Raw genomic sequence first — 57,281 nt, 5'->3', positions numbered from 1 at the left:
TGTAGGCGCGTCCGGTAGAAGTGATGCAATACAGGGAACGGACCGGTGAAGCGATGTAGCCCTCTTTTTTCAGGCGGGACAGGCTGTTGCGGATATAGGTAGAGGTGTAGCCTCTCAGTTCATAGATTTCGACAAATTGCTGGGCGCTCATCCGGTCCACGCGGGACAGCAGGAAAAGCATGGTTTTTTCGACAGACAGCACGTTCTCACGCCTCTCTTGACAGGTAGTGATTACGAATATATTATAAATATAGACGTTCGTTATAAAAATAGATATATTGAGTGGTGGAAGCAGGGGAAACCGCAACTGTTGCAGCGCCTGTCCATGCTCATTTGTCATTGTAACGTAAACGATATGCTTTTGCACGGTAAGTCCATCACTTTGATAGTAGAAGAGGAGAGATAAGAGATGAAGATTATTTTTCACGGCCATTCCTGTGTACAGCTTGAGGTAGGCGATAAGTCGCTGATTATCGATCCTTTTATTAGCGGTAACCCGGCTGCGGTGACGAAGCCTGAGGATATTAAGACTGATGCGGTGCTGCTGACCCATGCGCATGCGGATCATATTCTGGATGCTGCGCCGATTGCGATTGCGAATAACGCGCCGGTAGTGGCAACTGTGGAACTGGCTACGTATATCGGGTGGAAGGGTGTAGAGCAGACCATTGGAATGAACATCGGGGGAACGGTGGACCTCGGATTTGCCAAAGCAACAATGATTCACGCTTTCCATACCAGCGGCATTACACTGGACGATGAGCAGCAGATTATTTACGGCGGGATGCCTGCGGGCTTCATTATTGAAGCGGAAGGTAAAACCGTACTGCATGCCGGCGACACCGGGCTGTTCAGCGATATGAAAATGTTCGGCGAGCTGTATAACATCGACCTGGCGATTCTCCCGATGGGCGGACATTTCACGATGGGGCCGGAGCATGCGCTGATTGCTGCCAAATGGCTGAACGCCAAGCATGTGCTGCCGGTGCATTACAACACCTTCCCGCCGATCCGTCAGGATGTGGCAAGCTTTGTGGATGCTTTGGCTAAGGAAGGAATTCCCGGTACTGCGCTTGAATACGGCGGAAGTCTGGAGCTCTAACTATCTGTAACTATATAGAATGTGCAGAGAGGCATCACTCCGGTGGTGTCCTTTTTGTGTGCGGCAATGCAGGCAGGTTCTCAATCATTTGGTTAAAAGAAAGCAAAATATCTGCGTCCCCGTTAACACTAACTTTTACATAGCCCGAATACGGGGCCAACAAAAGAGCTGTAACATTGGTTTCAGGGCCGGAAGCCATACAAGCCGGTGACCAGGCGATAAGCGAAAGGGAGTGTGCCTCGCGATGAAGCATAACCCCATCATTGCTTCCATTACAGAAGAATCGCAGATCAGGCAGGCTATAAGCTGCACGGTTAAAAGGGTAAACCTGATGACCGGCAACATTAACAATCTGGGACAGCTTGTACGGCCATTGCAGGAAGCGGGCAAGCAGGTTTTTGTACACGTCGAGATGGTCGGCGGAATCGGGCGGGATGCGGCGGCGATCCAGTATCTGGCGGAGGCTTTTAAGGTAGACGGAATTATTACTACCAAAAGCAATGCCATCACCACAGCCAGACAGCATGGGCTAGCCAGTATCCAGCGGGTATTCGCAATCGATTCGGCGGCAATAGAAACCGCGCTGCGTATGATTAAGTCGAGCAATCCGGATGAAGTCGAGCTGATGCCCGGTCTAATGCCGAGGATTATCAGAGAGATGAAGCAGCGAATCAAGCAGCCTTTAATTGTCGGCGGGTTGATCCGGCACGAGGCAGAAATCAGCAGTGCACTGGAAAGCGGCGCAGACTATGTATCCATCGGCGACGCGTCATTATGGAAAGAACTGAAACTACATACAGCACCCCGGGGTGGAGACGATGAGAAAACCCAGCGGTCAGAAATTGGTGTTCCGATCTAACGTATGCCTATATGCGTAGAGGAGGGCTTCCTTTCTGAAGCTGGTTTTTTTGTGCGCAAAATTCCGGTTGTACCGGCAATATGAGAGAAATGAGGTGGCCGCAGATGGACATCGCTTCGTATGAGGCATATTGCTTTGACCTGGATGGAACTGTGTTCATTGGCGACCAGCTGCTTCCGGGAGTGGAGCAGGCAGTAACAGAGCTGCGCAGGCGCGGCAAAAAAATTCTTTTCCTCACCAACAGCGCGGTGCACACCCCGCTGGATTGTCTGAACCGGCTGGCCGCAATGGGCCTGAGCTGCCGGGAAGAGGAAATCTTGACCGCGCTTTATGTCAGCGGGATGTATTTTGCCAGGCAGGAGCCGGAGGCGAGGCTGTACCTGGTCGGCGAAGAGGTGATGCACAGGCAGATGGAGCAGTGCGGCGTGGCTGTTACGGATGAACCGGCAGCGGCAACGCATGTGCTGATCGGCATGGACCGGAGCTTCACTTACGAGAAGCTGCGGCTCGGAATGACCGCGGCAAGATCGGGGGCAAAGCTGGTCGCTGTGAATCCCGATCCGGTCTGCCCGGTGCCGGGCGGATATATCCCGGATACCTGGGCCATCGTCAAGGCGCTGGAGATCGCAGCGGGGAAGCCGTCCGAGCTGGTGATGGGCAAGCCGTCATTGTACTACGCCCGGGAAGCACTGCACAAGCTGGGGCTTGCCCCGGAGCAATGCCTGATGGTCGGCGACCGGCTGGAGACGGATATTCTGATGGGCCATAGCAGCGGGATGCACACCGCATTGGTGCTAACGGGAGTGAGCTCCCGCTCGGACATTGAGCGGATGCAGATTGAGCCGCATTATGTGCTGGACACGCTGGCCGATATTGTTTTGCCGGGGATCATACATGAAAGAACAAGCTAAACCCATTATGAGGAGGTTGAACAGATTATGAACAACTGCAAGGTTTTGGCCCACCGCGGAGCAAGCGCTTATGCCCCTGAGAATACGATGGAAGCCTTCCGGCTGGCGGTTGAGCAGGGGGCGGACGGTTTTGAAATCGATATTAATCTCAGCAAGGACGGGGAAATTGTCGTCATTCATGATGACAGCATCGACCGGACCTCGGACGGACAGGGAGATATTACCTCTTACACCTTGGAGGAGCTGAAAGCCTTTAATTTCAATAAGGGTTTTGCAGAAAAATATACAACTGCACGCATCCCTACGCTCCGCGAGGTGCTGGAGCTGGTGAAGGAGCACGGGCTGTATCTGAACATTGAGGTCAAGGATATCCTGTCCAAAATGGAGCTGTACGCCGGACTTCCCGGCGCAGCAGCTGAGCTGGTGCGGGAATACGGGCTGACGGAGCAGGTGATTTTCTCCTCCTTCAATCATTACTCGATGGTGAGGCTGAAGAATGAGTATCCTGAGATGAAAACAGGGCTGCTGTACATTGCCGGACTGTACCAGGGGGCTGAATACGCCCGGCTGACCAAGGCTGATGCGCTGCATCCGGTGTTCTTTGGAGTGAACCGTGAGGCTGTGGACGAAGCTCGCGCTGCCGGAGTGCAGGTCAACGCCTGGACGGTGAATGAGCCTGAGCATATCGGCTGGATGCTGGCGGCCGGAGTGGATGCGATTATTACGGACCGGCCGGATGTCTGCATCGGGCTGAGAGGGTAGCGCAATGAACAAGACCACGATTCTGGCCCACAGAGGGGCAAGCGCCTATGCGCCGGAGAACACGATCGCTTCCTTTGAGCTGGCCCGCCGTATGGGGGCACAAGGAATTGAGCTGGATGTGCAGCTGACCAGGGACGGCAAGCTGGCCGTTATTCATGATCATACGATCGACCGTACCTCGGACGGCACAGGCCGGGTCAGCGAACTGACGCTGGCGGAGCTGCGGGAATATGACTTCTCTTACACCTTCCGCGGTGAGTACAGCACCGAAGGCAGCCGGATTCCCGAGCTTAAGGAAGTCATGCAGTTCGCCAAGGAGCATCAGCTGTACATCAACATTGAGACTAAGGATTATGCCAATCCTTACGGTGAGGTGAACGTCCGCACAGCAGAGCTGGTAAAAGCCAGCGGCTATCAGGAGCAGACGCTAATCTCTTCCATTAACCATAACGCGATGGCCCGGTTAAAGCGCGAATATCCGGACCTGCGGACAGCGATTGCTTTCATGGAAAGCTACTACCGGCTGGATGAATATGCGGCCGGCTGCCGGGCAGATGTGCTGCATCCGTATTACCTTGGCGTGGACGCAGCGTTCATGGAAATAGCCAAGAGCAACGGGTATGAGGTGAATCCATGGACTGTGGATGATGAAGCGGAAATCCTGCGGCTGCAGCAGCTCGGAGTGACAAGGATTATGACCAACCGGCCGGATGTCGGCGTGGCGGCGCTGAGCAAGGTGACGGTATAATTTGGACTGAATTTAACAATAAGGGGATGTGGCGGAGGAGAATTTTGGAACTGGAGGAGCGTTAGCGACCGCCTAAAAGCTTTTCGAAGAAAAACTAGCTCCGGAAGCATAAGCAGTCTGCGGATTTCCACCGTTAAGAACGGTATAAATCAAGAAATCTGCAGACAACAGCGGCCGGAAGTCCAAACATTCTCTGGAGTCACGGCGAAGCCCAAATGTTACTAAACCCGCCAAAGGAGGAAACCATGAGCAGCATTGTACTGGAGAACGTAAGCAAAGCCTACGGCGATAAAAGCATCATAGAAGGACTAAATCTGACGATTGAGAGCGGAAGCTTCACCGTGCTGGTCGGGCCGTCCGGCTGCGGAAAGTCGACGACGCTGCGGATGATTGCCGGGCTGGAGGAGCAGACCGGAGGCCTGATCTCCATCGGCGGCAAGAGCATGAACCAGGTGGAGCCGGGCAAACGGAATCTGGCGATGGTCTTTCAGAATTATGCGCTGTACCCCACAATGACGGTGGAGAAGAACATCGAATACGGATTGAAAAATAACAAGGTACCCAAAGCCGAGCGAAAGCGCCTGATCACTGAAATTGCGGAGACAGTGGGCTTAACCAAGCATCTGCACAAAAAGCCGGAGTTTCTCTCCGGCGGCGAACGGCAGCGGGTCGCGCTGGCCCGGGCGATGGTCAAGAAGCCGGCGGTCTTCCTCATGGATGAGCCGCTGTCGAACCTGGATGCTAAGCTCCGCCAGCAGATGCGCGTTGAGCTAATCGAGCTGCATAAGAAGCTAGGTGCGACCTTCATCTACGTTACGCATGATCAGGTAGAAGCGATGAGCATGGGCACACAGATTGTGCTGATGGACGGCGGGCGGATTATGCAGGAGGATACACCGCACGGGATCTACAATGAGCCGCGCAATATGTTCACCAGCCATTTTATCGGCACGCCGCCAATGAACATTCTGGAGCTTGCCAGGTCAGGCGGCATCCTTAGCGAAGCACCGCACGGGGCGAAATTCTTCGGGTTCCGGCCGGAAAAAGCAAAATTTGTGCCTGAGCCGGGACTTGTGAGTGAACAAATACTTGAGCTGGATGCCATCCTTAGCAGCCGCGAGCTGCTTGGCTCAGAGGTGATTTACAAAGCAATGCTTACAAGCGGGCAGAGCGTAGCCGTCAAATGCTTCGACAGTCCCGAGCGCAGCCTGGAGCCGGTTAAGCTGTATGTGAACAAGGAGCAGTTATTCTTTTTCGACGCACAGGAGCATCGGATTCCGGCAGACGGCAGCAGAGCAGGCGTGACTGTATCGTCCATCGGAGACACAGCATGAAGAACCGTAGTAAGAGCATGAAGCTGCTGCCTTATCTGCTGGTTGCGCCGGCGGTGCTGATCCTGACGATTTTTTACATCTATCCGATTCTCTATAACGTATATCTGAGCTTCTTCACCTGGAACATGCGCGGGCCGATGAAGTTCGCCGGACTGGATAATTATATCGAGCTGTTCAAAGGCCGGGATTTTCTCGGTACCCTGAGTAATACGCTGCTCTACATGGTGATGGATGTGACGCTGGTGATGGTGCTGGCTATGCTGTTGGCCCTCTTTTTGCAGAAAAACACCTTCATCAACCGCTTCATCCAGACACTGAGCTTCACGCCGAACATCATCTCCCTAATCTCGGTCTCGCTGATCTGGATGTGGCTGATGAATACGGATACCGGGCTGTTCAACTATCTGCTCTCCCTGATCGGGGCCGGGCCGGTGGGCTGGCTGACGGATAAGCAGGTGGCGTTATTTTCACTGGTGCTCGTGTCGGTCTGGAAGTCGGTCGGCTTCAATGCACTGATTATTACCTCGGCCCTTGGCTCGATTCCCGCTCATCTGTATGAGGCTGCGGCGCTGGATAATGCCTCGAAGCAGTCAGTCTTTTTCCAGATTACGCTCAAAATGATCTCCCCGACCCTGTTCTTTCTGATCCTGATGAACATCATCGGCTCCTTCCAGGTGTTCGAGACGATCAACATCATGACCCAGGGCGGACCGGCGAATGCCACGAACACGCTGATCTTCAGTATCTACAAGCAGAGCTTTGAGTACTACCGGGTCGGCTATGCGGCGGCGATGGCGGTGGTGCTGATGGCGATTGTGGGGCTGATTACGATTTTTTACTTCAAGGCCATGGGCAGACGGGTCCATTACCGGTAAAGGAGCAGACTTGTGAAAACATTGATAAGAACGCCCGGGCTGATTCTGCGAATCCTCATCTCGGTGCTGCTGATCGTCATCTTCCTGACGCCGTTCTACTGGATGATTCTGACCGCCTTCAAAACGCTGGGCGAAGTCCTGGCGATGCCGCCGAAATTCTGGGTCCAGTCGCTGCAGTGGCAGAATTTTAAGGATGCTTTTACCCGGATAGATTTCCTGCATTATACGCGGAACTCCCTGATTATTACGCTGGGAACGCTGATTGGTCAGGTGCTGGTGGTTGTACCGGCGGCTTATGCGTTTGCGAGATATGATTTTAAGGGGAAAAACTGGCTGTTCGGCACCGTGCTGGCAACAATGATGATTCCTGGACAGCTGATCTTTCTGCCGATCTTCGTTATGTTCGCGAAGTCCGGGCTGCTGAACACTTATGTGTCGCTGATTGTCCCTTTTATCGCCAGCGGTACGGCTATCTTCATGCTGCGGCAGACGTTCATGCAGGTTCCCGACTCCCAGCTCGAAGCAGCACGGCTCGATAATGCCGGAGAATTCAAAATCATCTACACGATTATGATGCCCGCCGCGATTCCAACCCTGTCTACGCTTGCCCTGCTGACGTTTATCGGGACGTGGAACAGTTACTTTTTTCCGCTGGTGTGGACGACGACGGATGCTGTCCGGACGTTGCCGCTCGGCATTCAGAGGCTCCAGGATATTGAGGGCTTAAGCCCGCAGATTGTCATGGCCGGTAATATGATGCTGATTGTGCCGATTCTGATCGTCTTTGTGGTGGCGCGCAAGCAGATTATCAAGGCGTTTACTTACATGGGAGTGAAGTAGCGGCAGCGTCCGCAGGCTCCCGTGCTGATCCATAGCTTCAGCAGTACACATTAGAGAAGGTTCTAGGAGGAGAAGTGGACAATGAGTATGTGGAAAAAGAAAGTTCTGCCCCTGATGATGACAGTTCCTGTAACAATGGGGTTGGCTGGTTGTGCGCAGACTGATGCTGAAGTATTCGCTGCACCGTATGAGAAAGGGGAGCAAACAATAGAGCTGCAGTTCTGGACCTCCGCTGTCGAAGAGGTGAATCAGGCGCTGGTGGACCAGTTCAATGAAACCAAGGGTGCCGAGCTGAACATTCATGTTAATGCCGAGTATCAGGGCGACTATTGGGAGATGCAGCAGAAGGTGAATGCCGCGGCCATTGCCGGTACGCTGCCGAATGTGTTTGTGGACGAAGTGGCGATGACCAAGGGGTTTGCCGACAACGATATTATTGTGAACCTGGAGCCTTATATTAAGGCTACGGATTTTGACCGGTCCGATTTTCAGATCGGGGATCTGGGCAACCTTTACGTCGGTGAGGACCTGTACGCTTTTCCGCATATGAGAAGTGTGCCGGTGATGTATGTGAACAAGACGCTGGCGGCAAAGGCGGGACTTGATGCGAACGGCCCTGCTACCTTTGCCGAGCTTGAAGCTTACCTCCAGGCAGCGCATGATGCTACCGGCGAACCGCCGATGTACCTGTTCAACTACGATTTCTGGGTGATGGAGGCGCTGCTGCATTCGTACTCGGGGACTACGGTTGTTAATGCGGAAGAAACGGAATCGAATATCAACAGCGCAGGTGCGGTTAAGCTGATTACCTTCATTGAGGAGCTGGAGTCCAAAGGACTGGTTAAAGTGCTGGGCGTTACCGATTCAGATGCTTTCTATGCCGCGATTGCCAAGCCAAGCACGGCGCTGATCTTTGCCAGTATCGGCGGCTACAAAACGTTTGCAGGTATGGCACAGCAGAGCGGGCTTGAGCTTGGCGTGTCCATGATTCCAACAGGAGACGACGGTAAGCGTGGCGTGCCGGTGGGCGGCTCCAATACGTACCTGGCTAATACCGGATCGGATCAGGAAAAAGCGGCTGCCTTCGAATTCATGAAATGGCTGTCCGATACGGAGCAGGCTGCTTACGCTTCTGCCAACACCGGCTACCTGCCGACCCGCCTGTCTTCACTGGATACGGACCTGATGAAAGAAACGATCGCGGCATTCCCCGGCTACCAGGTAGCTTCCGACCAGCTCGAATTCAGCAAAATGCGTCCAATGACCGGCGCATACCACGAGATCGAGGACCTGATGGGCGGCCGGATCAACGAAATCTGGCTGGAGAACCTGAACATTCAGGAGAGCCTGGATAAGCTGGCTGAGGAAGTGAATGTGATTTTGAACCGGTAGGCTGTGCGGGGATTTTAAGGTGAATAATGAGGATGCAAAGCTTCTGCTTATTTTTTGGCGGGGGCTTTTTTATGCGAGGATGCTTGCAGGACGCAGTGAAGTGAATGGATAGGCCGTCAAACTCTATATAATGAAATTAGAAGGAGAGAGAAGCAATGAGGAGATTTTTTAGGGGGAAAGGGATGGTCTTAGGCTGTCTGGTCCTCATAATTGCGATATTTACGGCGTTCTGCTGGCAGGGGCTGAGGAATCTGTTCACGGCAGGAGAGTATGGGACAGTAGATGAAATGGCAGAAAGCGTCATGCTCAAAACAGCTACTCCGGGTGCAGCAGCGTTAATAACCCGGCAGGGGAAAACTGAGTTTAGGGTCTACGGGTACGCAGATACTGAGCAGCAAAAGCAGGTCACTGAAGCTACCCTTTTTGAGCTGGGCTCGACTACGAAGGCCTTTACGGCGCTGGCTGTTATTTTGCTGGAGCAGGAGGGCCGTTTAGCGTATTCGGATCATGTTACAGAGTATCTGCCATGGTTCGGGCCTGCTTTTAGAGGGAACAAGGCAGAGATTACGATCAGCCAGCTGCTGGCTCATACCAGCGGAATTCCGGCCTGGAGCATCGGGTTCATTCCTGAAGGTACTGCGCCGGAGCTGCTCGAGGACACCGTACATAAGATTTCTGACATTGCACTGGATACATACCCCGGCACCGGATATCAGTATGCGACGGTTAATTATGATATTTTGGCGCTGATTATTGAGCAAATTACAGGTATGAGCTATCAGAATTACGTAGGGCAGAATATTCTAATGCCTTTAGGAATGACAGACAGTTATTTTGCAACAGGGCAGGAAAAGGAACCGGAGCAGCTTAGCAAGGGTTATCGTGTGTTTTTTGGCAAAAGCATAGCGTACGACGCACCCAGATATTACGGTAATATAGCTGCCGGGTACCTGGTAACGAATGTTAAGGATTTGGAACGCTGGGTTCATGCCCAACTGGATATCGGGAATATACCGGATGCTCTAAGGAAGGCAATCAGACAATCACATGAAGCAAGCCCTGAGACAGCAGGGGTGGAAGCGGAAGGCCGATATTATTCCTATGGCTGGAGCCATGAGCCGGACCATCAGATGATCCGCCATACCGGAAGTAATCCTAACTATTCCTCACATGTCATCATCGATCTGGAACAGCAGACAGCTGTGTTTGTACTGGCCAACCTGAATTCGGCGGCTCCGTCGCTGATTGCAAGTAACATATATGAAAATATAAACGGCAATGCCATGAAAGCCTATAAATACGATGATACATATACTTTAGTTGATGTGGTGTTCTCGTTCTTAGTCCTGCTGGCGGTTATTAGCGTAACCCTTAAGGGGATCAGACTGGCCGGAGGGAGCAGGGGGGATATTCGAAACGAACGGTCAAGACGCCGAAAAAGAATAACAGCAGGGTTCGCTCTAAGCTTTAGACTCCTGCTACTGGTGCTAATTGTAATCTGGCCTTATCTGATTCAATACAATTACTACATGATCAGCGTGTGGATGTCTTCTGCCGTCTTTATTTGGATGGGGCTTGCTGCGGTCAGCTGCGTGTTATCGGTAATAAGCCAATGTATTAAAATAGCCGGGTTCACTAAATGAATCATCTTCTTGTATCATCGTTACGAATGCTATTGTCCTGTTGTTTGAAGTAGTGTGGATATGGCCTATGGAGACCAGTCAAGCACAAATGGTTGCTCCTTTACTGATAGGGTAGTATAATTCTTCCAAATCAGATGAGCGAGGAGATTGAACATGACTGAACAAACAGTAGCCAGTAGAATAGCAACATTAGGAATCGTTCTTCCCAATGCAAGCGAACCAGCAGCTAAGTACGCAAACTTCATAAAAGTAAACGGTTTATTGTTTGTTTCTGGCAAGGGACCTACTGGAACACCTAAAGGTAAGTTAGGTCAGGATTATACAACTGCAGAAGGTTATGAGTTTGCACGACAAACAGGGATTGAAATTTTGGCTGTACTAAAAACAGCTCTAGAAACACTGGATAAAGTGAAACGAGTGGTTAAAATTCAGGGTTTTGTTAATGCGGACGCTAATTTTGAAGAACATCATAAAGTGTTAAATGGTTGCTCAGATCTTATGCTGGATGTTTTCGGAGAAAAAGGTATCCATGCACGTTCAGTCTTTGGAGCTGTTTCGGTTAGAGACAATCTTCCCATTATAATTGATTCAATATTTGAGGTTGAGGAGTAGAGAGTTTTACGTTAGGAGACTGGATATGAACTTTTCAAACCGTTATATATGGATAGAAGCTGAAATGTGGCCCGTTGGCTCATGGAATCATAAGGATGGAAACTCTGATGTTATTGTTGTTTTTCCGAATCGTTCCAAATGGATTGCCAGTTTCTTCACTTACCAGAATATCGAGACATTAAGGCAAAAGAACATACAAACCGGTGAATGCATGAACGGCGCATATTACTGGTCCAGCGACATGGTGTTGATTGATATTATAACTAGGGATAGAATTGAACAACTAATTGATCATCTGAATAAACACGATAATTTCCAATCAGTCTTTAATCAATACCCCGATGTAGATACAGAAGAAGACGCGAACTATCCTGCTGGATTTTTTTTAACCGATGAATCATTCATCTAACAGGAAACGCTGGTCAAATAAAACGAGGTGTTCGTATGATTCCCCATATGCAATACTCGCTGTTATCTTAATTACAAGAGCTATTCTTAAAAAGAATAAAATTCTATAATTTAGCTGAGGATGGAATCTGAATAAATTAGAGTTTAAAGAAGGGCTAAAGACATGGATATTAAAGCGGTGCTCTTTGATTTGGATGGTACGTTATTGAACCGTGATGCTTCGCTTGTCTTTTTTGCTCGTGACCAGTACGATCGGTTTTCACAACTTCAATTAGTTGAGAAAGACATTTTTGTACGGCGGTTTATCGAGCTTGATAATCACGGATATGTTTGGAAAGATAAGGTTTACCAGCAGCTTATTGATGAGTTCTCAATTCAAGATATGGAGTGGACTGAGCTTCTAAGGGATTACTTAATTAGTTTTCAAAGGCATTGCATAGGTTTCCCTAATATGATGACTATGCTTACTCAATTAAAAAACAACGGAGTAAAGTTAGCGCTGATCTCTAATGGTTATGGACAGTTCCAGTATGATAATTTTAAAGCACTGGGTATTAGTCATCTATTCGACGAGGTTCTGATATCAGAATGGGAAGGACTTCGAAAGCCAAACCCGGAGATTTTCATTCGAGCTCTGTCAAAACTGGGTGTGAGAGCAGAAGACGCTCTGTTTGTGGGTGACCACCCGGAAAATGATATAAGAGCGAGTCGCGATGTAGGTATCAAAGCAGTATGGAAGCGAAATCAACAATTTTGTCTAGAGGTTAATGCCGACGCAATTATAAATGACTTGGAGGAATTAACTCAATACGTATTACGCTATTGATAACGCTGCCGGGTATGTTGATGTACTTTTGGCGGCAATCCATACACTATTATTACTCAGCATCGAATCCTTCTTTCTGGTGAAAAAAAGGTGGACCAGGGAAAATCCCTGATCCACCTTTTTGTCTGCTTAAGGCTCAATCCCCCACACCAGCTGGCCGCTCACATAACCGGTGACTTTATCATGGTTGGCGAACTGGCTAGCGGAGGCCTTGAAGGAGTAATCGTCAGCCTGATTGTAGTTGGACCAGTCATTTTTGGAGAAGCGTGTCTGGATTTCTGCGCTCTGGCCGGGATTAAGGGTTCCCGCTGCACTCGTAAAGCCGATCTCCAGCGCATAATCCGCTCCGGCAACCGGGGTAGCCAGCTTTACAAAATTGGCGGTGACATTTGCGCTTCCGACACTGGCCCAGTCACTCCAGAAGCTCTGAGCTTTGTCTCCGTCAATGGTATAGTAATACCGGAGCTTGATGTCACTAAGCTGGATCGCGGAAGTCCCGTTGTTAATCACTTTGAATTTTGGCGAAATGCCGTTGCTGGAGGCACTGGTGTTGCCATTGAAGGCTTGAATCGTCAGGTTCCCTGGCGGTACGGTAACACTGCTGTCCGTCACATTCACGGTAAGAACGGCATTATTCCCCGCGTTAAAATGAAAGGTGATCACGTGCTGGCCGACCGGCAGAGCAGCAAGATACGATTTTTTCAGAACAACAGCAGTGCTTGTTGCTGTATAATCCTGGCCGGAGACAAGCGCAGCGGTTCCTTTATTCACACTTGTCAGCTGATGCCCGTTCAAGGTAAGGGCTACGGAGATGTCCTGCTGCAGGGCTGCCGCTTTGTCAAAGGCTGCAGTTACAGGCGAAATTGTAGCATCCGGGCCCGGGCCCGGGCCCGGTGTGGTATCAATGATTTTCACCTTTAATACAGGGTCTTGTCCCTGATTGAAGTCCAGTACAATGGAATGCTCGCCGACCGGCAGCTGGGCCAGGTACGCTTTTTTCAGAGTCAGCGTATTTCCGTTCAGGGTGTAATCCTGATTTGCAGTCAAGGCGGAAGTGCCTGCCCGGAGAGCGGTTAGCGTATTGCCGTTAGGATTCACGGTTATAGCTTTGTCGCTCTGATTAGGCGTATTTTTGTCAAACTCGACGTTTGCCGGTGTGATAGATGCATTTGGAATGGGGTTATTCACACTCAGGTCAGGCAGCTCATCCAGGGTAATGACATAATTGCTCTGGTAGAGCGTCGTCAGCGTCGCCGGATAATTAAAGGCAGTGCTCATAAGATGCTCACCGTACCAAGGCAGGAAATAGAGCCAGCCGGATTTTTCCTCGGTCAGGTTCTTTACGCTCGGGATGGTGTCATTTTCCGTCATTGCTACCATTTTGGTACCGCCGGTTAAACCCACCAGCTGATAAAAAATCGAAGTAATCGCATCCTCATTAGGCACGCCGGACAATCCGTCATAGCGGTTGTAGATCGTATTGTATTTATCGTAGCCGACCAGATCGACCTGATCATTGCCCGGGTACCATGCCGGAGAAGTGCTGTATACATAGCTGTTGTAGGTCCAGATCAGGTTGTGCAGACCGTACGTTTCTGTGAGCTTGGTATAGATCTGATCCCACAGCTGCTTGTACACCTCAGCTCCGGCCGATGCCCACCAGAACCAGGCGCCTTCCCCGTTCAACCCGCCGTTGCCTTCTGCCTCATGGTATGGACGGAATAGGACTGGAACGTTGTTATCCTGCAGAATCAGCAGCTGTTCCGCCAGATCATCGATAGCCGTCATGACATATTCATACTCTCTGGTGCCGGGAACGACCGCATTGGCAGTATTAAAGTTGGTTTCAGTCGGCTTGTAGGTGGCTTTCTTCCAGTCTACAAAATCGCCGGCCTGATAGGCGGTGAAATCGCGCGGCACATTGATATGCCAGGAGGCTGTTGCGATCCCCCCGCGGTTATTGACCCAGTCGATCATCCGGCTCGTTGTTCCGTCCTCCCAGCCATACAGCGGATTATAGTTCATAAAATCAAAGCCGCGGATCGCCGGATATTTGCCGGTCAGATTGTGAATCCAGTCAAACTCAAGCTCGGCATTCCCGTCATTCCCGCCGCCGTAAATCTCCTGCTGGCCGGAGATGATATGATTGCCGTAAACCTCTGTTAAATAGTTCATCAGCAGCTGTGTTTCAGGGGTAGACTGGGGATCGGAGAGGACCGGCTGCACGTTCAGAGGGTCGAGATCAGCATAATCGACAGTGAAGGTGTCAAAATACGCGAACCCCCAGCCTGCCTTGATCTGGATGGTGTTGACGCCCTGGTTCAGCTTTTGGAAGCCGAAGTCGAAATCCTTCCAGGTGGTTGTGTAGGGCAGCATATACGAGCCCTTGGTAACGCCGTTAACCGTCAAAGACTGCTGTCTGCCGTCAGCGCTGAGCTCCTGCATATACCGGGTACTGATCGAATACATGCCGGTTTCCGGGACAGTCACTGAGAAGGTTAACGTGCCGGAGCTCTGCATCCAGACAAAGCCGCTTCCGGAGTAGCCGGGCTTGGGTGTTCCGTAAATCTGCGTAACCACCTGTAGATCTGAGCTGAGCTGGGCATTCTCGCTTTCAATCGTGAACAGCGGGGCATCTGCGTGAGCGGGGGCTATCCTCGCCATTCCAAGCAGCAGAGTAAAGACGAGCATTATTGCGCCTGCTTTTTTGACTAAATCTTTCATCGTCATCTTCCTTTCCATAATGAAATAGGATGAATAACTTGTAGTCTACTGATTCATGATGGCGCTTTCATAGAGAATATAGCATAAGTAACAAAAGATGTAAATATATGGTTTATAGGCTTGGTTTACATTTTCTTCATTATTACATTAGTAAAGCCTGATTTAAGGGTTCATTAATCTTGTATGTGAGGATAATTATAGAAAATAAATAGAAAAAAATGCTAACATAACACCTATCTTATAGATGAGGTGGATAATATGATACACGAAATCAGCGGTGGAACATCATCATTAGAGCTTTACGACGATTATCTGGTAATTAAGCCAAGCAACGTGCAGAAACTGAACGGACACACCCAAACGATTCCACTAGAGCAGGTGGTAACTATAAGCATAGTTAAGCCCTTTTTAAGGGTGCCTTACTTGCAGGTTATTACCCCCGGCCTTAAAACCTCCAAGAAGGATAATGTTAAGGGGGCTGCAGCAAACGTCGTTCTAATTCAGCCGGGTAAAATGAAAACCGCCGAAAAAATCCGTGATTATATAGCAAGCTATAAATCCGCCAGAAATAATCGCACAGCATCCCCGGCTCCTGCCGGATCGATCGATGATCTGAGACAGCTTGCAGAGCTGAGAGATTCAGGTGTTATTACTACCCAGGAATTTGAAGCCAAGAAAAAACAGATTCTCGGGCTGTAGGTATTTATCTATGAAGCAGGCATCTTTGTGAAAACAAAGGTGTCTTTTTGTTTTTTCCTTTTTTGATTGAAAAGTTTGTGCCAGTTGAAGCAACAGATTGCATATGGCCGTGTACTGCTCGAGTTTGCCTTCTCTATGTACTGTTGTGAAATTTTCCTGCGGGCCTCTCTATGATAAGATGGAATGAACCATTAACATCATACAACCCGGTGTGTACCGGAGAGAAACGGGAGGAACGAGAGTCATGAAACATCCTTTTCATCTAAAAGCGGTATGGAACGGCGGGCGTAACAGTGAGGGGAAAATTGACGCAGGCGGGCTCAAAACCGTCATTTCGATTCCACAGGAGATGGGCGGGCCGGGAACGGGTACCAATCCGGATGAGATGCTGCTGGGGGCAGCGGCGACCTGTTATCTGATTACGCTGGCTGCGATGCTTGAGCGTTCTGAGATTACACCTATGAGTCTGACCCTGGAGTCTGAAGCCACCGTGGATGTCACAAATAATGTGTTCACGTACGAGCGGATCACGCATAAGCCGAGGATTGTGCTCAGAGCGGATACAACAGATGCTGAGCTGATGAAGGCGGAGCGGCTGGCACATAAGGCTGAAGAGTCATGCATGATCTCGCGGGCCGTTGCGGGAAATGTAGCGATAGAGACGATGCCTACTATTGTAACGACGGAGTTTGATGCGGTCTGATGCGGTCTGATGCGGTCTAATGCGCCAAACAGGAAGCGGACCGGTCTAGCAGACTGGTACTTTGCTGAGCTGAATAGATTTAGGTGGAAATTAGTCATCTAATTCTCTGATAAGCTCCGCAATGAGGAACCTAGTTGGAAAAAGGTCACTTAATTTTACCGGATTTGCCTTCAGAGAGGTATATTGCCCCAAATAGATGACGTTTTTCCAACTAAATGACATAAATATCGTGAAATACTGAAATTAAGTGTCGAAAATCAAACTAAATTGATCGAGACCCATAAAAAGACGCCTGAAAGCGCGACGGACAGCTCCGTCCTCAGGCGTCTTTTTGTTGTGTGCTGCAGTCAGCGCTTAGTCAGCGAGTAAAAATAAAGGAGTAATGAAACCAGGGATACGCCTGCAAAGGTTTTAAGGAGTGCAGAAGCACTGGTTACTTCGAGCTCAAATACCCCCAGATATGAAAAGCTGTCAAACCCGAAATCAAAGGCTGCTGAGCTTAACAGTAGGACAGCTAAGATTATTGGCAGTGTGATGCCAAGCAGTGAAAAGTTTTTCAGATATTCCTCCCGCGCATCCTTAAAGATAAAAAGAACCGAGAATGCCACAACAATCAGGATAAGTATAAAAAACACCGAATCACCTCCTTAAATGCTGTAGGCAGAATATGATTGATTAGAGAGGTATAGCTTGTAAGTATTTTACTTTAGGATGCGGGGAAAGTATATGTTTTGCGCTTAGGGTGCTAAAATAATCCATACGATGATACAGGGGGGCGGACAATGGATCGGATCGATGCTGAGCGCTATATGTACAATTTCATTAAAAATAAGCAGAGTGGGCTGTCTATATCGGATTTTGAGCAATGGGTATATACGAATGAGGAATTGGAGGATATTTTCGGAGAAACGGAATACTATGAACTGATCACCAGAAATTATAAGGACAAATTTGCCTATCATGAAACGGAGAAGCAAATTCAAAGACTGGCCCATTTTGGACTATTTGAGCAGGAGAGAATAATAAGAATTTTAAATGAGCTTTTAACCGATGAGGATGCCACCAGACAATTGGACAGACTGTACATACTATATGAGGAGTATTGCAGCGGCTATAATTTTCTAAGATATATCGCTTTATCGTATATTACAACCTCGGATGATTATAAAGAGGCGCTTAAAGAGAATCATTCAAAATTTCAGAGCTATATAGCAGGTAAAAGGAAGGAAGCAACCAGGCTGCTCACGTTTCTGGAAAATAATCAGCTTAGGATTGATGAAGAGTATGTGTATTCCGATTTTCGGGACGAGAAAGACCGGATTGAGTTCCATAGTATTAACGAGATGTTGAATGCCCGGTAGAATGACTAAAGGATCAGCCATAAAAAGACGTCTGAAAGGCGACGGACAGCTCCGTCCTCAGGCGTCTTTTTGCTGCGCTCATAGTCAGCTCCGCGGCAGCCTGCTGCCATATCTCGCCCGCAGCTGCTGGAGCTTGTCGAGCTTCTTCAGGCTGCTGTCCTTGCTGAGCAGGCCGACGCCGAGGATCAGGTTCTCGATAATGTAGGTGGGGCCGACCATTGAATGGAATTCCCACACCTCGCCGCGCCCGGCGTACAGCACGATGTCAGCATCCTGCGAACGGGGGAAGACCAGCCTGTCGGTAATCAGGATGACAAAATAGCCCGCCTCCCGCGCATAGTCGAGTATGACATCTGTTTCGGGCAGCAGCTGGACGAAGCCGAAGACGAGCACGACATCCCTTTTGCCGGCATGCATCAGGGATTCCAGCAGCTCATGGCCGCTGGGGGCCATCTTTTTCAGGTTCAGCCCGTAACGGGCCATCCGGTAGGCCATCAGCTCGGCGAGACCTGCACACGGGCCGGGGCTGTAGATGTAAATTTGCCTCGCAGCGGACAAGGCGGCTACGGCGCGCTCAAGGTGGGCTTCGTTCAAATAGCGGTTTGTCTCCTGCAGGTGATGTGAGGCCACATCCAGCAGCATTTGCGGGAGGGAGCTGCCGCCGGTCCGCTGCATGGCATCGCGCATTTTTTCGGACGGGGTGGATTCGAAGCGGAAGCGCAGGCTGTTCTTGAAATCCTTGGCATGGCGGTAGCCGGCCGCTTTCCAGAAGCGGGAGACCGAGGCAATGCTGATGCCCAGCTCGTCGGCCACTTCCTGCTCGGTCATGTAGAGGACGCGGAGCTCATTCTTTTGAATAAAATCGGCAATCACCCGCTGGTTCGGGGAAAAGGGACGGCGGTTCCAGTCCTTATACATAGGCAGTTGTCCTCCTGGGATGATGATGCTTCTCCACTATAGCCTGCCAGTGTGATGTAAATATTTTTACAGCGTTAAAAAACATGGAAAAAAGATTACATCCTCTTAACAATCGGAAATAGCTGTGCTGACACGCTATTTCTATACTTAAGTTAAATTCTTGAAGGGGGCCATTACGAAATGAGTACGTTAAAAAAGCGCTACACGCTGACCCAATCGCAGAAAATGATGATCTTCGTGCTGTCCATGTCGCTCTACGGGTTGTCCAACATGTTCACAGAGCTGATTCCAAGTATCCAGCTGGGGCCAATAGAGCTATCGGTCGAGTATTTCGCCTTCATTCCGCTGACGCTGTGTATGCTGTTTCATCCGCTATATGCGGCTGTGGGTGCGGCGGTCGGTGAGGTAATCTTCGGGGAGCTGATGCTGGGGCAGTTCGGCGGGCTGGGCGAGCTGGAAAAATTCATTACGTTCTCACTCGCGATGTATATCGCCGGCCGCATGGTGTCCGATCCCAAAAACCGCAGACAGGTCGGTATCGCGGCGATCAGCGGGGTGGCGATTCACCAGTTCTGCAGCTCGGTTATCGACATTGCTAAGGTGTGGGTTGGGGTGGAGGAGCTTGAGGCGGTTCAAGGCTTAGCTGAAAGTATTGTCATCATCGAAGGTGTCGGCTTCTTGAATGATGTACTATTCTCGGGCATTCTGTTCGCCCTGCTGCCGACGATGTACCTGGTACCCCGCTTGTACGGTAAAATCGAACCGCTGCTCGGCATGAAGCCGCGCGAACGGACTATGCAATATGCTTCCGGCAGCAAGTCCTGGCTCTCGCCTAAGCTGCTGGGCGGCGCCATCCTGCTGGCCCTGATTGCGATGGGCGCGGAGCTGCTGTCCGAGTCAGGCTGGAGCATCGGCGAATTCGAGCTGCCCGGGGCGGAGTCGAATGAGGGGACGCTGATCTGGATCAGCATGCTGGCAGCTGCAGCAGTTGCGGCGGTAGTGCTGGCGGTGATCCTGCGGAAGGCGGCGCGCAGGCGGCAGGAAGCAGGGCAGCTGGATGGATAAGCCGCTGCTGGAGCTAAGCAATGTATCCTTTACCTATCCCGGTGCGGAACAGCCGGTGCTGCAGGAGGTTTCGTTCACCCTGCAGCAGGGAGATTTCGTGGCTGTCATCGGCAGCAACGGCTCGGGCAAATCAACGCTGTGCAAATGCTTCAATGGTCTGATCCCCCATTATTATACGGGTGATTTCGAAGGGGAGCTTAAGCTGCTGGGAGAATCTGCGGAAGGGAAGCGGGTCAGCGAGCTGTCACGGCATATAGGCTATGTGTATCAGGATTTCGAGAATCAGCTGGTCCGGCCGACGGTACTGGATGATGTATGCTTCACACCGCTGAATTACGGGCTGGCCGACTACCGGGAGCGGGGGCTGCGTGCCCTGGAGCTTACCGGCCTCAGCGGGCTAAGCCGGGAATTCATCTGGCAGCTCAGCGGCGGGCAGAAGCATCTGCTCGCCCTGGCCGGAGCCCTTGCGATGGACCCGGACATTCTCGTCATCGACGAGCCGGTTGCCCAGCTTGATCCGCAGCATGCGCGTCAGATCTACGAAATACTACGCCGGCTTAATGAGCAGCACGGCAAGACCATTGTTGTAATTGAGCATCATGCGGAGTTCATTGCGGAGTACTGCCGCTCGGTGGTGCTGATGGACGGCGGGCGGCTGCGCTGGCAGAAGCCGGTCCGCGAAGCGCTCACCTCGGTGGAGGAGCTGCTGGCCTTAGGAATCTATCCGCCCGATGTCACCCGGGCGGCCTGGCTGCTCCAGCCGGACCGGCAGGCAGCGGTGGATTATCCGCTCAGCAGTGAAGAGGGGCGGGCATGGTTTGGGCGGCGGGCGGCTGCTGTGAAGGCTGCTGATCCTGTCAATGCTGCCAATGCCCGCTCTCTGGCTGCGTCAGAGCCAATCGTCCGGATGGAGCAGATCCGGCTCTCTTACCGGACGATCCACAAGACGCTGCAGCCGGTGCTCGGCGGCATTAATCTGGAGCTCTACGCCGGCGAGCGTGTGGCGCTGATCGGCAATAACGGAGCCGGTAAGTCCTCACTGATGAAGCTGATTGCCGGAATCACTGCACCGACGGGCGGGACTGTGCAGGTTAAGGATATTACGGTGAACGGACTGCCCCCGGAGCGGCTGTCCGGTATCGTGTCCTATGTGTTCCAGAACCCCGAGGATATGTTCATCGACGATTCGGTTCGCGGAGAGATCGCTTATTACCTGAAAGCGAGAAGGCTTGGAGATTTGGACGAAAGAGTGGAAGAGCTGCTGCAGTCGTTCCGCCTGCAGGAGCTGGCCGAGCGGGACGCCCGGCTGCTCAGCGGCGGGCAGCAGCGCCGGGTATCGCTGGCGATTGGCGCTGCAGTCCGTCCGGCAGTCATGCTGCTGGATGAGCCGACAGCCAATCTTGATATTTCGACGAAGCAGGAGATGACCCGGGTGCTTGAGGCGCTGCGCGGCCATGTCGAGACCGTTGTCATCGCTACGCATGACATGGCTCTGGTGGTCGAGTGGGCCAGCCGGATCATCGTGATGAGCGAAGGCCGGATCATTGCCGACGGAGACAAGGAGGCGGTCTTCTCCGACGGGCAGCTGCTGCAGCGCGCCGGCTTGGCCGAGACCCAGCTCATGGAAATGAGCCGGCTGCTGGGCCTGCCGCAAATCTGCAGCAGCCTGGAGGCATTCACCGCTGCGGCGGAATGGAGAAAGGAGGAGCTTGTACATGGTGGAAGCCGTTAAACGGGCACTGGGCAAAATTTCGGTTGAGCACATCAAGCTGGAGCTGCTCGGCACCGCGTATAACAGCAGCAGCACGTTTCTGGGCCGGCTTGACCCGCGGATGCTGCTGATCTGGTACTTATTTTTTGCCATTACGCCTTGGTTTATCTATAACCGCACCATCCTGCTCGGAATGTTTGTCTTTATGGTGGTTACAACTGTACTGTCCAAGGTAAGTCCGTACATTGTTTTTATCCTCTGTCTCGGTCTGGTCAGCCAGATCGGCTGGATGTTCCTGCTGTCGCTGTTCTTCGGCGGAGGCGCTGAATCGCTGCTGCCGATGCTGACCCTGACGCTCAAGCTGTCGGTGATTTCGCTGGCAAGCATCACCGTCTTCTCCAGCCTTGATCCCGAACGATTGAGTGACGGATTGTCTGCTCTCGGCGTTCCCGATGCCTTTGCCTTCAGCCTGTCGTACGGCTACCGCATTCTCCCGACACTGCTGGAGGAGTTCCACCAGATTCTGCTCTCGTTCAGGCTCAGGGGGCAGCGGCCGGAGAAGCACGGGTTTCTCTACCTGCGGACAGCCGCATATTACCTGAGGATTCTTGTACTGGTCTTCTATCCGCTGATGCTGAACACAGCCAAGCGTTCACGGACTACGGTTGAAGCGCTGGAGACCAGAGGCTACACCTATGCGGTCAACAATCCCAAGGTAAAAAAGCTGCGTCTTTCTTACCTCGCCATGCATCGCAGAGACTGGCTGTTTGTGGCTTTTACCGTTGTCTATATCAGCCTGCTGTTCCCGCTGGGAGCCGCTTTTCCTAATCTGCTATATTAATCTGCCCTATTACCCCAGAAAACTAAGGAGTGTCATCCCTATATGAAAATAGATCTGCATACCCACGGCAAGCTGTCGAAGAAATCCGCCTTCTCGGAAGACTATTTCCGCGAGATGGTCAAGGAGGCGCTGGCGAACGGCCTGCAGGCGCTGGCGCTTACGGAGCACTTCAATACCTCGAACTTCTTCGGGATGTACGAGACGCTGGACCGGATGTACCCGTACAACGGGCATTATTACGAAGCCGGCGGCCTGCGGATCTTCCCGGGCATGGAGGTCGATATCGCCGAGACGGGACATATTCTGCTGATCGGATTAAAGGAGGATATTCTGGAAGCACGCTATGCCCTAGAAGGCAATACCGGTGAAGACAGCTTTATCCCGTTCCGCCAGCTGCTGGAGCTTGCCGACGCCCGCGGCTTATGGAAAATCGGCGCCCACCCGTTCCGCACCTCAACGCCGCTGCATCATCTGGACCCGTCGCTGCTGTCCCGGCTGGATGCTTTTGACTTCAATGCCAAGGATATTTACATGCAGGGGGAGCAGCCGTACCGGGCCTTGATTGAACCGTTTGCGGCACGCCTCGGTATCCCGGTCATTGCCGGCAGTGACAGCCATCAGTGCCTGCAGTACGGCAGTGTTGTGAACCGTCTGGAGCAGGACTGCTCAACCGTTAAGGAGCTTAAGGCAGCTATACAGCAGGGAAGATATACCATAGAAGTGTCCCCATGCCTGACCACGAAGGTCAAGGGCTCGGTTATGATGAAGAAGCTGCTCAAGCAGATGGCCGGAGAGGCTCCCTCGCGGGATGAAGCGGCGGCAGAGTATACTGCTTAGTGACCGGGACCGGCGGCGGCTGGATTAAAAGGGATTAGAGTAGACACACGATTGAACGGCTCCGCATCTCTACTCGCTGTATTTGTGAAAAGACTGCTAGATGTGCTGAGCCGCGCTTAGTGCATCTAGCAGTCTTTTATTCGCTGACGCTCTAATATCTGCGTCTCCGCCCTTTAACTGCACTTTGCGCAGCTAAACCAGGCGATATCTCGCATTTGCAGCGTATAGCTGCATTCTATGCAACTAAAAATGCCCGATTTGTCTAAAAACCGGATTGGGCGGCGTTTTAGTTGTACGGAGTGCAGTTATCCGGGGAAAAAGTGGGGGGTTAGTTGTACGAAGTGCAGTTATCTGTTGTATGGGGTGGGCGCGGGATGGATCACTTCAAGCTTAGGTCCTCCGGATTTATAATGTCCCCTCCAAATTCATATACTGGATAAATTGGATACAATGGATGAAATTTATATTTGTTAATTTATATTGAACACGTTCACAATTCTATATCAGGTTCGCTGCCTGGTGAGCCCGTTTTCTGACCTGTATCCGCAAGCAGCATTAAACTACGCAATATTAAGCATCCGTCAGCCGCAGCAGATCCTATTGTTTTATTCATATCATATATAGTTGTGCAATCTCGGGCTCTATACAGCCATATCCTTTGTTAACGTGACCACTTAGCAGTCGAACCTGACAAATTTACGGAAAAACCTGCTGCACACGTTAAAAAAATCATGGAAACCCTTTTTTGAAAGCGCTATAATTGGTATTAATGAGCAGAAACAAAAAGGGGCAGCGCAATGAAAAAAGGGAGAATGTTCTACGGGATTTTTATTCCCATTCTGATCCTGGGGGTGGGACTGGTTGCCAGCTTCGGCAGCTATATTTATATCAGTACGATCCGGTCGGTGGTCGGGCAGTTCTCCAGCAGCAAGCAGAGCTATGTCGAGCAGATTAAGAACAATCTGGAGCACAAGATCCAGAGCATTGAATATGCGTTCAACACGTTCAGCACGACGAGCTCTTTTCAGGACCTGGTGACGAACCCGATTACGGTCAAGGATTTTGAGGCTTACCGGAGTGTTAATTCGCAGCTGAACTATATTGCCTCCATGACGGCGGAAGGTACGGAATATTCGCTGATCAGCCTGGAGCAGAACTGGCAGATTATGAATGAGCGGCTGACCAGCCTTAGTGAAGACGATGTGGAGCAGCTGCGTGAGCAGTATATTGTGAGCCAGAATCAGAGCTTATTCTGGATTAAGACGGATAAAGGCATAAGATTCGTGAATACGCTGCCTGTGTTCTCCAGCAAAAAGCAGGCCATCGCCTTATCCGACATCTCACAGCACACCTTGGATTCTATTATCAAGACAGATGAGAAGGCACAGGTGTACATTCTCAATAAATCCGGTGAGCTGCTGTATGATTCCGGGCAGAGGGAGACAAGCCTGACACCGGGGCAGCTGGCAGAGCTCAGCGGCAGGGTTGCTGCGGGTGAGGAGAACGGGAAGACTGAAATAGAGCTGGGCGGACACCAGCCGCTCCAGCTGCTGTATTCCAAGTCTTCCTATAATAATTGGATCTACCTGACCGGACTGGACCAGGAGGAAATTGCGGGTACGCTGAAATTGACCAAATTCGGCTTGGTCGCTTTGGGCCTGCTGAGTATTCTGCTGATCCTGGTGGTCGCTTATGTTGTTGCTACTTATTTTACTAAGCCGATACAGCGGATCAAGAGCAGTCTGTCTGTTGTTCCTGCAGTGAACACCAAGAATGAGTTCGAATACATCATCCATTCCATTGATACCATCCTGTCGGAGAAGGAATCGCTGGCCAGTCTGATTAATGCGGAGATGCCGCAGCTGGAAACGCAGCTGCTCCATAACCTGCTGCGCAACCGCGAGACGCCAGAGGATCTGGAGAAAAACCTGCAGCGCTTCGGATATCCGCCTAACGGCAGCCAGATATATACGGTTATGCTCATACAGCTGGACAGCCTGGGCGGACAAGGTTCCTCAGATACCGATGTGCTCCTGCTGGCAATCAACAAGATGGTAGAGGAGGTTATTCCGAAGCCGCAGCGGCTGCAGCCGATTATTCTGAATGATGATACCCAGGCGACCATTCTGGCTATGCCCGAGCAAAGCGGCCAGGAGCTGAACAAAGAACTGCTTGAGTATGCGACGGCTCTGATTAAGGCGGTAAGGAATTATCTGAAGATCCCGATCAGCATCGGGTTCAGCAATTCGTACACAGATCTGCTGGAGAGCAAGGAAGCATGCCAGATGAGTAAACAGGCGCTGCACCAGCGGCTGAATCTCGGCAAGGAATCCATTATTTTTTATGAGGATATTTCCAAGGTTGTCTCAGGTCCGGTGCTGCTTCATTATCCGGCTGAGCTGGAGTCACAGCTGTTCAACGGCATCCGGCTGGGGGACAGGGAGCAGGTGACTGAAGCGCTTTATCCGTTCCTGGCCCAGCTGATCGGCAAGAATAAGAGCACCCTTAATTTTGAGGTCATGCTGGTGAGGCTGGTGAACAATCTGATTCAGCTGGAGCAGCATCTCGGCCTACAGGTTCTGCTGACCCGGGACAATAATAAGCTGTATCACCGGGTGCTGGACATCCGCAATCCTGAAGAAATTGAACATCTGCTCGTACACGAGGTTATCTATCCGATGACCTGTGCGATGAAGGAGAAGACGAGCAAGCAGTTCCGCTCCCTGTCCGATCAGATCACCGCTATCATTCATTCCGAATTTGACCAGGAGCTGACGCTGGAGGGCATCGGCGAGCGGCTGCACTATAATCCTAATTATCTCAGCAGTATCTTTAAGAAGGAATACGGCACCTCGTTCAGTGAGTATCTGATGAATTACCGGCTGGAGATGGCCAAGAAATGGCTGTCAGAGACGGATATGACCATCCGCGAGATTGCAGAGCGGCTGCAGTACCATAATCCCCAGAACTTTATCCGTTCCTTCCGCAAGAAGGAGCAGGTTACACCGGGCACCTACCGCAAGCTGCAGCAGGAAGCATAGCACTGGGGTATAATCCTCAGGTTACAGCAATAATCATTACAACCTGTTCTGCCGGTTTAAGGTGCACAAAAAAACGGTATCGCCCTTAGTTACAGGCGGTACCGTTTCTTTTTAATAATGGAATTAACCCTTTACAGCACCCATAAGTGCACCCTTGGTAAAGTGCTTCTGCACAAACGGGTAAGCGATCAGCATCGGAACGGTAGCGACTACGATAACCGCCATTTTGATCGTCTGGGCCGGCGGGATAATATCGACCGAGGTACCCTCGGCCTGCATGCCGCTGGAGACAATAACGATCTGGCGCAGCAGGACCTGAATCGGCCATTTTACCGAATCATTGATGTAGAGAATGGCATTCATGTAGGTGTTCCAGTAAGCAACAGCGTAGAACAGGGAGATGGTCGCGATCGACGGCAGAGCCAGCGGCAGCATGATTTTCAGGAAAATCCCGAAGTCATTGCTTCCGTCAATCTTGGCTGATTCCTCAAGGCTGTCAGGCAGCGCCTGGAAGAAGTTACGCATGATGATCATATTGAAGGCGTTGATCGCTACCGGGAACACGAGGGACCAGTAGGAGTTGATGAGACCGACAGATTTTACTACCAGGAAGGTAGGGATCATGCCCCCGCTGAACAGCATGGAGAACACTACAATGAAGTTAATGGTGTTTCTGAGCGGCAGGTACCTTCTGGACAGCCCGTAGGCCATCAGTGCGGTAAGAATCATACTTACAATAGTACCTGCAATAGTGACACCTACGGATACGCCAAGACCTTTAAAGATTGTCGGAGTGGACAGGATGTAGCGGTATGCGTCCAGTGAAAAGGTGGTTGGGAACAGGATGAATTTTTTCGCAATCACTTCCTGGGTGGTCGCGAAGGAGCTGGCGATAATGTTTACAAAAGGTAATAGACAGGCTAATGCGAGCAGAATCAGGATACCGGCATTTACGATCGTGAAGATCTGTCCGCCGAGTGATTCTTTTCTTCGTGGGCTGTGGTTCATTTCATATCCTCCTCGTATTCGGTTACCTTTCAACTTTAACAAGAGGGACAAATTACGTATATAATCCGGGTATGAGGTGTTGTCTTGTCAGCCGGTTCAGGCACCTCGTACGCCATATAATCATTAGCTTGGCCTGTAATCATCACAGGAGGTCAGAAGAGCACAAACCGCGCAGCCAAAAGGGTCCGGGCTATGCAATCACATAATGATTATATACGTAACGCCGGAAATTCTTTAGTCTAGGGAGCGTAATCCCCGAATGACCAAAGGAGGCTGACAAGTGAAAGTTCCAAGTATCACCGCACCATCAAATCTGAATCTGGACAAGAAAAAAGGAAGCGCATTCCTGACCGCAGCAAAGAAATACAAGCTCTTATATCTGATGATATTCCCCGGACTGGTGTACTTCATCATATTTAAGTACCTGCCTATGGGCGGGCTTGTAATAGCGTTTCAGGATTATCAGCCGTTCCTTGGAATCACGGGCAGCGAATGGGTAGGGTTTAAGCATTTCATCCGGCTGTTCACGGAGCCTACCTTTATGATGCTGCTGCGCAACACGCTCATCCTGTTCGCGCTGAATATCGTGATTTTCTTCCCGTTGCCGATTATTGTCGCATTAATGTTAAATGAACTGAAGAACCGTCATCTCAAAAGCTGGATTCAGACCATCATTTACATCCCCCACTTCATGTCATGGGTTATTATTGTATCGATTACCTACGTATTCATGACTTTGGACGGCGGGTTAATTAATGAAGTGATTGCCAGCATGGGCTTCAAAAAAATCAGCTTCCTGACCTCCCCGGAATGGCTGCGCACGATTTATATCGGCCAGATCATCTGGAAAGAAATCGGCTGGTCCACCATCATCTACCTGGCAGCCATTACTGTGGTAGACCCTCAGCTGTATGAAGCTGCTGAAATGGACGGCGCTGCCCGTCTGCGCAAGACCTGGCATGTGACACTGCCGGCCATCCGTCCAGTTATCATCACCCTGCTGATCCTCAAAATCGGCAGCACGCTGGATCTTGGCTTTGAACATATGTATCTGCTGCTCAACTCGCTCAACCGTGAAGTGGCCGAAATTTTTGACACCTACATTTATACAGCGGGCTTGAAGAATGGTCAGCTCAGCTTCAGTACCACGGTAGGCATGTTCAAAGGTGTAGTCGGCTTAATCCTCGTAATGGCCTCCAATAAGCTGGCCAAAAAGATGGGCGAAGACGGCGTATATTAAGGCAGTGTCAATCAATCTACTTTTAAAGGAGAAGAGTTATGAAGAAAAGATGGGTCAGTATGCTTGCCTGTGTTACCGTGCTTTCCACATTACTGTCAGCTTGCGGAGGAGATAAAGAAGCAGAGAAAAACGCTGCCGTAGCTGATGAAAACACACCGCTGGAGATTACCTGGCTGAATATCCTGCATACCGCATCACCGCCTACAGAAACGATTAAGAAGCTGCTTGAGGAGTACACCAACACCAAGCTTACCTTTAACTGGGTGCCGGATGCTTCCAAGGAGGAACGTATCACTACAGCGCTTGCTTCAGGCGAGCTGGCTGATATTGTAACCTTGACGATGATGACCAACTCTTCGGTAAGAAGCTCGCTGAAATCCGGATTGTTCTGGGATGTCAGCCCGTACCTTGACGATTATGACAATCTGTCCAAGATTGCTCCGGAAATCCGTGAGGCGGCTTCCATTGAAGGCGTACTGTACGGTGTTCCATTCCAGAAGAACCTGGCCCGCTCCGGTCTGATCATGCGTAAGGACTGGCTGGATAAGCTGGGCCTGCCGGTTCCGACTACACTTGATGAAGTGTATGAAGTGGCCAGAGCCTTTACAGAGGATGATCCGGACGGCAACGGTGTTAAGGATACTACCGGCTTCGGAGACAGATCCGATCTGCGCTACAGCAGCTTCAAGACACTGAGCTCCTATTTCGGCACACCGAACGGCTGGAAAGTTGATGAGAGCGGTAAATTCATACCTGAATTCGATACCCCGGAATACATGGAAACGCTGAATTTCTCCAAGAAGCTGTATGAAAACGGATACTTGGCCCAGGACTTCGCGGTTACCGCCAAAACGGACCAGCAGCAGCAGTTCGCCCAGGGTAAAACCGGTATTTACACCGGTATGGTCGATATCTCCAGTCTGAGAACACTGTCCCAGGATCTTCAGGAAGGTCTTGAGCTCGTGCCGATCAACAAAATTTCGAACGGTGACGGCAAATACCACATCTGGTCCGAAGGCAGCGGCGTCGGCGGACTGATGGCATTCCCGAAATCCGAGGTTAAAACCGAAGCTGAGCTGAAAAGACTGCTGCAGTTCGTTAATGACCTGATCGACGAAGAAGCGTTCATGCTCATGACAGGCGGTATCGAAGGTACACATTATGAATACGATGAAAACGGCGCTTATAAAATTCTGGATAAAGAGCTTTGGCAGGCAGATGTACAGCCTTTCTCCTCCAGCAGACCTAGTGAAATTGCTTATACCCTGAAGGATGCCAATCCGGAGAAACAGCTGGCTAATGAACTGATCCGTGAAAACGACCAGTATGCCGTGTTTGATCCGACTGTGCCGCTCGATTCCGCAACTAACAACGAGCAGGGTACAGAGCTGGCAAAAATCATTACCGACGCTACCTTCAAGTACATTATGGGACAAGCGACTGAGGATGATTTCAAAAAAGCTGTACAAACCTGGAAGGATTCAGGCGGCAGCAAAATTGCTGAAGAGTATGAAGCAGCTTATAAGCTGACCCAGAAATAAGGTTTTAAATTCTGCGTTACGTTCGGCGAGCCCACCCGCACCGGGTGGGTTCGTTGTGCAGGATCAGCAGGAGCGGGGTGATAAAGGATGAAGCATATTGTGATCAGCAAGACGGGCGGGGGCGACTTCAGCTCTGTTCAGGCTGCGGTGGACAGCATACCGGAAGGAGTAGGGGATGTAACAGTCCTGCACATTCAAGCGGGTGTATATTATGAGAAGCTTCGCATCAACAGACCTAATTTACGGTTGATTGGCGAAGACGGGGTAAGACTGTCCTACGATGATTATGCGCGAAAGCCAGGCAGTGAAGGTACGCCAATCGGCACCTTTGGCTCATGCAGCACTTATATTACCGGTGATAACATCACGGTGGAAAATATCATTTTTGAAAATACAGCCGGCAGCAGTGATGAGGTAGGCCAGGCGGTGGCGCTGTATGTGGATGCCGACCGGGTTGCTTTCCGGAACTGCACCTTTCTGGCAGCGCAGGATACGCTCTATCTGGCCAGGCCGAAGGAAGAGAGAGTGAACCGGAGCGGCCGCAATTATTTTGAGCATTGCCGGATAGCCGGTGATATCGATTTTATTTTCGGATCGGCGACGGCCTATTTTCATGAATGCGAAATTACCAGCCTGAATCTGGGCAAGGAGATTAACGGCTACATTACGGCTGCCGCTACCCCTGAGGATAAGCAGACAGGCTTTGTATTCCATAAATGCCGGCTGGTCAGCGATGCGGCCGGGGGCAGTGTATATTTGGGAAGACCCTGGCGCGACTATGCCCGTACAGCTTTTATTGACTGCTGGATGGGGGCACATATCCGCCGTGAGGGCTGGAATGACTGGGATAAGGCCAGTGTATGGCATACCGTTCATTACGGTGAAGCCGGTTCGGAGGGACCGGGGGCGCATGCGGACAAGCGGGTCGGCTGGTCTAAGCAGCTGAGTGAAAGTGAGCTGGAGCAGCTTACGCTTGAGGCCGTTTTTGGCGGGGAAACAGACTGGATTTGCTGAGTTGTAAGTTGAATGCTGAAAGAGCTATTTTAACAATAAGAGGAGGAAGCAGAGTGGGAGAGAAATGGGCTGTTAAGACGGCGGATACGCTGATGGAGCGTCTGCCGAGACTGCATGAGGATAAGGGCTACAATGGCAAATGGTCATATGATTTCGGAGTGGTCCTGAAAGGGTACGAGCTGCTGTGGAAGCAGACGGGAGACCGGAAATATTTCAATTATATCGCTGGCAATATGGATTATTTCATTCAGGAGGACGGCAATATCCGCGGATACCGCCAGGATGAGAATAATATTGATCATATCAACAACGGCAAGCTGCTGTTCACTCTGTATGCGGAGACCGGACTTGAGAAATACAAGCTGGCTGCGGGTCACCTGCGGGATCAGCTGCGGACCCATCCCCGGACTTCTGAGGGCGCCTTCTGGCACAAAAACATTTACCCGTACCAGATCTGGCTTGACGGCCTTTATATGGGTTCGCCGTTCTATTTGCAGTATCTGCTGGCATTTGAGGAAGGTGCGGATATTGGGGATGTAACGAAGCAGTTTATTCTGTGTGAAAAGCATACCAAGGACCCGGTTACCGGTCTGCTGTTCCATGCCTGGGACGAAAAGAAGGTTCAGCCGTGGTGCGATCCGCAGACCGGCCTGTCCGAGAATTTCTGGGGCCGCTCAATGGGCTGGTATCTGATGGCGCTGGTCGATGTGCTGGAGCTGCTGCCTGCGGATCACGCTGACTATAATGAGCTGGTGCGTATTCTGCGGGATACCCTCGGTGCGTTGAAGAGCTATCAGGATGCTGAAACCGGCGTATGGTACCAGGTGGTTAATCTGGGAGAGCGCAAAGGCAATTATCTTGAGGCATCGGCTTCAAGCATGATCGTCTATGCACTGGGCAAAGGCATCCGTCTCGGTGTGCTGGATAACAGCTGGACTGAGATGCTGGACCGCGGCTACGCCGGACTGATCGCCGAATTTGTGCTTGTTACGAAGGAGGGCCGGGTCAATCTGAACAAAAACTGCCAGGTTGCCGGGCTCGGCGGCGCAGATAAACGTGACGGAACGTATGCCTACTATATCAGTGAGCCGATCATCACGAATGACCAGAAGGGGCTTGGGGCATTCCTGCAGGCCTGTGCGGAATATGAGCAGCTAAGAGCGGGCTCCGGGGCTTCCGGACTTTCCGGACAAGGAGGTTCCCATGCTGCAGTTTAATATTGCCGATTACGGCGCACAGCGGGACAGCGGAATCCTCGCTACATCAGCAATTAATGAGGCGGTTACGGCGGCAAGTGAAGCCGGGGGAGGGACCGTGTATGTTCCGGCAGGGCGGTTCCTCAGCGGTGCCATCATTCTGAAAAGCAATATCGAGCTTCATCTAAGCCCTGGGGCTGTGCTGTCCTTCAGTACGGACCAAGGCGACTATCCGGTGGTGGAATCCCGGTGGGAGGGTGTCCGGCAGCAGGTCTATGCCTCCTGCATCTACGGCAGTGATCTGGTTAATATCTCGATCACAGGTAGCGGAACGCTTGACGGCAACGGCGGACCCTGGTGGGATGTGTTCCGTAACCGCCGCGGCGAGCTTGCCTATCCGCGTCCGAAGCTGATCAGCTTTGACCGCTGCAGCCGGGTAACGATCAAGGATGTAACGCTGCTCAACTCGCCGAGCTGGACTGTTAATCCGATCGAGTGCAGCAATGTCACTGTGGACAATGTGTCCATTATCAATCCGGCCGATTCCCCCAATACCGATGGCATTGATCCTGAGTCGTGTAACGGTGTGCGGATCAGCAACTGCAGCATTGATGTCGGGGATGACTGTATTGCGATTAAGGCAGGTACCGAGGATACGGCTGAACGGATTCCGTGTGAAAATATTACGATTACGAACTGCACCATGGCCCACGGCCACGGCGCTGTAGTGCTTGGCAGCGAGATGAGCGGGGACATCCGCAATGTCGTCATCAGCAACTGTATCTTTAAGGAGACCGACCGCGGTATCCGTATGAAGTCACGGCGCGGCCGGGGCGGAATCGTGGAGGATATCCGCATCTCCAACATTGTAATGGACCATGTGCTGTGCCCGTTCACGATGAACCTTTATTATTTCTGCGGCCCGCGGGGCAAGGAGAAATATGTCTGGGACAAAAATCCGTATCCGGTTACGGAGGAGACGCCTTGCTTCCGCCGGGTGCATTTTGCCAACATTACCGCACGCAATGTACATGCCGCTGCAGGGTTCCTGTACGGGCTGGCTGAGCAGTATGTAACGGAAGTAACGTTTAGCAATGTCGATATTTCCATGGCGGAGCATGCGGTGCCGGGTCATCCGGATATGATGACCGGCATGGAGGATATGAATAACCGCGGGTTCTATCTCGGCAATGTGCGGAATGTGCGGTTCCATCAGGTGACGGTGGAGAATCATGAAGGCCCGGCCTTCTACATCGAGAACGGTGACCGGGTTGAGCTTATCGGCTGCGAGTCGCGGAATACACGTAAGCCGGAGCAGCTGGAGGAGCGGGTAACGCTTGCCGGGGCTGATCTGAATCTGAAAGGATAGGATGGTAACGGGATGAGTGAGCATAAGGTTCCTTTAGAGTCGCTGCTGGGTGATCTGCCGGAGCACGGTCCGGGACCGGTAGAAGCGGTGCTGCTGAAACAGGAAATTCATGACGGCTTCCGCCTGGAATCACTGCTGCTGGAGCTGAACGGGCTGGAAAAGGTACCGGCAACGCTTGTGAAGCCGCTGGAAGGCGACGGGCCCTTCCCGCTGGTGCTGTTCAACCACTCGCATGGCGGGAATTATACGAACGGCCGCAAGGAGCTGCTTAGCAGCAGCTCCTATCTGCAGTCGCCTTCCTTTGCCAAGACGCTGACAGACATGGGCTATGCCGTCTGCTGCATAGACATGTGGGGCTTTAATGAGCGCAGCGGCAAGGCTGAGAGTGAGCTGGTAAAAGAAATGCTCTGGACGGGCAAGGTGCTGTGGGGCATGATGCTGTACGACAGTCGCCGTGCGCTGGACTACCTGTGCTCGCGTGAGGATATTGACGCTAAGCGGATCGGCACCATCGGCATGTCGATGGGCGGACTGATGGCCTGGTGGCTGGCGGCGCTGGATGAGCGGGTTAAGGTAACGGTCGACATTTGCGGACAGGTGGATGCACAGACCCTGATCGATAAAAGAGGACTGGACCATCACGGCTTCTACTCCTATGTTCCTGGGCTACTCAAGCATTACACGACGCTTGAGATCCAGCAGCGGATCGTGCCGCGGGCGCGGATGAGCCTGAGCGGACGCAGCGACCGGATGTGCCCGGCCGAGGGCGTAAGGCTGCTGGACGAAGGCCTGTCCGCAGCCTATGAGGCCGCCGGCAAGCCTGAACACTGGCAGAACGTTACAGCAACCGGCGGGCACATGGAGACGCTGGAGATGCGGGTGGCCTGGCAGGCTTTTTTGGCGGAGCATTTGTAGGGAGGAGTAGCGGATGAGGTTACAGAGCAAAGCGTTACTAGTTTGCCGAAAGTTGCTGTGGCGGTTACCTGCAGAGAGTCTGCCGAACCCTGTGAGCGGTGTCAAGGCCTGCTGAACGGTGCCAAGGATCTGCTGAGCGTGCGCCGAATGGCTGCTCCGGCAGTTAGTTCGATTTTTGTCATCTAATTTGCCGTTTTAGACGGATTTGAAGCTATTAGTTGGAAATAAGACACCTAATCCGGGTGGAATTCAGCCCTGCAGGTAATTTAAGTAGATTTAGGTGACCTTTTTACCACTAATACTGTTTTTGCGTTGTTTAATGAAATATTTGTTGGCGAATTTCCACTTAAATAGGTTAGCACAAGGATATCGCTCGGCTTAAGTGGTGTTACAAGACTTTTGGAAGGTGGGATTAGCTATGAGTGCAATCATCCGTAATCCGATACTGCCCGGATTTAATCCGGACCCGTGCATTCTGCGTGTCGGAGAGACTTATTATATCGCTGTTTCATCGTTTGAATGGCTGCCGGGGGTGCGGATCTATTCATCTGACAATCTGGCGGACTGGGAGCACTGTACAGACATTCTGACCTCGCAGGTGGAGCTGCGCGGGAATCCCAAGAACTGCAGCATCTGGGCGCCGCAGCTGAGCTATCATGACAATCTGTACTACCTGCTGTATACGGATGTCAAAAGCACCAAACGGCCGTTCAAGGACTGCCACAATTACCTGATGACGGCATCGTCTATTGAAGGCCCTTGGTCAGAGCCTGCCTATCTGAACAGCAGCGGCTTCGACCCGTCGCTGTTCCACGATAGCGACGGCCGGAAATGGCTGCTCAATGCACTATGGGATTACCGCATTCTGGAGGGGAATAAGTCCAGCGGCATTGTGATCCAGGAATATGACGCTGCCGCGCAGCGGCTGATCGGCGAGCCTGCCAAGCTGTTCGACTGTACGCCGCTCAAGAAGACGGAAGCGCCGCATATTTATAAGCAGAACGGCTACTATTACCTGATTACCGCCGAAGGCGGGACTGGCACTGGGCATGCTGTTACAGTAGCCCGCTCCCGGGAGCTTGCCGGTCCTTATGAGGTTGATCCGCTCAACCCGATGCTCACTTCCCGGAACAGCCCGGACCTGGCGCTGCAGTGTGCCGGACACGGCAGCCTGGTGCAGACACCGGGCGGACAGTGGTACATGGCTCATCTGTGCACCCGTCCGGTGGACGGCAAGTATGCCATTCTTGGACGTGAAACAGCGCTGCAGCAGGTGTACTGGGATGAAGCAGGCTGGCTGCGCCTCAGTGCAGGCGGCAATGAACCGCAGCTTACACTTCTTGCACCTGAAGGTGTAGCTGTGAACGGGACCCCTCGCAGCAGCGTGTTTGAAGACAGCTTCGACGGCACGCAGCTGAAGAAGACATGGAATACGCTGCGGATTCTGGCTGACGACAGCTGGTGCTCGCTGACAGCGCGTCCAGGCTATCTCCGGCTGACTGCCGGCGAATCCGTGCAGAGTCTGTTCAAGCATCATATCCTGGCGGTCCGCCAGAGTGATATAAGCTTCCGTGCAGAAACGAAGCTTGAATATCAGCCGCAGAGCTATCTGCAGATGGCCGGTCTGCTGCTCTATCTGAATGAGGATAACTACCTGTATGCTTACATCTCGCATGAGCAGGGCCAGGGCCGCGTGCTGCGGCTGATGAAATGCGAGGCGGACAGCTTCAGCTATGAGCCTGCCGCCATTGCGTTAGACGATCAGTCACCTGTTCAGCTCGCCGTGTCCGTCGATGGTGCAACGGGGCAATTCTACTACCGCAGCGGTGATGCGGAGGACTGGACAGCCCTTTACGGGACGCAGGAGCTCGGCTTCCTCTCCGGCGGCTTCACCGGAAATTTCGTGGGCATAGCTGCCCATGACATGAACCAGTTCGCCGGCAGCTATGCGGATTTCGCACATTTCCGGTATGAGGGCAGGGACCAGTAACGCAGAAATAGAAGGTGAAAGGGATGGACGGCCAGCGCAGCCGCCCATCCTTTTTTTGCATTTAGCCGGTGAGCGGAGTAATGTGATTCTTTAGAAGGCATTAGTACAATCCTTATTATGGAGAGGTGAATGAAAGATGAATGTAAGAACACTGGGACGTGAAGGGCTAAGTGTATCAGCGCTTGGACTCGGCTGTATGGGGATGTCTGATTTTTACAGCGGCCGGGATGATCAGGAGTCCATCCGGACCCTTTACCGTGCTTTTGATTTGGGCGTTTCCTTTCTGGATACGGCAGATATGTATGGAGTCGGCCGGAATGAGGAGCTGGTAGGCCGGGCGGTCAAAGGCCGCCGCAACGATATCATTATCGCTACCAAGTTCGGCAATGTGCGCAGCAGCGACGGAAGGATGCTTGGCATCAACGGCCGGCCGGAATATGTAAAAGCAGCCTGTGATGCCAGCCTGCTCCGGCTGGGCGTCGATCATATCGACCTGTACTACCAGCACCGGGTAGACCCGAATACGCCAATTGAGGAAACCGTTGGCGCTATGGCTGACCTGGTTCAGGCAGGCAAGGTACGTTTCCTCGGCCTGTCTGAGGCTGGAGCAGGCACAATCCGCCGGGCACATCAGGTCCATCCGATATCTGCACTGCAGACGGAATATTCGCTCTGGAGCCGGGATGTTGAGGATGAGATTCTGCCGGTCTGCCGTGAGCTCGGCATTGGCTTCGTCCCGTACAGCCCGCTTGGCAGAGGGTTTCTGACCGGGCAGATCCGTGCCTTCGAGGATCTCGCTGAGGATGATTACCGCCGCAATTCCCCGCGCTTTCAGGGGGAGAACTTCAACAAGAACCTGGAGCTTGTGGAGCGGATCAAAGAAATTGCTGCAGAGCAAGAGGTTCAGCCGTCTCAGCTCGCCTTGGCCTGGCTGCTTGCCCAGGGCGAAGATATTGTGCCAATCCCCGGTACCAAGCGAATCAAGTATCTGGAGGAGAATGCGGGCGCATTAGCGATCCGGCTGAGTGATGACGAGCTGGAACGCATAAATGAGGCTGCACCCAAGGGAAGCGCGGCCGGAACGCGTTACCCGGAGCAGGGGATGAGAAGCGTAAGCCTGTAACGCAGCCGGATATGCAGGATAGAGGCTGAGTGAACAGGAATACCGCAAAAAAAGATGATTCCGTACCCCGGAATCATCTTTTTGATGAGAAAGCATCATTGAATCCATCTATTTAGATTGAACTTAAGAATTTATGTTAAGGGAAGAGTGGCGGAGGAGAATTTTGGAACTGGAGGAGCGGTAGCGACCGCCTGAAAGCTTTCCGTAGGAAAGCTAGCATCGGAAGCATAAGCTGTCTGCGGATTTCAACCGTTAAAAACGGTATAAATCAAGAAATCTGCAGACAACAGCGGCTGGAAGTCCAAACATTCTCTGGAGTCACATGCAATCCCAAAACAGCAATTTTATTAGTTCAATCTATATAAGTGGAAAAATGTCATCTAATTCTCAAAAGAATCTCATTTTCTTAAGTTTAATTGGAAAAGTGTCACCTAATTCTGTGAGAATGGTGCTGAAACCGGTATATAGCGCGAGATAGATGACCTTTTTCCAACTAATCGCTGTGAATGATGAGAAAAGCTGGAATTAAGTATCAAAAATCCAACTAAATAGCCCCGCCGTTCAATACTTGTGAAATCATGTTTGCCGGTTGGCAAATTAGCTATATTCAAGCAGGCTGCCCACTTCCTGTGCTTTATTATTGTTCCTTAGGCCCATTATTCTTCGGAACCACCCGCGCCGGCCGGCTGACCCAGTTGCTGCGGTTCATCGGCTTGACGGCATCAATCCGCAGATTAACCGGTTCCTCGGCGTTTGTATCTGTTGTCTGATTCCTTGCCGCTATTGCTTCCGGATGCTGCCGTTTTGGCAGACCTCCGCCGTTATGCTTGCCCCGGTTCCATGCATTGTTCTTTCGCACTCGTTACACTCCTTCTTTCAGCTGATTTATACACCATATCACATCGGGAGAAGGTTAGAAAGCACCTGCTGCAGCAAAAAACGCTGTGTATTTCCGTTTCCATATAGGGTAATAAAGAGAATGATTGCTTGTTAATGTCCCTAAGCATAAAAACGTTATTTTGACAAGTTACAAAATGTACTATTGATATTCTACACTCCTGACTATAATGATATAGAATTTGAAAGGAGCGCACACTGATGGCCATCAAGATAATTACGGACAGCGGTTCCGACCTGCCCATTGAGTATGTTGAGAAGTATAATGTGACGATTGTTCATCTGCCGGTTCATTTCGGGCATGATCTGATGCCTGAGCACACGGAGACCAAGGTCTTTTATGAAATGATGCGAGAATCTAAGGAGCTGCCTACAACGGCAAGTCCAAGTCCGCAAAGCTTCCTGGAAGCATTCAAGGAGGTGGAACCGGGTACAGATATCATGGTCCTGTGTATGTCCTCCAACATCAGCAGCACTTATCAGACAGCTACGATTGCCAAGGAGATGTATGAGGAAGAAGGACATCCGAATGCAATTGAAATTATAGATACAAAAAGATTCTCCGGAGGCCTGTCGCTTATCGTGGCAACGGCGGCGAGATTATCGCTGACCTGCAGCCTGGCAGAGCTAAAGGAAAAGGTACTTAGACAAATCCAGCAAACAACAGCCTATTTCACCCTGGATACGTTAGAAAATGTGATTAAAGGCGGCCGCTTGAACCGTCTGTCTGGCGCAGTAGCATCTGTGCTGAATATTAAGCTATTGCTGAAGATTAGCGAGGATGAGGGCAAGGTTGAGGTAGTGGAGAAAACCCGCGGCCTGCCTAAAGCGCTGAATCTGCTGCTGAGCAAGCTGGACGAGAAGCAATATGATTACGAAAAAGCGGCGATCGCCATCGTTCACAGCAACTGTGAGAAGCTGGCGCTGGAGATTAAGGCGCGTATACTTGAAAAGCACCCCTTCAAAGAGGTTGTTTTCTCCAGCATGGGTCCCGTTATGGGCACTTATGCCGGTGAAGGCGGGATTGGAGTCGCTTTTTAAAGCTGCGTGCAGCCCTACCTGCATCATGTATTACCAGCAGAACCGTACCCGGCCGTCAGCCGCTGTACGGTTTTTTGGCGTGGGCAGACCGGATCCCTGAAAGGCACCATCGTATAGGCATCTGCATAGAATGGAGCAAATCCATTAACGGAGGTCAAACGCTATGTCGACATATAATACCAGCCAGACGGCTGCGGTCATTTATCAGGCAGATCCGGCGGTGGTGCAGCATTTACACGGAGTCCGTGAGTCACTGCACCAGTCCTGCAAGCCATACTTAAACCACAAGGTAAAGGTGCAGACGCTTGACGGAATGACACATGAAGGCATCATTGCCGGAATGGACAGCAAAAATATTTATCTGATGATCACAGTCACTGTGGAGTCGCCGCGCGGATTCTATAATCCTTACTACAAGCCGTATCCGGGGCCGGGATACCCTTATCCGGGACCTGTGAACAACAATGTTATCCTGCCGCTGGTGCTGTTCGAGCTGCTTGCCATCTCATTGATCTAACTGCAGCCTTCCACATCATAAAAAGGCATGATCCGTTTTTGCTGCGGCGGTGCAGCATATCCGGTCATGTCTTTTTGCTGTTCCATTAACGAAACATATTCTACCAATTTAAGATGAATAGGTGATAAAATGGCAATAGAAGGTAGTTTACATACTAAAGCTGCTTTGTCTGAGCTGTTTTGCGGGCAAGCACTGCCAGCCAAGGAGGAAACGTAATGATTACATATCCGATTTTACAACCGGGGGCGGTCCTGGGAGTGACTGCTTCGTCGCTTGGTGCGGATGAAGGGCACCGGGATATTTTTGACGAGGCTGTCGAACGTATGAGGCAAAGAGGCTACGGGGTAGCCCTTGCTGAGACAGTATACAAATATGACAAAGCAAGGTCTGCTCCGGGCAGGGAACGGGGGAGCGAATTTAATCAGATGATGCAGGATGGGGAAATAGGCCTGATCATTCCGCCATGGGGCGGCGAGCTGCTGATCGAAATGCTGGAGTTTATTGATTTTGACGAGATCAGACCCAAATGGGTGCTGGGCTTCTCCGACATCAGCCTGCTGCTGCTTGCCATCACCTTGCGGACTGGGATTGCCACGGCTCACGGGCCAAGCCTCGGGGATTTGCGCGGGCAGCAGACTGATGAGACAACGGCCATGTGGCAAAAGGTGCTCTCAACACCGTCCGGCGGCAGCATTGTCCAGCAATCCTCACCAAAGCATGAGGGGCCGGAGGAGGCGTCAGCTGAGGCCTTAACATCCCCGTTCGGCCAGAATACGCTGACGGTGTGGAAGTCGGTATCCGGTCAGGACGTTTCGCTAAAAGGCCGCCTGCTCGGCGGCTGCATTGATGTCATCCGGCATATCATTGGAACGCCTTATGGCGATGTGCAGCGATTCAACAGCCGGTTTGCAGGCGGAGAGCCGATTGTCTGGTATCTGGAGAACTGTGATCTGAATACGGCAGATCTCCGCAGATCGCTTGTTCACATGAAGTACGCCGGCTGGTTTGAGAATTGCTCGGGGATACTGTTCGGACGGAGCGGAGGTAACCAGCCGCTGCTCGGCTACACTGCAGAAGACGTATACCGTGATTTGGCGGAGGACCTGCAGCTGCCGGTTCTTTACGATCTTGATTTCGGGCATGTACCGCCGCAAATGACGCTGGTTAACGGTGCATATGCCGAGGTGGAGGTCGCGGGCGGCCGGGGAACAGTTAAACAATATTTCTATGAGTAGTATAAAAGCAGCATATACGCACATACGCGAAAAAGAGGCAGCCCGGCGGGCTGCCTCTTCACACCTCAATTACATATTCACAATTGCGGTAATTTCCTCATCCAGATCGAGCCGTACATTCTCGCGGTAAGCGCGGATGCCGTACTCGCTGTGCAGATAGCGGAGGATCGCTTCGATCATATTGGATTCCACCAGATACTGGCTGCGTCCCTGAATCCAGACCTCAGCAGTATAGCCGGTGTCTTCGTCCCAGCTGAGCTCAACCTGAACGTCCTGGACACGGACAGCCTTGCGTTCAGCCATGTGGAGGCAGATCGCGTTAATGATTTCATCCATACTGAGAACAGTCGTTGACATTAGTAGCGGCCGTCTCTTTCTTCAAGTCTGCGTCTTTCTCTTCTGCGGCGGAAGAAGGACATTACAAGCACCACCACAAGATAGATCGCAAGCATGTTAACGAGGAAGCCGAGAATATTACCGAAAGCGCCCATGCCGGCAAACATGCTGCCGAACAGGAAGCCGGCCAGTCCGCCGATCATCATGCCCTTCATCAGCCCGCCGCCGCTAAAGAATCCGCGGTTTGTATTGGCTGCAGTTCCGGCTGTAGTACCAGTAGTGCTATCGCTTTTTCTAACATTATCCGTAGTTGATTTCTTCGGAGTCGTGGTAAAGCCGCGGCTGCCGGATTTAAACCCTCCGCCGCGCCGCGCATCCGCAAAATCGGGAGCGGTTACAGCAAAGAACAGGGTAAAGGCCATTACAATCATCATTACACGTTTCATTGATTTCATTTAGTACGAGTACCCTCCTAAGGTTGTCTTAAAATTTGTAGTTCTGCCCGGTAATACGTAGTATGTCCTCGGAGGTTTCAATTTTAAATAAAATATTTTTGATTTTCTTTCCGGCAGATATCCGGACATAAAAAAAGTGACGTGGACAGCAGTCCACGTCAAAAACATTTGTCAGAGAGTTGCCTTGTTCTCCACGTAGCCTTCCGAGACAAGCTCAAGCGCTCCGGTTGCCGGATCGATGATCATGCCGTGAATAGGCACGTTTGGGGGGAGTAAAGGATGGCGCTTAATCAGCTCCACAGTCTGAATTACCCCGTCCTGCACATTGTCAAACCCGCGCAGCCATTTGGTCAGCTTAATCCCCGAATTTTCAAGCGTAGACAGGACTTCATCGGATACACCGCGTTCCTTGATGGAGTTGATCATTTTGTCCGCGTTCAGGGAAGCCATGCCGCATTCATAGTGTCCAACTACGATAACCTCGTCCGCATCCAGCTCATACAGAGCGACCATAACGCTTCGCATAACCGACCCGAAGGGCTGGGAGATAACGGCACCGGCATTTTTGATGATTTTGACATCACCGTTTTTGAAGTTCATCGCTTTTGGCAAAAGCTCAACCAGCCGTGTGTCCATACAGGTAATAATCAGCATCTTTTTATCCGGAAAGCGGCTGGTCAGATAGGCTTCGTATTCTTTCTCCTCAACAAACTTCTTGTTAAAATTCAAAATCTCCGATATTTGTGTCATGACCATGCTTCCTCCTAAAAATAGTTTTGTGTAATGTAGGCTTTGCGTATGTACGCAAGGTTTATTCAATTCAAGCCTGCGCATTCTTTATTCTGTAAATAAAGAACTATTTTAAATTTAAGACGGAATACTCTGAACTGATTATAAGGACTATAATTCCTCGGAGTCAATAACCTGTAAGCAAGTTGATTCCGGCGGATATAAAAAGTATCATCAAGAAGAATAAGGAAAACAGAGAAAGCAGGTGGATGGTAATGGAACAGGCCGTTCAGGACAAATGGGAATCATTTCAGGAATTGTTATCTAAAATCAGCAGCTATAGTGAAGCGATTGGACTCCTTCATTGGGATTTGCAGACAGGTGCGCCCCGCAAAGGGATTGAGGTCCGCTCCGGAACGATCGGGATGCTCACAGGCGAGCTTTTCCGGCTGGAGACGTCTGAGGAGATGGGCGGGTTTACAGCCTTCTTCAGCACTCCGGATGTAGCCTCACAACTGAGCGATGTCCAGAATAAAATCGTCAAGGATTGCCGCAAGGAGTACGAGCGCAGCAAGAGCATTCCGTCCAAAACCTTTGAGGAATACGCCGCGCTGGCCGCCCGTTCCCAAAGCATCTGGGAGGAAGCCAAAGCTAATGATGATTTTGCCTCCTTTGAGCCCTTCTTAAGCAAGATCGTCGCCTTTAAGCAGGAGTTCATTGATTACTGGGGTGTGAAGGATACCCGGTATGATACGCTGCTGGATATGTATGAGCCGGATCTGACCGTTGCCAAAGTGGACGAGCTGTTCGACCGTCTGCGCAGCCGCCTTGTTCCGCTGGTGGAGGCCATCAGTGCTTCCCCTGATAAGCCGGATAAGGAGTTCCTCAGCCAGATTTTTGCAAAAGAGCAGCAGGAGAAGTTCGGCCTGTTCATTCTGGAGCAGATGGGCTATGACTTTGATGCAGGGCGGCTTGACGAGAGTGTGCATCCGTTCGCTACCGGGCTCAACCCTGGGGATGTGCGCATTACGACCAATTATCTGCTGGATAACGTGACCAGTGCGATTTTCAGCTCCCTGCATGAAGGCGGACACGCCCTCTATGAGCAGAATATCAGCAAGGATCTGGTGGGAACACCGCTGTCCGGGGGCACCTCCATGGGTATCCATGAATCCCAGTCCAGACTTTGGGAAAATATGATCGGGCGCAGCCGCGCCTTCTGGCAGCGTTATTACGGCGATCTGCAGCAGCATTTCCCGGAACAGCTCACTGATATTGAAGTGGAGCACTTCTACCGTGCGGTCAACAGCGTTGCGAACTCCTTTATCCGGATTGAAGCGGACGAGCTGACCTATAATCTGCATATCATCATCCGCTATGAGATCGAGAAGCTGATTTTTAATGAAGGGCTGGAGGTTAAAGATCTGCCTAAGACCTGGAACGCCAAGTATCAGGAATATCTGGGCATTACTCCGCCGTCCGATGCGCTGGGTGTACTGCAGGATGTGCACTGGTCCGGAGGGGATTTTGGCTATTTTGCCTCATACTCACTGGGAAATATGTACGCCGCCCAAATGCTGAATACGCTCCGCAAAGAGCTGCCTGAATTCGACAGCCTGATCGCTGAAGGCAATCTGATTCCAATCAAGGAATGGCTGACCGATAAAATCTACCGCTTCGGCAAAAGCCTGACCCCGTCGCAAATTATTGAGCAGGTAACCGGTGAGCCGCTGAACCCGGATTATCTGGCTGATTACCTGGAAACGAAATATAAAGAGCTCTATAATCTGTAGTGTTTCAGCTGCCGGGTGTGCCCGGCAGGCTGGAATGAGAGCCCTTAACAGGATATAATAGAAGAAAACCGCACACGGAAGGATTTTGTTATGGCAAATACTTATACGTACAGCCGCAGAGAAGAGATAGCAAATGCAATTACGCACGGTATCGGTACGGTGCTGAGTGTAGCTGCGCTTGTTCTGCTCGTTGTTTATGCCAGCCTGGAAGGAACGGCCTGGCATGTGGTCAGCTTCTCGATCTATGGAACAACGATGCTGCTGCTGTACCTCAACTCAACTCTGGTGCATAGTCTGCGGGAGGGCAAAGCGAAGGACCTGTTTGAGTTCTTCGATCATTCCTCCATCTATCTGTTCATTGCCGGAACCTATACGCCGTTCCTGCTAGTTGCGATCCGCGGACCGCTGGGCTGGAGCCTGTTCGGTATCGTCTGGGGCGTAGCGTTGTTCGGTGTAGCCTTCAAGGCCTTTTTCGTCAAAAAGTTCCTGTTCATGTCGACGATCTTCTACATCGCCATGGGCTGGCTGATCGTAATCGCCTGGAACCCGCTGTCAGCGGCTGTTGCCGGCGGCGGAATGGCACTGCTGATGACTGGCGGTATCCTGTACACGCTGGGAACGATCTTTTATGTATGGAGAGGGTTTCCGTTCCACCATGCGGTCTGGCATATTTTCGTGCTGGCCGGCAGCGTGACACACTTCTTCGCCGTTCTGATCTACCTGCTGCCGATCCGTTAAAAGCTGTAAAATAACAGGCAACTGATGCATTTTGCATACAAAAAAAGATGACAAGCAAAAAAGCTTGACATCTTTCTTTGTTTTCGGTATCATAAGGGACGTTGTGAAGCTGTAAAGTGTTTTTCCTTGACGAAGGGAGTGCCCTTGATGAGTCAGGAGAATAGGCTCGAGAAGACGAACCGGATTAACCTGTTATTCGCATTCTATGAACGGCTGCTTACTGATAAACAGCAAACGTTTCTGAAATATTATTTCCACGATGATTTCTCCCTGGGAGAGATTGCTGCGGAATTTGAAATCAGCCGCCAGGCCGTGTACGAGCATATCAAGCGTGCCGAGCAGGTGCTGGAGAATTATGAAGAGAAGCTTGGCCTGCTGGCTAAGCATGACGACCGCAACCGTTATTTAGAAGAACTGCGCAGACTGCCTGATAATGGGATGCTGCCTGAGCAATATAAACAGCGGTTCACAGAGCTTGTGGATCGTTTGCAGAGGTTAGAGTAGCATGAAGGGAGCAAGCCGCCTATGGCATTTGAAGGGTTAACCGGAAGATTGCAGAATGTGTTCAGCAAGCTGCGCGGCAAAGGGAAGGTATCCGAGGATGACGTAAACGAAGCCATGCGCGAAGTGCGTCTGGCGCTTCTCGAAGCCGATGTTAACTTCAAGGTCGTCAAGGACTTCGTGTCCAAGGTGAAGGAGAAGTCAGTCGGCAAGGAAGTGATGGACAGCTTTACTCCCGGCATGGTTATCATCGACATCGTTAACAAGGAACTGACCGAGCTGATGGGCGGAAGCCAGGCGAAGCTCGCTAAGGCTAACAAGCCGCCGACTGTAATTATGATGGCAGGTCTGCAGGGGGCCGGTAAGACGACAACCTCAGGCAAGCTGGCCAAGCTGCTGCAGAAGGGCAATCACCGCCCGCTGCTCGTAGCAGGCGATATTTACCGCCCGGCAGCGATCAAGCAGCTGCAAATCCTGGGTGAACAGATTAAAGTTCCGGTATTCGCACTCGGCGACCAGGTCAGTCCGGTAGAGATTGCCAGACAGGCTATCCAGCATGCGAAGGATAATAATCTGGATTATGTGATCATCGATACCGCAGGCCGTCTGCATATTGATGAAGCGCTGATGGATGAGCTGAAGCAGATCCACAGTACAGTGAATCCTGATGAAGTATTGCTTGTAGTCGATGCTATGACCGGTCAGGATGCCGTAAACGTAGCAGAGAGCTTTAACAAGCAGCTTGAGCTTACCGGCGTTGTGCTGACCAAGCTCGACGGTGACACCCGTGGTGGTGCCGCGCTGTCCGTCAAGGCTGTAACCGGCTGCCCGATCAAATTCGCCGCTCTCGGCGAAAAGATCGACGCGCTGGAGCCGTTCCATCCGGAGCGTATGGCCTCCCGTATCCTTGGTATGGGTGACATGCTCTCCCTGATCGAGAAGGCTCAGGCCAATATTGACACCGAGAAAGCGAAGGAAATGGAACGTAAGATGCGTAATGCGGAATTTACGTTCGACGATTTCCTGGAGCAGATGGACCAGGTCAAGAAGCTTGGCCCGATCGACCAGATTCTCGATATGCTGCCTGGCATGAACAAGGCCAAGGGCATGAAGGACCTGAAGGTAGATGACAAGCAGATGGGCCGTGTCGAGGCGATTGTTCATTCCATGACCAAAGCCGAGAAAGCCCAGCCTGAAATCATCAACCATAACCGCCGCAAGCGGATTGCCGCAGGCAGCGGAACGAATGTGGCCGAGGTTAACCGCCTCATCAAGCAATTCGATGAAATGCGCAAGATGATGAAGCAGTTCTCCGGTATGATGGGCGGAATGAGCGGCAAGGGCGGTAAGAAAAACGCCATGAAGCAGCTCAAGAGTCTTGGCGGCAAGGCCGGGATGAAATTCCCTTTCCGTTGATCTAAAAGTTTTGATCTTTAAGGTTTCATCTTTAAGGTTTTGATCTTACCAGATCAGACATAGTACAACATCAGATGATCAAGAGGTTTTCGCTCTTAATCTTTTGACCCTAATCTTTTAAGCAGTAGTTTGTGTTAAACCCGTCGCCCGGTACCGCATCAGTTAAGCGGGTCCCGCCAGGGACGGAAAGCGATCCTTGCTCCCCATCCCAAGATCCCGCCAGTCTGAACGCCCGCGCCAGTTGCACTTAGCGGGTGTCCAGAGGGCAGAGCCCTTGGGGCCCTCCCTTGGAAGGGAGGGTTTGGGAGGGTTCGAAAAGGGGTTTATCACTAAACTCTTCCCATACTTTTTGATACTTTTTTAAGGAGGTGAATTTCGTGGCAGTACGTATTCGTTTGAAAAGAATGGGTGCACATAAAGCGCCTTTCTACCGTGTAGTGGTTTCCGATTCCCGGTCCCCTCGTGACGGTCGTTTTATCGAGGAAATCGGTTACTATAATCCGATTGAACAACCGGCAGTAGTTAAGATCGATGAGGAAAAAGCTCTTAAATGGCTTCAGACAGGTGCACAAGCATCTGATACCGTTCGCAACTTGCTTTCCAAAGCAGGTGTGATGAAGAAGTTCCATGAGCTGAAGCAACAGAAATAATGACTGATTGCGAGGGTCCTCTATGGAAGAATTAGTTGGAGTAATTGCTAAGGCTTTAGTGGATCATCCGGAGGATGTAGCGGTACGGACTGTGGAGAAGGATCACCTGATTGTATATGAGCTCTCCGTACATCCTGATGATGTCGGTAAGGTTATCGGCAAGCAGGGTCGGATCGCCAAAGCGCTCCGTACAGTAGTTACATCGGCAGCAGTCAAGAGCGATAAACGCGTAACCGTAGATATTTTATCTTAACTGATACGCACAAGAAGGGGCTAGGGATAGTATATCCCGGCTCTTTTTTGTTCAAATATAGATAAATGACATTAAAGGAGTGGATATAATGGCAGAAGAATTAACGGTAGGCAGGCTGGTTAACACGCATGGCATCCGCGGGGAAATTAAGATTTTGTCCCATACGGATTTTCCGGAAGTAAGGTTTGCGCCCGGCAAAAAAATGACGGTTATTCCTGCAGACGGCAGTCCTAGATTCGAGGTTACTGTGGAGTCGGCAAGAGAGCATAAGGGGATGTATATCGCCAAGCTTAAGGGCTATACCAACATCAACCAGATTGAAAAGTATAAAGGCAGCATGCTCAAGGTTCCCGGGGATGATCTGGTCGAGCTTCCGGAGAACGAGTACTATTTCCATCACATCGTAGGCTGCGAAGTTTATACCGATCAGGATCTGGACAAGCCGCTGGGCATTATCACGGATATTCTGCAGCCGGGGGCTAATGATGTCTGGGTTGTAAAGCCTGCCAAAGGGCAGGACATTCTGATTCCGGTCATTGATGATGTAGTGCTGGATGTGGATACCGCAGCCAAAAAAATCACTGTGCATCTGATGGAAGGGCTGCTGCCATGATGCGGATTGATGTGCTGACGCTTTTTCCGGAAATGTGTGAAGGGGTATTCAGCACAAGCATCTTGGGCAAGGCCCGTGACAAAGGAATCGTATCGCTGAATGCAGTCAATTTCCGTGACTTTTCCGGCAATAAGCATAACACAGTGGATGATACGCCCTATGGCGGAGGCGGAGGCATGGTGCTGAAGCCGGATCCGATCTTTGCAGCGGTAGAGCATGTGCTGGGGATTCCTCCGGTTACGGCTGAGTCCGTACACGGGGATAGATCTGCTGCAGAAGCAGATCTTGCAGTGAAGCCGCGGATTATCCTTATGTGCCCGCAAGGCAAGACGTATAATCAGAAAATAGCTGAAGAACTGGCCAGGGAGCAGCATCTGATCTTTATCTGCGGACATTATGAGGGTTATGACGAGCGTATCAGAGAGCATCTGGTGACCGATGAGCTGTCGATTGGGGATTATGTACTGACAGGCGGAGAATTGCCGGCCCTGACGGTGATTGATTCTGTAGTGCGTCTGCAGCCGGGTGCGCTTGGCAATGAGACCTCAGCCATAACCGATTCCTTCAGCACGGGTCTTCTGGAATACCCGCATTACACGCGCCCTGCGGAATTCCGCGGCTGGAAGGTGCCCGATATGCTGCTGAGCGGCCATCATGCGAATATCGAGCTGTGGCGGCGCGAGCAGGCTCTGCAGCGCACCCTGGAACGCAGACCTGATCTGCTGGAGACGGCTGAGCTAACGGCGAAGGATATGAAGGCGCTGGAGGAACTGAAACGGCAACGGCAGGAGCAGGCTTAAGTATATTTTTAGTAATAGTAGTCATATTTAACGTCTGTTCAGCGTATATTACGTTGAGGAGGCGTTTTTTGTTATGTCCAAATGGTTATATAAATCTCAGCGGATCAAATACAGGCGCTGCGAGAGCAGACACAAGAGACACAGAAGCTTCACAAAGAAATACGAGCAAATGTGCGTTAGTATCCTTATTTTAGGGTAATGAATAAAGGTGCCGAAATAATATTACTCTATTAGAAGCAGCTTAACTATCGAAAGGAATGAACACAAGTGACTACGAATACGCATGAACCACTCAAGCCAGACGTGGACACTGTCCACAAAGAAGCGGAGCCGCTCCGTACCGTTAATGATATTATTGAGTTCTACACAAACCGTAAATCCAAATTCTCCATATGAATGATCCGGTAACGGATTCAATAAGTCAGTGATTAGCACAAAAGCTTTAAAGCTGTTCCCTGCCGGGTGTAGCTTTAAAGCTTTTTTGTGAGGTCATGCCGCCAGCTTCAGGATCCAGATAACATAAAAAAGACCGTCCGAAGACGGTCTCTCTACCCGAGGCGCTTTGTAAAGCTGTGATCCGTATCCCGCGCCACCAAGGCTAACACTATCAGCCGTTGGTCCGGGTAAGGGATACGTTCAGCATATCATGATTGATGTGAACGCACCTCCTTTCCTTGTGACAAGAGTATAGCATAGCAGTTTAGGAAAATCTATAAAAATTAAAGAATAGTTTTAAATAAAATGCTGGTAAAAAGAGTTTGGAATGATGCAGGGCAGAAGTGAAATTTTTTTTTTGAGTGTGCTGTTTTTCCTAGAATGAAAGCTTTTACTAAAGTATACATATATATAAGAAATACTTTGTTGCCGGGGTATAGCGCAGCCTGGTAGCGCGCACCCTTGGGGTGGGTGAGGCCGCAGGTTCAAATCCTGTTACTCCGATAAAAAAACCGCTTTCTGCAGGAGGACTACTCCTGAGGAAGCGGTTTTTGCTGTGTTAAATGTCCGGCTACTCTATAGTACTCCGGCTGCGTTTCAGCTGAACAATTCCGGTAACCAGTGAATAGGTTCCAACTGCCAGCAGGGCTACGATAGCCCAGGTGTAATTGCGCACGCTATAGGTGAGGGACGCGAACATGATGAAAATGGCGATCCGGAGGACCCCTTCATTCATAAATTTTCTGCTTGCTGCGCTCATGATTCCTGCCTCCTCATAGTAGTTGTAATAGTAGATGTACGAGTCCGAAAGCGTTTTACTATTTATAACCATTATAAACCTTTCCTGGCGAAAAAGACACACTTTGTTCACAAGTACTTTATTTCACAATAAATTCACAATGTCGTTGAAATAAAAAAATAATGCAGCCGCAGACGTATACCTGTACCCCTGCCGTTGCCGCGATATCACGCCCCTCATAAACTACAGCAAACGAATGAGGAGGGGTATCTGGTGGAAGCTTATTACAACTGTCTGCATTGCAAAAACAAAAGGGTACGGATAATGACCAGCGATGGAAAGAAGCATGAAGGGATTATTGTCGACGTCGACCGGAATAATGTATATTTGAAAACCAAGGGCAACGGACGGATGAAAACATCGGCTTTTTATCCCGGCAGCGTATATGGCGGATATTACGGCTACGGCAGTGAAATTTTAACGTTAAGTCTGTTCACACTGCTGGCTATTGCCCTGATCTGACAGCAAAAACGGACTGTCCGGATATCTCCGGGCAGTCCGTTTTTTATTCGTTAGATGACTATTGTATGACTGATATGGCGCCGATCTCGGTGGAAAGCGAAAGCAGCGGTCCGCCTTCGTTGTAATCCTGTTTGCCGTCTGCTACTCCGCTAATGCCGCCCAGCTCACTGGAGGCTTTTACTGTGCAATTAAGACTGCTAGCGAGATGGGCTTTAATAGCACCAATTGCGCTGCTGGCCTTCAGGCTGCTGCCAGTCTCCATTCCTTCAAGCCCGAGCTCAATGCTTCCTGTATCGGTCTGAAGCTTCGATTTACCGGTGATCACTGCTTCCTTCAGTGTAATGGTACCGACATCACTGGTTACATCGAAGCTGCCTTCAAGGCCGTTTAACTCTATAGAGCCGACGTTGCTGGTAATGTCATAGGCTGTGATTCCGGCAGGAATCTCAATTACATAATTGATGCTGAAATCAGAATGCCCGTATTTCTTTTGAGCCCATGTCCATAGGTCTTTCTCCTGGTTTTCCTTGGAGTGGGTGGAGACAGTCAGCCTGCTGCCCTCCTTCTCAATGGAAACCTCGGCGTTTTCGATGATCTTCCGGTCGGTATTAACGGTAAGCGGATTATGGGCAATTATCGTTGCAGATACATTAAGATCGTCTCCCTGTCCGGAGAAAAGCTCGACCCGGCCCACTGCGTTATCGAGATAGATTTTGGTCGAGCCTTCTGCCGGAAGAGAGGTTGTAAGCTCCTGCTGCAGACTGTTCTCTTCTATTTGATCTGCTACCTGGCCAGCAGTCTCCTTGACGGCTTCCTGCACGACCTCTGTTGCTTCTGTTATCCCTTTGCTGATATCCTCTGCAGCCTCGCCTATATCCAGACTGATTGACTCGATAAAGCCGGAGCCGTTGCTTCCGGTCAAGCTTTCTTCAAGCTGCCGGTCAGCGGCTTCCTTGCCCGGAAGATCTCCGCAGCCAGCAAGCAGAATGAGTGAGAATACGGCAACAGCCGCAACAATTGCTGTGTTATGTTTTTTTCTCAATGGTTAACCCTCCAAGTAAAGATTTCTAATTTGCTTATGTATAATCAATAGTATATATTATGGTAAATAATTGAAGAACGGGCCGGAGGCGGGTTGTTCACTGGACTAAAGTCGGGGGCCGGGAAACCTGCTGTAATTTAAACTTTTTTTATGATAAAATATTTTAAAGAAAATCTGTCAAGTGCAGCGGAGCTTGCCGGCAGGAAGATCGCCGGTTACGCAATCAGCAAAGGTTAAGGGAGCGGATGAGCGAATGCTATATGCAGCCTTATTTGTAGTGTTGCTTGTTATTGTTGCTGTTTCTTTAAGGTCCCGGAGCCACAGCAGCAAGCCGGAGGCCCCGAAGGAGGGGGCGGCCAGCAATGTCATATCCATGGACAGACACCGCAAAGCGAAGCAAAGCGCGGTAGAGCAGCCTTGCTCTTCTTGTAAGAAAAAGAACGGCAAGCTGATTTTTTATGCCCAGGATAATGGAAGTGTAGTGGGACTGTGCAAGGACTGCAAAATGAAGGCCAAGAAGCGGGATATGCTGCCGCTCTAAACTAACAATATTTATATTGCACTTGCCCATGTTTTGTGATATTATTATTTCTGTTGTGTGGAATACGGTGGTCCTCTGCGGATAATGAGGGAGAGCAATGAGACTCTCCGGAAGAGGCAAGAACACCTGTACGGAAGGAGGAAGTCCTAAATGAATATCCTACAAGCTATTACTCAAGAGCAACTTCGTAAAGATATCCCTAGTTTTCGTCCAGGTGATACTTTGAAGGTGCACGTAAAAGTTATCGAAGGAACTCGTGAACGGATCCAGTTGTTCGAAGGCGTTGTAATCAAACGCCGCGGCGGTGGAATCAGTGAGACTTTTACAGTTCGTAAAATCTCTTACGGTGTTGGTGTGGAAAGAACTTTCCCAATCAACTCGCCTAAGATCGAGAAACTTGAAGTTGCCCGTCGTGGTAAAGTTCGCCGTGCGAAACTGTACTATCTGCGTGAACTTCGCGGTAAAGCAGCAAGAATTAAAGAAATTCGTCGCTAGAATTAGCGGCAAAGAAAGGGGCTTGAGTTCAAGCCCCTTTCTTTATTCTTACCAGTACCTCCGGTCCTTTTATACAAGCCAGACTTGAACATATATGCCTTAGGATCAGCTTCTTCCGAAAAGGCCTCCTGAAGGAGTATTCGTGGAGGGGTTTTTGGCAGGAGTTTTTTTGTTGTATAGTGGATGTATAGTGAGAGCAGCATAAAGAGAGGACGGTGAACTATGCAGCAGGATTTGCAGCAGGGACAAGGGGATGCTCTGGACCAGAGTGAACAGCCCCCCCAGAAACAGAAAAATGAAGTACTGGAATGGATCAAGGCGATTGCAATTGCATTGGTTCTGGTAATTCTGATCAGATGGCTTTTGTTCAAGCCGTTTATCGTGGACGGACCTTCCATGCAGCCGAACTTCCATACAGGTGAACGGGTTATTGTAAATGAAATCCTCTACGATATCCGCTCCCCGCAGCGCGGTGAGGTTATTGTGTTCCATGTGCCTTCCGAAGGCAGAGATTTTATTAAACGGGTTATTGCGGTGGCCGGAGATACGGTAAAGGTTGAAGGGGATGTTGTTACAGTTAACGGCGAGCCTGTGGACGAAACGTATATCCAGGAAGCCATTGATGCAAGACATGCCAATAATTCCCTCTATAATAACAAAGACTTCCCTAACGAAGAGGTTCCTGACGGTACTGTACCTGAAGGGCATATATTCGTAATGGGGGATAACCGTTCTGACAGTACGGACAGCCGAATGATCGGCTACGTGCCGCTTGAAGATATTGTTGGCCGTGCAGATCTGATCTTCTGGCCGATTCAGGACATTTCGATTATTAACCACTAAATAAAGCTGACAGTAAGTCAGAGGAGGTGACGGCAATGGCCATTCAATGGTTTCCCGGTCATATGACGAGGGCTAGACGGCAAATCGAGGACAAGCTGAAGCTGATTGACGTTGCAATAGAGCTGCTCGATTCCCGTCTGCCGCTTTCAAGCCGCAATCCGATGATTGATGATATTTTACGCGATAAGCCCAGATTGATTATTCTTAATAAGAGTGATCTCGCTGATCCTGCAGCAACACGCCAATGGCTGGCCTATTTCAGGGCTGAAGGGCATGTGGCTCATCCGGTGGATGCTTCCACAGGAACAGGCATTAAGGAAATCCCGGAACAGGTCAAGCTGCTGCTCAAGGAGAAGATTGACCGTCAGATTGCCAAGGGCATGAACCCGCGCGCGAACCGTGCACTCATTGTCGGCATTCCGAATGTCGGTAAATCGACGCTGATCAACAAGATGGCCGGACGGAGTATTGCGTTGACAGGCGACCGTCCGGGTGTGACCAAGGGCCAGCAATGGATCAAGACGGACGGTACCCTGGAGCTGCTCGATACCCCCGGGATTCTATGGCCCAAGTTCGAGGACCAGGAGGTGGGTTACCGCCTGGCTATCACGGGTGCAATCAAAGAAGAGGTTCTTAACGTTGAGGACATTGCCTATTATGCGGTAAAATATCTGATCAAGGATTACGGTTCCCGGTTCAAGGAGCGCTTTGGCATTGACAAGCTTCCTGAGGATACGGAAAATCCGGACGAAATCGTGGCCGTTATGGAAGCAGTCGGGCGCAAGCGCGGCTGTCTGATCAGCGGCGGCCGCGTCGATCTGGAGAAGGCTTCCCGGACGCTGCTGCACGAGCTGCGCGCCGGCAAGCTGGGTACTTTTACGCTGGAGACACCGTAAAGCTTAGTTAGAGATGAGGGCCATCCGGATTACCGGTGGCTCTTTTTTTTGTTGACGTAAAGGGCTGGACGGACTGATTATGAGGATATGGAAGGATGACCCCGGAAGTCTTCGTATGATAAGCTGAGTAGGATAAAGTAAGATAAATGGACATGGCGGTGGAGTGAATATGAGCAGTATAGATATGCTGAGTTTTGAGAAAGCGGGCTGGGAGCAGTCGTACCGCCGGATTGCCGGTGTGGATGAAGTGGGCAGAGGCTGTCTGTTCGGTGATGTGGTGGCTGCTGCGGTTATTTTGCCGGAGGGCCTGATTATAGACGGTGTGGATGACTCAAAGAAGCTGACGGCAAAAAAACGGGATGCCCTGTACGAGATTATTATGGAGCAGGCGCTGGCTGTCTGTGTCGGGCATGTGGAGTCTTCCATTATTGATGAGATCAATATCAAGCAGGCCTCCCGGCTGGCGATGAAAAAAGCAGTGGAGGGCTTAAGCGAGGCGGCCGACTATCTGCTGATTGATGCGGAGAAGGTGGATCTGGCGCTGCCCCAGCAGGCGATTATCAAGGGGGATGCCAACAGCCAGTCTATCGCTGCAGCATCCATTGTCGCCAAAGTGACCCGGGACCGGCTGTGTGAGGGGCTGTGGGAGGAATTATATCCGGACTATGGCATCAAAATACATAAAGGCTATGCAACCAAGCTGCACCGTGAGCAAATTGCCGCTCTTGGTCCGACCCCAATGCACCGGCGCAGCTTTATCGGGAAAATTCTGGCGGAGCAGCAGACTTTATTTTGAGCCGGGAGCTTTTATAAAAAGGGCGGCAAATGCCGATATAATAGAAAATAAGAGCTTTAGAGAGGAGGGAGTGCGGCATGAATATCGGATCTTTGTTCCGCGGTCTGCTGGGCGACAGCAAACCGGGTGAAGCCAAAACGCTGGAGCTGAAGGAAGGACAGGTTGTCCGCGGTGTGGTTCTGAGTGTGTCGGAATCCGGTAAAGAGGCGGTAGTCCAGATTCAGGGAACCCCGGTCCGTGCTGAGCTTGAGACTCCGCTGCAGCCGGGGCAGTCAATGACGCTGCAGGTTGCGCCTCCCGGAGAAGGCGGATTGCCGGTGCTGAAGCCGGTGCCGGCGGGCGATGCCGCACTGGCTTCGCCGCAGAATATGGGCGAAACGCTGGAAATGCTGGGGCTTAAGGAATCGAAGGCCGGCAAGGAGATTGTTCAGGCAATGCAGTCCGGAGGACTTCCGCTGACCAAGGAGACCGCAGCCAAGCTGGAGGCGGTTATGAGCGCCAAGCCGCAAGGGGTCTCTACCTCGGAGTGGCTGGAATCGGCTGTTCTGTCGGTAAAACGGGGGCTGCCGGTTACAGCCGAGAGCGTGAGGGGACTGCAGCAGGCGGTTTTTGGGCCGAAGCTGCATGAGCTGCTGGCTAAGCTTGAGACGGAGCTTAGCTTGTGGGCGCAGCAGGAAGCCGGCAAAGGCAAGCCTGGGGCTTCAGCTACCCGCACAGGCACGGAGACTCCAGCTAATGCAGCTGCTGGAGGGCGTACAGCGGCAGGGGAGGCTGCCGCGGAGACTAAGGCGGGGACACAGCCTGCCAGTCCTCAAGCCGGGTCGCTGACAGCGCTGGCGGAGAATGGAGCGGGTGAGACTGCTGCTGCAAAGGAAGCTGCGGGGCCGGGCAGTAACGCAGTGAAGACAGGCGGGACTGCAGAGAATGCGAAAGGCGCTATGCAGGCAGAAAATACCGGAAGTGCTGATGGTGCTGGAAGTGCGAAAGGCAACGGAAATGCAGAAGGCGCCGGAAGTGCAAGAGGTGCCGGAAGTGCTGAAGGTGAAGGAAGTGCAAGAGGTGCCGGAAGTGCTGAAGGTACAGGAAGTGCAAGAGGTGCGGGAAGTGCTGAAGGTACAGGAAGTGTGAAAGGTGCCGGAAGTGCTGAAGGTACTGGAAGTGCGAAAGGCGCCGGAGGTGCTGAAGGTGCGGGAAGTGTGAAAGGTGCCGGAAGTGTTGAAGGTTCAGGAAATGCGAAAGGCGCCGGAGGTGCTGAAGGCGCAGGGAATGTGAGAGGCACAGGAAATGCTGAAGGTGCAGGAAGTGCTGAAGGTGCAGGAAGTGCGAGAGGCACAGGAAGTGCAGGAGATGGGGAAGGTGCAGGCTCCGCCTCTGCAGCGAGGAATGCAGG

58 protein-coding genes and 1 tRNA gene (2 of these 59 only partly in view) are annotated in these 57,281 nt (G+C 51.2%); 48 read left to right on the top strand and 11 right to left on the bottom strand.

Features of this window, described 5'->3' with window-relative positions:
- On the bottom strand, positions 1 to 202 hold the 5' portion of the coding sequence (locus R70723_RS19255) for a PaaX family transcriptional regulator C-terminal domain-containing protein (protein ID WP_039874440.1). 584 nt of this gene lie to the left of the window's left edge; only the first 202 of its 786 coding nucleotides appear in the window; its start codon is at positions 200 to 202; its stop codon lies beyond the left edge, outside the window.
- Positions 203 to 409: 207 nt separating this feature from the next.
- Here R70723_RS19255 and R70723_RS19250 point away from each other — a divergent pair, with 207 nt between their 5' ends.
- The 13 genes from R70723_RS19250 (at position 410) to R70723_RS19190 (ending at position 12,312) form a co-directional block, all read left to right on the top strand.
- Positions 410 to 1,102 (top strand): metal-dependent hydrolase, encoded by a 693-nt coding sequence (locus tag R70723_RS19250; protein ID WP_039874438.1) that lies wholly within the window; start codon positions 410 to 412, stop codon positions 1,100 to 1,102.
- Between the two features lie 244 nt (positions 1,103 to 1,346).
- Positions 1,347 to 1,961: a glycerol-3-phosphate responsive antiterminator gene (locus R70723_RS19245; protein WP_063837767.1), complete on the top strand. Its 615-nt coding sequence runs from the start codon at positions 1,347 to 1,349 to the stop codon at positions 1,959 to 1,961.
- A gap of 104 nt (positions 1,962 to 2,065) precedes the next feature.
- Positions 2,066 to 2,872, top strand: a complete 807-nt coding sequence (locus R70723_RS19240; protein ID WP_047171163.1) for an HAD-IIA family hydrolase — start codon at positions 2,066 to 2,068, stop codon at positions 2,870 to 2,872.
- Between the two features lie 27 nt (positions 2,873 to 2,899).
- On the top strand, positions 2,900 to 3,634 hold the full coding sequence (locus R70723_RS19235) for a glycerophosphodiester phosphodiesterase (protein WP_039874434.1): 735 nt from the start codon (positions 2,900 to 2,902) through the stop codon (positions 3,632 to 3,634).
- A 4-nt stretch (positions 3,635 to 3,638) separates the two neighbouring features.
- On the top strand, positions 3,639 to 4,382 hold the full coding sequence (locus tag R70723_RS19230; protein WP_039874433.1) for a glycerophosphodiester phosphodiesterase: 744 nt from the start codon (positions 3,639 to 3,641) through the stop codon (positions 4,380 to 4,382).
- 245 nt (positions 4,383 to 4,627) lie between these two features.
- Complete coding sequence (locus R70723_RS19225) at positions 4,628 to 5,716, top strand: ABC transporter ATP-binding protein (RefSeq protein ID WP_047171162.1); 1,089 nt, start codon at positions 4,628 to 4,630, stop codon at positions 5,714 to 5,716.
- Positions 5,713 to 6,591 carry a carbohydrate ABC transporter permease gene (locus tag R70723_RS19220; protein ID WP_039874429.1) on the top strand — a complete coding sequence of 293 codons (879 nt, stop codon included), beginning with the start codon at positions 5,713 to 5,715 and terminating at the stop codon, positions 6,589 to 6,591. Before R70723_RS19225 ends, R70723_RS19220 begins: the two co-directional genes overlap by 4 nt.
- A 12-nt stretch (positions 6,592 to 6,603) precedes the next feature.
- Positions 6,604 to 7,431, top strand: a complete 828-nt coding sequence (locus R70723_RS19215) for a carbohydrate ABC transporter permease (RefSeq protein ID WP_231574750.1) — start codon at positions 6,604 to 6,606, stop codon at positions 7,429 to 7,431.
- Between the two features lie 81 nt (positions 7,432 to 7,512).
- Positions 7,513 to 8,823: an ABC transporter substrate-binding protein gene (locus R70723_RS19210; protein WP_039874425.1), complete on the top strand. Its 1,311-nt coding sequence runs from the start codon at positions 7,513 to 7,515 to the stop codon at positions 8,821 to 8,823.
- A 155-nt stretch (positions 8,824 to 8,978) separates the two neighbouring features.
- Entirely contained in the window at positions 8,979 to 10,466 is a 1,488-nt protein-coding gene (locus R70723_RS19205) for a serine hydrolase domain-containing protein (RefSeq protein ID WP_081957429.1), read from the top strand.
- Positions 10,467 to 10,619: 153 nt separating this feature from the next.
- Positions 10,620 to 11,078 (top strand): RidA family protein, encoded by a 459-nt coding sequence (locus R70723_RS19200; RefSeq protein ID WP_039874422.1) that lies wholly within the window; start codon positions 10,620 to 10,622, stop codon positions 11,076 to 11,078.
- A 25-nt stretch (positions 11,079 to 11,103) separates the two neighbouring features.
- Complete coding sequence (locus tag R70723_RS19195) at positions 11,104 to 11,487, top strand: hypothetical protein (protein WP_039874419.1); 384 nt, start codon at positions 11,104 to 11,106, stop codon at positions 11,485 to 11,487.
- A gap of 162 nt (positions 11,488 to 11,649) precedes the next feature.
- The gene (locus tag R70723_RS19190; RefSeq protein WP_039874416.1) at positions 11,650 to 12,312 is read left to right on the top strand and encodes an HAD family hydrolase; all 663 of its coding nucleotides are present in this window, start codon (positions 11,650 to 11,652) and stop codon (positions 12,310 to 12,312) included.
- 129 nt (positions 12,313 to 12,441) lie between these two features.
- Here the strand turns inward: R70723_RS19190 and R70723_RS19185 are convergent, their stop codons facing one another.
- Positions 12,442 to 15,036: a glycosyl hydrolase gene (locus R70723_RS19185; protein ID WP_039874413.1), complete on the bottom strand. Its 2,595-nt coding sequence runs from the start codon at positions 15,034 to 15,036 to the stop codon at positions 12,442 to 12,444.
- Between the two features lie 258 nt (positions 15,037 to 15,294).
- Between R70723_RS19185 and R70723_RS19180 the strand changes: the two genes are divergently transcribed.
- Complete coding sequence (locus R70723_RS19180) at positions 15,295 to 15,735, top strand: SHOCT domain-containing protein (protein WP_039874411.1); 441 nt, start codon at positions 15,295 to 15,297, stop codon at positions 15,733 to 15,735.
- Between the two features lie 244 nt (positions 15,736 to 15,979).
- Complete coding sequence (locus R70723_RS19175; RefSeq protein WP_039874408.1) at positions 15,980 to 16,438, top strand: OsmC family protein; 459 nt, start codon at positions 15,980 to 15,982, stop codon at positions 16,436 to 16,438.
- A 347-nt stretch (positions 16,439 to 16,785) separates the two neighbouring features.
- Here R70723_RS19175 and R70723_RS19170 read toward each other — a convergent pair whose 3' ends face one another.
- On the bottom strand, positions 16,786 to 17,073 hold the full coding sequence (locus tag R70723_RS19170) for a hypothetical protein (RefSeq protein ID WP_039874405.1): 288 nt from the start codon (positions 17,071 to 17,073) through the stop codon (positions 16,786 to 16,788).
- 147 nt (positions 17,074 to 17,220) lie between these two features.
- Between R70723_RS19170 and R70723_RS19165 the strand changes: the two genes are divergently transcribed.
- Complete coding sequence (locus tag R70723_RS19165) at positions 17,221 to 17,799, top strand: hypothetical protein (protein WP_039874403.1); 579 nt, start codon at positions 17,221 to 17,223, stop codon at positions 17,797 to 17,799.
- 84 nt (positions 17,800 to 17,883) lie between these two features.
- On the opposite strand, the gene R70723_RS19160 is transcribed toward R70723_RS19165, so the two are convergent.
- Positions 17,884 to 18,717 (bottom strand): MurR/RpiR family transcriptional regulator, encoded by an 834-nt coding sequence (locus R70723_RS19160; protein WP_039874400.1) that lies wholly within the window; start codon positions 18,715 to 18,717, stop codon positions 17,884 to 17,886.
- Positions 18,718 to 18,897: 180 nt separating this feature from the next.
- Between R70723_RS19160 and R70723_RS19155 the strand changes: the two genes are divergently transcribed.
- The 5 genes from R70723_RS19155 to R70723_RS19135 all read left to right on the top strand — a co-directional run bounded on the left by R70723_RS19155 (position 18,898) and on the right by R70723_RS19135 (position 26,212).
- Positions 18,898 to 19,782, top strand: coding sequence for a DUF8171 family membrane protein (locus tag R70723_RS19155; RefSeq protein WP_039874397.1), 885 nt, complete (start codon positions 18,898 to 18,900; stop codon positions 19,780 to 19,782).
- Entirely contained in the window at positions 19,775 to 21,514 is a 1,740-nt protein-coding gene (locus R70723_RS19150) for an ABC transporter ATP-binding protein (protein WP_039874395.1), read from the top strand. Before R70723_RS19155 ends, R70723_RS19150 begins: the two co-directional genes overlap by 8 nt.
- Complete coding sequence (locus tag R70723_RS19145; protein ID WP_144027039.1) at positions 21,498 to 22,334, top strand: energy-coupling factor transporter transmembrane component T family protein; 837 nt, start codon at positions 21,498 to 21,500, stop codon at positions 22,332 to 22,334. The genes R70723_RS19150 and R70723_RS19145 overlap by 17 nt, the downstream gene beginning before the upstream one ends.
- A gap of 42 nt (positions 22,335 to 22,376) precedes the next feature.
- Entirely contained in the window at positions 22,377 to 23,171 is a 795-nt protein-coding gene (locus R70723_RS19140) for a PHP domain-containing protein (protein WP_039874392.1), read from the top strand.
- 797 nt (positions 23,172 to 23,968) lie between these two features.
- On the top strand, positions 23,969 to 26,212 hold the full coding sequence (locus tag R70723_RS19135; RefSeq protein ID WP_039874390.1) for a helix-turn-helix domain-containing protein: 2,244 nt from the start codon (positions 23,969 to 23,971) through the stop codon (positions 26,210 to 26,212).
- A gap of 123 nt (positions 26,213 to 26,335) precedes the next feature.
- On the opposite strand, the gene R70723_RS19130 is transcribed toward R70723_RS19135, so the two are convergent.
- Complete coding sequence (locus R70723_RS19130; RefSeq protein ID WP_039874388.1) at positions 26,336 to 27,220, bottom strand: carbohydrate ABC transporter permease; 885 nt, start codon at positions 27,218 to 27,220, stop codon at positions 26,336 to 26,338.
- A gap of 280 nt (positions 27,221 to 27,500) precedes the next feature.
- On the opposite strand from R70723_RS19130, the gene R70723_RS19125 reads away from it, so the two are divergent.
- From R70723_RS19125 to R70723_RS19090, 8 genes are all read left to right on the top strand, one after another.
- The gene (locus R70723_RS19125) at positions 27,501 to 28,460 is read left to right on the top strand and encodes an ABC transporter permease (RefSeq protein WP_039874386.1); all 960 of its coding nucleotides are present in this window, start codon (positions 27,501 to 27,503) and stop codon (positions 28,458 to 28,460) included.
- Positions 28,461 to 28,498: 38 nt separating this feature from the next.
- Positions 28,499 to 30,001, top strand: a complete 1,503-nt coding sequence (locus tag R70723_RS19120; RefSeq protein WP_039874384.1) for an extracellular solute-binding protein — start codon at positions 28,499 to 28,501, stop codon at positions 29,999 to 30,001.
- 87 nt (positions 30,002 to 30,088) lie between these two features.
- Positions 30,089 to 31,015: a pectinesterase family protein gene (locus R70723_RS19115; RefSeq protein ID WP_231574749.1), complete on the top strand. Its 927-nt coding sequence runs from the start codon at positions 30,089 to 30,091 to the stop codon at positions 31,013 to 31,015.
- Between the two features lie 53 nt (positions 31,016 to 31,068).
- Complete coding sequence (locus tag R70723_RS19110; RefSeq protein WP_256704612.1) at positions 31,069 to 32,232, top strand: glycoside hydrolase family 88/105 protein; 1,164 nt, start codon at positions 31,069 to 31,071, stop codon at positions 32,230 to 32,232.
- Positions 32,219 to 33,580: a glycoside hydrolase family 28 protein gene (locus tag R70723_RS19105; protein WP_039874381.1), complete on the top strand. Its 1,362-nt coding sequence runs from the start codon at positions 32,219 to 32,221 to the stop codon at positions 33,578 to 33,580. Before R70723_RS19110 ends, R70723_RS19105 begins: the two co-directional genes overlap by 14 nt.
- Positions 33,581 to 33,592: 12 nt before the next feature.
- The gene (locus R70723_RS19100; protein ID WP_039874379.1) at positions 33,593 to 34,495 is read left to right on the top strand and encodes a dienelactone hydrolase family protein; all 903 of its coding nucleotides are present in this window, start codon (positions 33,593 to 33,595) and stop codon (positions 34,493 to 34,495) included.
- Positions 34,496 to 34,913: 418 nt separating this feature from the next.
- Positions 34,914 to 36,485, top strand: coding sequence for a glycoside hydrolase family 43 protein (locus R70723_RS19095; protein ID WP_039874377.1), 1,572 nt, complete (start codon positions 34,914 to 34,916; stop codon positions 36,483 to 36,485).
- A gap of 136 nt (positions 36,486 to 36,621) precedes the next feature.
- The gene (locus R70723_RS19090) at positions 36,622 to 37,608 is read left to right on the top strand and encodes an aldo/keto reductase (RefSeq protein ID WP_039874374.1); all 987 of its coding nucleotides are present in this window, start codon (positions 36,622 to 36,624) and stop codon (positions 37,606 to 37,608) included.
- Positions 37,609 to 38,245: 637 nt separating this feature from the next.
- Here R70723_RS19090 and R70723_RS19085 read toward each other — a convergent pair.
- A complete protein-coding gene (locus tag R70723_RS19085) occupies positions 38,246 to 38,467 on the bottom strand; it encodes a hypothetical protein (RefSeq protein ID WP_039874371.1) in 222 nt (73 codons plus the stop codon).
- Between the two features lie 239 nt (positions 38,468 to 38,706).
- On the opposite strand from R70723_RS19085, the gene R70723_RS19080 reads away from it, so the two are divergent.
- From R70723_RS19080 to R70723_RS19070, 3 genes are all read left to right on the top strand, one after another.
- Entirely contained in the window at positions 38,707 to 39,546 is an 840-nt protein-coding gene (locus tag R70723_RS19080; RefSeq protein WP_039874367.1) for a DegV family protein, read from the top strand.
- 163 nt (positions 39,547 to 39,709) lie between these two features.
- On the top strand, positions 39,710 to 40,063 hold the full coding sequence (locus R70723_RS19075) for a hypothetical protein (RefSeq protein ID WP_039874364.1): 354 nt from the start codon (positions 39,710 to 39,712) through the stop codon (positions 40,061 to 40,063).
- A gap of 215 nt (positions 40,064 to 40,278) precedes the next feature.
- Positions 40,279 to 41,298, top strand: coding sequence for a S66 family peptidase (locus R70723_RS19070; protein WP_039874362.1), 1,020 nt, complete (start codon positions 40,279 to 40,281; stop codon positions 41,296 to 41,298).
- Positions 41,299 to 41,367: 69 nt separating this feature from the next.
- Here R70723_RS19070 and R70723_RS19065 read toward each other — a convergent pair whose 3' ends face one another.
- The 3 genes from R70723_RS19065 to R70723_RS19055 all read right to left on the bottom strand — a co-directional run bounded on the left by R70723_RS19065 (position 41,368) and on the right by R70723_RS19055 (position 42,839).
- Positions 41,368 to 41,655: a YxcD family protein gene (locus tag R70723_RS19065; protein ID WP_039874359.1), complete on the bottom strand. Its 288-nt coding sequence runs from the start codon at positions 41,653 to 41,655 to the stop codon at positions 41,368 to 41,370.
- On the bottom strand, positions 41,655 to 42,080 hold the full coding sequence (locus R70723_RS19060; RefSeq protein WP_039878995.1) for a membrane protein: 426 nt from the start codon (positions 42,078 to 42,080) through the stop codon (positions 41,655 to 41,657). The genes R70723_RS19065 and R70723_RS19060 overlap by 1 nt, the downstream gene beginning before the upstream one ends.
- 180 nt (positions 42,081 to 42,260) lie before the next feature.
- Positions 42,261 to 42,839 carry a beta-class carbonic anhydrase gene (locus tag R70723_RS19055; RefSeq protein ID WP_039874357.1) on the bottom strand — a complete coding sequence of 193 codons (579 nt, stop codon included), beginning with the start codon at positions 42,837 to 42,839 and terminating at the stop codon, positions 42,261 to 42,263.
- Between the two features lie 254 nt (positions 42,840 to 43,093).
- On the opposite strand from R70723_RS19055, the gene R70723_RS19050 reads away from it, so the two are divergent.
- The 9 genes from R70723_RS19050 (at position 43,094) to R70723_RS19010 (ending at position 50,521) form a co-directional block, all read left to right on the top strand.
- A complete protein-coding gene (locus R70723_RS19050; RefSeq protein ID WP_039878994.1) occupies positions 43,094 to 44,611 on the top strand; it encodes a carboxypeptidase M32 in 1,518 nt (505 codons plus the stop codon).
- 90 nt (positions 44,612 to 44,701) lie between these two features.
- Positions 44,702 to 45,349: a PAQR family membrane homeostasis protein TrhA gene (trhA, locus tag R70723_RS19045; protein ID WP_039874356.1), complete on the top strand. Its 648-nt coding sequence runs from the start codon at positions 44,702 to 44,704 to the stop codon at positions 45,347 to 45,349.
- Between the two features lie 147 nt (positions 45,350 to 45,496).
- Positions 45,497 to 45,853 (top strand): putative DNA-binding protein, encoded by a 357-nt coding sequence (locus R70723_RS19040; protein ID WP_039874354.1) that lies wholly within the window; start codon positions 45,497 to 45,499, stop codon positions 45,851 to 45,853.
- Between the two features lie 21 nt (positions 45,854 to 45,874).
- Positions 45,875 to 47,266 (top strand): signal recognition particle protein, encoded by a 1,392-nt coding sequence (ffh, locus tag R70723_RS19035; RefSeq protein WP_039874352.1) that lies wholly within the window; start codon positions 45,875 to 45,877, stop codon positions 47,264 to 47,266.
- A gap of 377 nt (positions 47,267 to 47,643) precedes the next feature.
- Complete coding sequence (gene rpsP, locus R70723_RS19030) at positions 47,644 to 47,916, top strand: 30S ribosomal protein S16 (RefSeq protein ID WP_036688604.1); 273 nt, start codon at positions 47,644 to 47,646, stop codon at positions 47,914 to 47,916.
- A 22-nt stretch (positions 47,917 to 47,938) separates the two neighbouring features.
- Positions 47,939 to 48,169 carry a KH domain-containing protein gene (locus R70723_RS19025; RefSeq protein WP_020432321.1) on the top strand — a complete coding sequence of 77 codons (231 nt, stop codon included), beginning with the start codon at positions 47,939 to 47,941 and terminating at the stop codon, positions 48,167 to 48,169.
- Between the two features lie 88 nt (positions 48,170 to 48,257).
- Positions 48,258 to 48,782, top strand: a complete 525-nt coding sequence (gene rimM / locus R70723_RS19020; protein WP_039874342.1) for a ribosome maturation factor RimM — start codon at positions 48,258 to 48,260, stop codon at positions 48,780 to 48,782.
- Entirely contained in the window at positions 48,782 to 49,582 is an 801-nt protein-coding gene (trmD, locus tag R70723_RS19015) for a tRNA (guanosine(37)-N1)-methyltransferase TrmD (RefSeq protein ID WP_039878993.1), read from the top strand. The genes rimM and trmD overlap by 1 nt, the downstream gene beginning before the upstream one ends.
- Before the next feature lie 865 nt (positions 49,583 to 50,447).
- Positions 50,448 to 50,521, top strand: a tRNA-Pro gene (locus tag R70723_RS19010).
- A gap of 67 nt (positions 50,522 to 50,588) precedes the next feature.
- Here the strand turns inward: R70723_RS19010 and R70723_RS19005 are convergent.
- Entirely contained in the window at positions 50,589 to 50,777 is a 189-nt protein-coding gene (locus R70723_RS19005; RefSeq protein ID WP_039874339.1) for a hypothetical protein, read from the bottom strand.
- A gap of 252 nt (positions 50,778 to 51,029) precedes the next feature.
- Here R70723_RS19005 and R70723_RS19000 point away from each other — a divergent pair, with 252 nt between their 5' ends.
- The gene (locus R70723_RS19000; RefSeq protein WP_039874337.1) at positions 51,030 to 51,278 is read left to right on the top strand and encodes an LSm family protein; all 249 of its coding nucleotides are present in this window, start codon (positions 51,030 to 51,032) and stop codon (positions 51,276 to 51,278) included.
- 58 nt (positions 51,279 to 51,336) lie between these two features.
- Here R70723_RS19000 and R70723_RS18995 read toward each other — a convergent pair whose 3' ends face one another.
- Positions 51,337 to 52,320 (bottom strand): DUF4097 family beta strand repeat-containing protein, encoded by a 984-nt coding sequence (locus R70723_RS18995; RefSeq protein WP_039874334.1) that lies wholly within the window; start codon positions 52,318 to 52,320, stop codon positions 51,337 to 51,339.
- 253 nt (positions 52,321 to 52,573) lie between these two features.
- On the opposite strand from R70723_RS18995, the gene R70723_RS18990 reads away from it, so the two are divergent.
- From R70723_RS18990 to R70723_RS18965, 6 genes are all read left to right on the top strand, one after another.
- The gene (locus tag R70723_RS18990) at positions 52,574 to 52,861 is read left to right on the top strand and encodes a hypothetical protein (protein ID WP_039874332.1); all 288 of its coding nucleotides are present in this window, start codon (positions 52,574 to 52,576) and stop codon (positions 52,859 to 52,861) included.
- A gap of 150 nt (positions 52,862 to 53,011) precedes the next feature.
- A complete protein-coding gene (gene rplS, locus R70723_RS18985) occupies positions 53,012 to 53,356 on the top strand; it encodes a 50S ribosomal protein L19 (RefSeq protein WP_039874330.1) in 345 nt (114 codons plus the stop codon).
- 222 nt (positions 53,357 to 53,578) lie between these two features.
- On the top strand, positions 53,579 to 54,199 hold the full coding sequence (lepB, locus tag R70723_RS18980) for a signal peptidase I (protein WP_039874328.1): 621 nt from the start codon (positions 53,579 to 53,581) through the stop codon (positions 54,197 to 54,199).
- A 35-nt stretch (positions 54,200 to 54,234) separates the two neighbouring features.
- Positions 54,235 to 55,095: a ribosome biogenesis GTPase YlqF gene (ylqF, locus tag R70723_RS18975; RefSeq protein ID WP_039874325.1), complete on the top strand. Its 861-nt coding sequence runs from the start codon at positions 54,235 to 54,237 to the stop codon at positions 55,093 to 55,095.
- 169 nt (positions 55,096 to 55,264) lie between these two features.
- On the top strand, positions 55,265 to 55,891 hold the full coding sequence (locus R70723_RS18970) for a ribonuclease HII (RefSeq protein ID WP_039874322.1): 627 nt from the start codon (positions 55,265 to 55,267) through the stop codon (positions 55,889 to 55,891).
- A 77-nt stretch (positions 55,892 to 55,968) separates the two neighbouring features.
- On the top strand, positions 55,969 to 57,281 hold the 5' portion of the coding sequence (locus R70723_RS18965) for a hypothetical protein (protein WP_039874320.1). Its footprint extends 907 nt past the window's final position; only the first 1,313 of its 2,220 coding nucleotides appear in the window; its start codon is at positions 55,969 to 55,971; its stop codon lies off the right edge, out of view.

It is taken from the genome of Paenibacillus sp. FSL R7-0273 (genome assembly GCF_000758625.1).
Taxonomy (GTDB): domain Bacteria; phylum Bacillota; class Bacilli; order Paenibacillales; family Paenibacillaceae; genus Paenibacillus_AQ.
Note: the sequence above shows the minus strand (reverse complement) of the source record. Positions and strands in the feature narration are given on the sequence as shown.

Coding starts and splice junctions, on each gene's coding strand:
- R70723_RS19205 (WP_081957429.1), top strand. CDS start 8,979: ATGAGGAGATTTTTTAGGGGGAAAGGGATGGTCTTAGGCTGTCTGGTC.
- R70723_RS19240 (WP_047171163.1), top strand. CDS start 2,066: ATGGACATCGCTTCGTATGAGGCATATTGCTTTGACCTGGATGGAACT.
- R70723_RS19190 (WP_039874416.1), top strand. CDS start 11,650: ATGGATATTAAAGCGGTGCTCTTTGATTTGGATGGTACGTTATTGAAC.
- R70723_RS19200 (WP_039874422.1), top strand. CDS start 10,620: ATGACTGAACAAACAGTAGCCAGTAGAATAGCAACATTAGGAATCGTT.
- R70723_RS19225 (WP_047171162.1), top strand. CDS start 4,628: ATGAGCAGCATTGTACTGGAGAACGTAAGCAAAGCCTACGGCGATAAA.
- R70723_RS19050 (WP_039878994.1), top strand. CDS start 43,094: ATGGAACAGGCCGTTCAGGACAAATGGGAATCATTTCAGGAATTGTTA.
- lepB (WP_039874328.1), top strand. CDS start 53,579: ATGCAGCAGGATTTGCAGCAGGGACAAGGGGATGCTCTGGACCAGAGT.
- R70723_RS19135 (WP_039874390.1), top strand. CDS start 23,969: ATGAAAAAAGGGAGAATGTTCTACGGGATTTTTATTCCCATTCTGATC.
- R70723_RS19155 (WP_039874397.1), top strand. CDS start 18,898: ATGAGTACGTTAAAAAAGCGCTACACGCTGACCCAATCGCAGAAAATG.
- R70723_RS19180 (WP_039874411.1), top strand. CDS start 15,295: ATGATACACGAAATCAGCGGTGGAACATCATCATTAGAGCTTTACGAC.
- R70723_RS19175 (WP_039874408.1), top strand. CDS start 15,980: ATGAAACATCCTTTTCATCTAAAAGCGGTATGGAACGGCGGGCGTAAC.
- R70723_RS19075 (WP_039874364.1), top strand. CDS start 39,710: ATGTCGACATATAATACCAGCCAGACGGCTGCGGTCATTTATCAGGCA.
- R70723_RS18970 (WP_039874322.1), top strand. CDS start 55,265: ATGAGCAGTATAGATATGCTGAGTTTTGAGAAAGCGGGCTGGGAGCAG.
- R70723_RS19250 (WP_039874438.1), top strand. CDS start 410: ATGAAGATTATTTTTCACGGCCATTCCTGTGTACAGCTTGAGGTAGGC.
- R70723_RS19115 (WP_231574749.1), top strand. CDS start 30,089: ATGAAGCATATTGTGATCAGCAAGACGGGCGGGGGCGACTTCAGCTCT.
- R70723_RS19185 (WP_039874413.1), bottom strand. CDS start 15,036: ATGAAAGATTTAGTCAAAAAAGCAGGCGCAATAATGCTCGTCTTTACT.
- R70723_RS18990 (WP_039874332.1), top strand. CDS start 52,574: ATGCTATATGCAGCCTTATTTGTAGTGTTGCTTGTTATTGTTGCTGTT.
- R70723_RS19195 (WP_039874419.1), top strand. CDS start 11,104: ATGAACTTTTCAAACCGTTATATATGGATAGAAGCTGAAATGTGGCCC.
- R70723_RS19235 (WP_039874434.1), top strand. CDS start 2,900: ATGAACAACTGCAAGGTTTTGGCCCACCGCGGAGCAAGCGCTTATGCC.
- rimM (WP_039874342.1), top strand. CDS start 48,258: ATGGCAGAAGAATTAACGGTAGGCAGGCTGGTTAACACGCATGGCATC.
- R70723_RS19145 (WP_144027039.1), top strand. CDS start 21,498: ATGGTGGAAGCCGTTAAACGGGCACTGGGCAAAATTTCGGTTGAGCAC.
- R70723_RS19080 (WP_039874367.1), top strand. CDS start 38,707: ATGGCCATCAAGATAATTACGGACAGCGGTTCCGACCTGCCCATTGAG.
- rplS (WP_039874330.1), top strand. CDS start 53,012: ATGAATATCCTACAAGCTATTACTCAAGAGCAACTTCGTAAAGATATC.
- R70723_RS19025 (WP_020432321.1), top strand. CDS start 47,939: ATGGAAGAATTAGTTGGAGTAATTGCTAAGGCTTTAGTGGATCATCCG.
- R70723_RS19095 (WP_039874377.1), top strand. CDS start 34,914: ATGAGTGCAATCATCCGTAATCCGATACTGCCCGGATTTAATCCGGAC.
- R70723_RS19150 (WP_039874395.1), top strand. CDS start 19,775: ATGGATAAGCCGCTGCTGGAGCTAAGCAATGTATCCTTTACCTATCCC.
- ffh (WP_039874352.1), top strand. CDS start 45,875: ATGGCATTTGAAGGGTTAACCGGAAGATTGCAGAATGTGTTCAGCAAG.
- R70723_RS19055 (WP_039874357.1), bottom strand. CDS start 42,839: ATGACACAAATATCGGAGATTTTGAATTTTAACAAGAAGTTTGTTGAG.
- R70723_RS19070 (WP_039874362.1), top strand. CDS start 40,279: ATGATTACATATCCGATTTTACAACCGGGGGCGGTCCTGGGAGTGACT.
- R70723_RS19140 (WP_039874392.1), top strand. CDS start 22,377: ATGAAAATAGATCTGCATACCCACGGCAAGCTGTCGAAGAAATCCGCC.
- R70723_RS19105 (WP_039874381.1), top strand. CDS start 32,219: ATGCTGCAGTTTAATATTGCCGATTACGGCGCACAGCGGGACAGCGGA.
- ylqF (WP_039874325.1), top strand. CDS start 54,235: ATGGCCATTCAATGGTTTCCCGGTCATATGACGAGGGCTAGACGGCAA.
- R70723_RS19245 (WP_063837767.1), top strand. CDS start 1,347: ATGAAGCATAACCCCATCATTGCTTCCATTACAGAAGAATCGCAGATC.
- R70723_RS19065 (WP_039874359.1), bottom strand. CDS start 41,655: ATGTCAACGACTGTTCTCAGTATGGATGAAATCATTAACGCGATCTGC.
- R70723_RS19210 (WP_039874425.1), top strand. CDS start 7,513: ATGAGTATGTGGAAAAAGAAAGTTCTGCCCCTGATGATGACAGTTCCT.
- R70723_RS19165 (WP_039874403.1), top strand. CDS start 17,221: ATGGATCGGATCGATGCTGAGCGCTATATGTACAATTTCATTAAAAAT.
- R70723_RS19005 (WP_039874339.1), bottom strand. CDS start 50,777: ATGAGCGCAGCAAGCAGAAAATTTATGAATGAAGGGGTCCTCCGGATC.
- R70723_RS19130 (WP_039874388.1), bottom strand. CDS start 27,220: ATGAACCACAGCCCACGAAGAAAAGAATCACTCGGCGGACAGATCTTC.
- R70723_RS19040 (WP_039874354.1), top strand. CDS start 45,497: ATGAGTCAGGAGAATAGGCTCGAGAAGACGAACCGGATTAACCTGTTA.
- trhA (WP_039874356.1), top strand. CDS start 44,702: ATGGCAAATACTTATACGTACAGCCGCAGAGAAGAGATAGCAAATGCA.
- R70723_RS19160 (WP_039874400.1), bottom strand. CDS start 18,717: ATGTATAAGGACTGGAACCGCCGTCCCTTTTCCCCGAACCAGCGGGTG.
- R70723_RS19220 (WP_039874429.1), top strand. CDS start 5,713: ATGAAGAACCGTAGTAAGAGCATGAAGCTGCTGCCTTATCTGCTGGTT.
- R70723_RS19120 (WP_039874384.1), top strand. CDS start 28,499: ATGAAGAAAAGATGGGTCAGTATGCTTGCCTGTGTTACCGTGCTTTCC.
- R70723_RS19100 (WP_039874379.1), top strand. CDS start 33,593: ATGAGTGAGCATAAGGTTCCTTTAGAGTCGCTGCTGGGTGATCTGCCG.
- R70723_RS19090 (WP_039874374.1), top strand. CDS start 36,622: ATGAATGTAAGAACACTGGGACGTGAAGGGCTAAGTGTATCAGCGCTT.
- R70723_RS19060 (WP_039878995.1), bottom strand. CDS start 42,080: ATGAAACGTGTAATGATGATTGTAATGGCCTTTACCCTGTTCTTTGCT.
- R70723_RS19230 (WP_039874433.1), top strand. CDS start 3,639: ATGAACAAGACCACGATTCTGGCCCACAGAGGGGCAAGCGCCTATGCG.
- trmD (WP_039878993.1), top strand. CDS start 48,782: ATGCGGATTGATGTGCTGACGCTTTTTCCGGAAATGTGTGAAGGGGTA.